The 57,019-nt window shown below is 72.1% G+C and carries 54 protein-coding genes and 2 pseudogenes (1 of these 56 cut by a window edge); 11 read left to right on the top strand and 45 right to left on the bottom strand.

The genetic code is table 11. The annotated features are described in order from the left end of the window. The 3 genes in view from AB0878_RS28400 to AB0878_RS28390 are tightly spaced (at most 10 nt apart) and all read right to left on the bottom strand, a layout consistent with a single transcriptional unit that may run on beyond the window. A protein-coding gene (locus AB0878_RS28400) for a hypothetical protein (RefSeq protein ID WP_366583277.1) crosses the window boundary here: on the bottom strand, nt 1-3,699 show its 5' portion. It extends 777 nt beyond the left edge of the window; only the first 3,699 of its 4,476 coding nucleotides appear in the window; its start codon is at nt 3,697-3,699; its stop codon lies off the left edge, out of view. Between the two features lie 10 nt (nt 3,700-3,709). Next, a complete protein-coding gene (locus AB0878_RS28395) occupies nt 3,710-4,513 on the bottom strand; it encodes a hypothetical protein (RefSeq protein WP_220238690.1) in 804 nt (267 codons plus the stop codon). Further along, entirely contained in the window at nt 4,513-5,985 is a 1,473-nt protein-coding gene (locus AB0878_RS28390) for a hypothetical protein (RefSeq protein ID WP_366583339.1), read from the bottom strand. The genes AB0878_RS28395 and AB0878_RS28390 overlap by 1 nt, the downstream gene beginning before the upstream one ends. 77 nt (nt 5,986-6,062) lie before the next feature. On the opposite strand from AB0878_RS28390, the gene AB0878_RS28385 reads away from it, so the two are divergent. Further along, entirely contained in the window at nt 6,063-6,500 is a 438-nt protein-coding gene (locus AB0878_RS28385) for a PPOX class F420-dependent oxidoreductase (protein ID WP_366583276.1), read from the top strand. A gap of 671 nt (nt 6,501-7,171) precedes the next feature. Here the strand turns inward: AB0878_RS28385 and AB0878_RS28380 are convergent. Next, nucleotides 7,172-7,780: a TetR/AcrR family transcriptional regulator gene (locus AB0878_RS28380; RefSeq protein WP_366583275.1), complete on the bottom strand. Its 609-nt coding sequence runs from the start codon at nt 7,778-7,780 to the stop codon at nt 7,172-7,174. A gap of 69 nt (nt 7,781-7,849) precedes the next feature. Between AB0878_RS28380 and AB0878_RS28375 the strand changes: the two genes are divergently transcribed. Further along, nucleotides 7,850-8,809: a sterol desaturase family protein gene (locus tag AB0878_RS28375; protein WP_366583274.1), complete on the top strand. Its 960-nt coding sequence runs from the start codon at nt 7,850-7,852 to the stop codon at nt 8,807-8,809. A 54-nt stretch (nt 8,810-8,863) separates the two neighbouring features. On the opposite strand, the pseudogene AB0878_RS28370 reads toward AB0878_RS28375, so the two are convergent. Further along, nucleotides 8,864-9,031, bottom strand: a pseudogene (locus AB0878_RS28370) (hypothetical protein); the annotation flags it as partial. 226 nt (nt 9,032-9,257) lie between these two features. Continuing rightward, entirely contained in the window at nt 9,258-9,482 is a 225-nt protein-coding gene (locus AB0878_RS28365) for a hypothetical protein (RefSeq protein WP_366583273.1), read from the bottom strand. A 484-nt stretch (nt 9,483-9,966) separates the two neighbouring features. Between AB0878_RS28365 and AB0878_RS28360 the strand changes: the two genes are divergently transcribed. Continuing rightward, nucleotides 9,967-10,824, top strand: a complete 858-nt coding sequence (locus AB0878_RS28360) for a hypothetical protein (protein WP_366583272.1) — start codon at nt 9,967-9,969, stop codon at nt 10,822-10,824. Here the strand turns inward: AB0878_RS28360 and whiA are convergent. The 4 genes from whiA to uvrC are packed head-to-tail and all read right to left on the bottom strand — an operon-like array spanning nt 10,821 to nt 15,749. Then, entirely contained in the window at nt 10,821-11,813 is a 993-nt protein-coding gene (whiA, locus tag AB0878_RS28355) for a DNA-binding protein WhiA (protein WP_285968830.1), read from the bottom strand. The genes AB0878_RS28360 and whiA overlap by 4 nt on opposite strands. Before the next feature lie 36 nt (nt 11,814-11,849). Continuing rightward, the gene (yvcK, locus tag AB0878_RS28350; RefSeq protein WP_366583338.1) at nt 11,850-12,821 is read right to left on the bottom strand and encodes a uridine diphosphate-N-acetylglucosamine-binding protein YvcK; all 972 of its coding nucleotides are present in this window, start codon (nt 12,819-12,821) and stop codon (nt 11,850-11,852) included. A gap of 1 nt (nt 12,822) precedes the next feature. Continuing rightward, the gene (rapZ, locus tag AB0878_RS28345; protein ID WP_285974707.1) at nt 12,823-13,680 is read right to left on the bottom strand and encodes an RNase adapter RapZ; all 858 of its coding nucleotides are present in this window, start codon (nt 13,678-13,680) and stop codon (nt 12,823-12,825) included. Nucleotides 13,681-13,730: 50 nt separating this feature from the next. Continuing rightward, a complete protein-coding gene (gene uvrC, locus AB0878_RS28340) occupies nt 13,731-15,749 on the bottom strand; it encodes an excinuclease ABC subunit UvrC (protein ID WP_366583271.1) in 2,019 nt (672 codons plus the stop codon). Between the two features lie 208 nt (nt 15,750-15,957). Here uvrC and AB0878_RS28335 point away from each other — a divergent pair, with 208 nt between their 5' ends. Together AB0878_RS28335 and AB0878_RS28330 are read left to right on the top strand one after the other, a co-directional pair. Further along, entirely contained in the window at nt 15,958-16,674 is a 717-nt protein-coding gene (locus tag AB0878_RS28335; RefSeq protein ID WP_366583270.1) for a trypsin-like serine protease, read from the top strand. A gap of 72 nt (nt 16,675-16,746) precedes the next feature. Further along, entirely contained in the window at nt 16,747-17,532 is a 786-nt protein-coding gene (locus AB0878_RS28330) for an exodeoxyribonuclease III (RefSeq protein ID WP_366583269.1), read from the top strand. 60 nt (nt 17,533-17,592) lie between these two features. On the opposite strand, the gene AB0878_RS28325 is transcribed toward AB0878_RS28330, so the two are convergent. The 5 genes from AB0878_RS28325 to rpe all read right to left on the bottom strand — a co-directional run bounded on the left by AB0878_RS28325 (nt 17,593) and on the right by rpe (nt 21,299). Then, complete coding sequence (locus tag AB0878_RS28325) at nt 17,593-17,988, bottom strand: PH domain-containing protein (protein WP_366583337.1); 396 nt, start codon at nt 17,986-17,988, stop codon at nt 17,593-17,595. 62 nt (nt 17,989-18,050) lie between these two features. Continuing rightward, nucleotides 18,051-18,557: a 6,7-dimethyl-8-ribityllumazine synthase gene (gene ribH / locus AB0878_RS28320; RefSeq protein WP_364047649.1), complete on the bottom strand. Its 507-nt coding sequence runs from the start codon at nt 18,555-18,557 to the stop codon at nt 18,051-18,053. Further along, a complete protein-coding gene (locus AB0878_RS28315; protein WP_220247524.1) occupies nt 18,547-19,824 on the bottom strand; it encodes a bifunctional 3,4-dihydroxy-2-butanone-4-phosphate synthase/GTP cyclohydrolase II in 1,278 nt (425 codons plus the stop codon). The genes ribH and AB0878_RS28315 overlap by 11 nt, the downstream gene beginning before the upstream one ends. Nucleotides 19,825-19,914: 90 nt before the next feature. Beyond that, entirely contained in the window at nt 19,915-20,520 is a 606-nt protein-coding gene (locus AB0878_RS28310) for a riboflavin synthase (protein ID WP_366583268.1), read from the bottom strand. Between the two features lie 92 nt (nt 20,521-20,612). Then, nucleotides 20,613-21,299 carry a ribulose-phosphate 3-epimerase gene (rpe, locus tag AB0878_RS28305; RefSeq protein ID WP_366583267.1) on the bottom strand — a complete coding sequence of 229 codons (687 nt, stop codon included), beginning with the start codon at nt 21,297-21,299 and terminating at the stop codon, nt 20,613-20,615. A 170-nt stretch (nt 21,300-21,469) separates the two neighbouring features. Between rpe and phoA the strand changes: the two genes are divergently transcribed. Then, nucleotides 21,470-22,855, top strand: a complete 1,386-nt coding sequence (gene phoA / locus AB0878_RS28300; RefSeq protein WP_366583266.1) for an alkaline phosphatase — start codon at nt 21,470-21,472, stop codon at nt 22,853-22,855. A 48-nt stretch (nt 22,856-22,903) separates the two neighbouring features. On the opposite strand, the gene AB0878_RS28295 is transcribed toward phoA, so the two are convergent. The 3 genes from AB0878_RS28295 to fmt are packed head-to-tail and all read right to left on the bottom strand — an operon-like array spanning nt 22,904 to nt 25,751. Continuing rightward, nucleotides 22,904-23,407: a flavoprotein gene (locus AB0878_RS28295; protein WP_366583265.1), complete on the bottom strand. Its 504-nt coding sequence runs from the start codon at nt 23,405-23,407 to the stop codon at nt 22,904-22,906. Beyond that, a complete protein-coding gene (locus tag AB0878_RS28290) occupies nt 23,404-24,828 on the bottom strand; it encodes a transcription antitermination factor NusB (protein ID WP_366583264.1) in 1,425 nt (474 codons plus the stop codon). The genes AB0878_RS28295 and AB0878_RS28290 overlap by 4 nt, the downstream gene beginning before the upstream one ends. Next, complete coding sequence (gene fmt / locus AB0878_RS28285) at nt 24,825-25,751, bottom strand: methionyl-tRNA formyltransferase (protein ID WP_366583263.1); 927 nt, start codon at nt 25,749-25,751, stop codon at nt 24,825-24,827. The genes AB0878_RS28290 and fmt overlap by 4 nt, the downstream gene beginning before the upstream one ends. Nucleotides 25,752-25,846: 95 nt before the next feature. On the opposite strand from fmt, the gene AB0878_RS28280 reads away from it, so the two are divergent. Continuing rightward, nucleotides 25,847-26,302 carry a GatB/YqeY domain-containing protein gene (locus AB0878_RS28280; RefSeq protein WP_366583262.1) on the top strand — a complete coding sequence of 152 codons (456 nt, stop codon included), beginning with the start codon at nt 25,847-25,849 and terminating at the stop codon, nt 26,300-26,302. A 116-nt stretch (nt 26,303-26,418) separates the two neighbouring features. Here the strand turns inward: AB0878_RS28280 and AB0878_RS28275 are convergent, their stop codons facing one another. The 4 genes from AB0878_RS28275 to AB0878_RS28260 all read right to left on the bottom strand — a co-directional run bounded on the left by AB0878_RS28275 (nt 26,419) and on the right by AB0878_RS28260 (nt 28,489). Further along, on the bottom strand, nt 26,419-26,640 hold the full coding sequence (locus AB0878_RS28275) for a hypothetical protein (RefSeq protein ID WP_366583261.1): 222 nt from the start codon (nt 26,638-26,640) through the stop codon (nt 26,419-26,421). Continuing rightward, nucleotides 26,637-26,966: a hypothetical protein gene (locus AB0878_RS28270; protein WP_366583260.1), complete on the bottom strand. Its 330-nt coding sequence runs from the start codon at nt 26,964-26,966 to the stop codon at nt 26,637-26,639. The genes AB0878_RS28275 and AB0878_RS28270 overlap by 4 nt, the downstream gene beginning before the upstream one ends. 211 nt (nt 26,967-27,177) lie before the next feature. Continuing rightward, complete coding sequence (locus tag AB0878_RS28265; RefSeq protein WP_366583259.1) at nt 27,178-27,840, bottom strand: Crp/Fnr family transcriptional regulator; 663 nt, start codon at nt 27,838-27,840, stop codon at nt 27,178-27,180. Nucleotides 27,841-27,859: 19 nt separating this feature from the next. Continuing rightward, on the bottom strand, nt 27,860-28,489 hold the full coding sequence (locus tag AB0878_RS28260; protein ID WP_366583258.1) for a hypothetical protein: 630 nt from the start codon (nt 28,487-28,489) through the stop codon (nt 27,860-27,862). 252 nt (nt 28,490-28,741) lie between these two features. Between AB0878_RS28260 and AB0878_RS28255 the strand changes: the two genes are divergently transcribed. Together AB0878_RS28255 and AB0878_RS28250 are read left to right on the top strand one after the other, a co-directional pair. Beyond that, entirely contained in the window at nt 28,742-29,806 is a 1,065-nt protein-coding gene (locus AB0878_RS28255) for a helix-turn-helix domain-containing protein (protein WP_366583257.1), read from the top strand. Between the two features lies 1 nt (nt 29,807). Then, on the top strand, nt 29,808-30,935 hold the full coding sequence (locus AB0878_RS28250; protein WP_366583256.1) for a hypothetical protein: 1,128 nt from the start codon (nt 29,808-29,810) through the stop codon (nt 30,933-30,935). On the opposite strand, the gene AB0878_RS28245 is transcribed toward AB0878_RS28250, so the two are convergent. The 14 genes from AB0878_RS28245 to pyrR all read right to left on the bottom strand — a co-directional run bounded on the left by AB0878_RS28245 (nt 30,932) and on the right by pyrR (nt 46,752). Further along, nucleotides 30,932-31,480 (bottom strand): GNAT family N-acetyltransferase, encoded by a 549-nt coding sequence (locus tag AB0878_RS28245; protein WP_366583255.1) that lies wholly within the window; start codon nt 31,478-31,480, stop codon nt 30,932-30,934. The two genes, AB0878_RS28250 and AB0878_RS28245, sit on opposite strands and share 4 nt — an antisense overlap. A gap of 207 nt (nt 31,481-31,687) precedes the next feature. Continuing rightward, on the bottom strand, nt 31,688-33,820 hold the full coding sequence (locus tag AB0878_RS28240) for a primosomal protein N' (RefSeq protein ID WP_366583254.1): 2,133 nt from the start codon (nt 33,818-33,820) through the stop codon (nt 31,688-31,690). Nucleotides 33,821-34,165: 345 nt separating this feature from the next. Continuing rightward, nucleotides 34,166-35,368 (bottom strand): methionine adenosyltransferase, encoded by a 1,203-nt coding sequence (gene metK, locus AB0878_RS28235; RefSeq protein ID WP_220238470.1) that lies wholly within the window; start codon nt 35,366-35,368, stop codon nt 34,166-34,168. 81 nt (nt 35,369-35,449) lie between these two features. Continuing rightward, nucleotides 35,450-36,688 (bottom strand): bifunctional phosphopantothenoylcysteine decarboxylase/phosphopantothenate--cysteine ligase CoaBC, encoded by a 1,239-nt coding sequence (gene coaBC, locus AB0878_RS28230; RefSeq protein WP_366583253.1) that lies wholly within the window; start codon nt 36,686-36,688, stop codon nt 35,450-35,452. Continuing rightward, nucleotides 36,681-36,932: a DNA-directed RNA polymerase subunit omega gene (gene rpoZ, locus AB0878_RS28225; protein WP_220247522.1), complete on the bottom strand. Its 252-nt coding sequence runs from the start codon at nt 36,930-36,932 to the stop codon at nt 36,681-36,683. Before rpoZ ends, coaBC begins: the two co-directional genes overlap by 8 nt. A 23-nt stretch (nt 36,933-36,955) precedes the next feature. Further along, complete coding sequence (gene gmk, locus AB0878_RS28220) at nt 36,956-37,618, bottom strand: guanylate kinase (RefSeq protein ID WP_366583252.1); 663 nt, start codon at nt 37,616-37,618, stop codon at nt 36,956-36,958. Further along, nucleotides 37,615-37,932: an integration host factor, actinobacterial type gene (mihF, locus tag AB0878_RS28215; RefSeq protein ID WP_003096398.1), complete on the bottom strand. Its 318-nt coding sequence runs from the start codon at nt 37,930-37,932 to the stop codon at nt 37,615-37,617. The genes gmk and mihF overlap by 4 nt, the downstream gene beginning before the upstream one ends. Before the next feature lie 107 nt (nt 37,933-38,039). Beyond that, a complete protein-coding gene (gene pyrF, locus AB0878_RS28210; RefSeq protein WP_366583251.1) occupies nt 38,040-38,888 on the bottom strand; it encodes an orotidine-5'-phosphate decarboxylase in 849 nt (282 codons plus the stop codon). Next, nucleotides 38,885-42,199, bottom strand: a complete 3,315-nt coding sequence (gene carB / locus AB0878_RS28205) for a carbamoyl-phosphate synthase large subunit (RefSeq protein ID WP_366583250.1) — start codon at nt 42,197-42,199, stop codon at nt 38,885-38,887. The genes pyrF and carB overlap by 4 nt, the downstream gene beginning before the upstream one ends. After that, nucleotides 42,199-43,332 (bottom strand): glutamine-hydrolyzing carbamoyl-phosphate synthase small subunit, encoded by a 1,134-nt coding sequence (gene carA / locus AB0878_RS28200; RefSeq protein ID WP_366583249.1) that lies wholly within the window; start codon nt 43,330-43,332, stop codon nt 42,199-42,201. Before carA ends, carB begins: the two co-directional genes overlap by 1 nt. Continuing rightward, nucleotides 43,329-43,844: a transporter gene (locus AB0878_RS28195; RefSeq protein ID WP_366583248.1), complete on the bottom strand. Its 516-nt coding sequence runs from the start codon at nt 43,842-43,844 to the stop codon at nt 43,329-43,331. Before AB0878_RS28195 ends, carA begins: the two co-directional genes overlap by 4 nt. Next, the gene (locus tag AB0878_RS28190; RefSeq protein WP_366583247.1) at nt 43,844-45,130 is read right to left on the bottom strand and encodes a dihydroorotase; all 1,287 of its coding nucleotides are present in this window, start codon (nt 45,128-45,130) and stop codon (nt 43,844-43,846) included. Before AB0878_RS28190 ends, AB0878_RS28195 begins: the two co-directional genes overlap by 1 nt. Nucleotides 45,131-45,199: 69 nt before the next feature. Then, nucleotides 45,200-46,135, bottom strand: a complete 936-nt coding sequence (locus tag AB0878_RS28185; RefSeq protein WP_366583246.1) for an aspartate carbamoyltransferase catalytic subunit — start codon at nt 46,133-46,135, stop codon at nt 45,200-45,202. Beyond that, a complete protein-coding gene (pyrR, locus tag AB0878_RS28180; RefSeq protein ID WP_366583245.1) occupies nt 46,132-46,752 on the bottom strand; it encodes a bifunctional pyr operon transcriptional regulator/uracil phosphoribosyltransferase PyrR in 621 nt (206 codons plus the stop codon). Before pyrR ends, AB0878_RS28185 begins: the two co-directional genes overlap by 4 nt. Nucleotides 46,753-47,013: 261 nt before the next feature. Here pyrR and AB0878_RS28175 point away from each other — a divergent pair, with 261 nt between their 5' ends. Further along, on the top strand, nt 47,014-47,502 hold the full coding sequence (locus tag AB0878_RS28175) for a helix-turn-helix domain-containing protein (protein WP_003096372.1): 489 nt from the start codon (nt 47,014-47,016) through the stop codon (nt 47,500-47,502). A gap of 404 nt (nt 47,503-47,906) precedes the next feature. Here AB0878_RS28175 and nusB read toward each other — a convergent pair whose 3' ends face one another. From nusB to AB0878_RS28160, 3 genes are read right to left on the bottom strand one after another with little or no spacing between them, the layout of a single operon-like run. Further along, nucleotides 47,907-48,365, bottom strand: coding sequence for a transcription antitermination factor NusB (gene nusB, locus AB0878_RS28170; protein ID WP_366583244.1), 459 nt, complete (start codon nt 48,363-48,365; stop codon nt 47,907-47,909). Beyond that, on the bottom strand, nt 48,365-48,928 hold the full coding sequence (gene efp / locus AB0878_RS28165) for an elongation factor P (protein ID WP_360596650.1): 564 nt from the start codon (nt 48,926-48,928) through the stop codon (nt 48,365-48,367). The genes nusB and efp overlap by 1 nt, the downstream gene beginning before the upstream one ends. Nucleotides 48,929-48,972: 44 nt before the next feature. Beyond that, entirely contained in the window at nt 48,973-50,070 is a 1,098-nt protein-coding gene (locus AB0878_RS28160; RefSeq protein ID WP_366583243.1) for a Xaa-Pro peptidase family protein, read from the bottom strand. Between the two features lie 136 nt (nt 50,071-50,206). Here AB0878_RS28160 and AB0878_RS28155 point away from each other — a divergent pair. Further along, nucleotides 50,207-50,590: pseudogene (locus tag AB0878_RS28155) on the top strand (B-4DMT family transporter); the annotation flags it as partial. Between the two features lie 142 nt (nt 50,591-50,732). On the opposite strand, the gene AB0878_RS28150 reads toward AB0878_RS28155, so the two are convergent. From AB0878_RS28150 to aroC, 6 genes are read right to left on the bottom strand one after another with little or no spacing between them, the layout of a single operon-like run. Then, complete coding sequence (locus tag AB0878_RS28150) at nt 50,733-52,262, bottom strand: beta-xylosidase (RefSeq protein WP_366583242.1); 1,530 nt, start codon at nt 52,260-52,262, stop codon at nt 50,733-50,735. 21 nt (nt 52,263-52,283) lie between these two features. Continuing rightward, nucleotides 52,284-53,207 carry a GNAT family N-acetyltransferase gene (locus AB0878_RS28145; RefSeq protein ID WP_366583241.1) on the bottom strand — a complete coding sequence of 308 codons (924 nt, stop codon included), beginning with the start codon at nt 53,205-53,207 and terminating at the stop codon, nt 52,284-52,286. Next, nucleotides 53,204-53,635 (bottom strand): type II 3-dehydroquinate dehydratase, encoded by a 432-nt coding sequence (gene aroQ, locus AB0878_RS28140; protein ID WP_366583240.1) that lies wholly within the window; start codon nt 53,633-53,635, stop codon nt 53,204-53,206. Before aroQ ends, AB0878_RS28145 begins: the two co-directional genes overlap by 4 nt. Then, nucleotides 53,632-54,741, bottom strand: a complete 1,110-nt coding sequence (gene aroB / locus AB0878_RS28135; protein WP_366583239.1) for a 3-dehydroquinate synthase — start codon at nt 54,739-54,741, stop codon at nt 53,632-53,634. The genes aroQ and aroB overlap by 4 nt, the downstream gene beginning before the upstream one ends. Before the next feature lie 32 nt (nt 54,742-54,773). Beyond that, a complete protein-coding gene (locus tag AB0878_RS28130) occupies nt 54,774-55,298 on the bottom strand; it encodes a shikimate kinase (protein ID WP_366583238.1) in 525 nt (174 codons plus the stop codon). Continuing rightward, a complete protein-coding gene (aroC, locus tag AB0878_RS28125) occupies nt 55,295-56,482 on the bottom strand; it encodes a chorismate synthase (protein WP_366583237.1) in 1,188 nt (395 codons plus the stop codon). Before aroC ends, AB0878_RS28130 begins: the two co-directional genes overlap by 4 nt. Between the last annotated feature and the right edge of the window lie 537 nt (nt 56,483-57,019).

Genomic DNA, 57,019 nt, shown 5'->3' with positions numbered 1-57,019 from the left:
CAGGCGCGTGATGATGCCGCCGCGGTGCCGGTCGATCTGGGCGAGGTCGTCGGTCAGCGTGCGCAGCCGCGGCCGCAGCGCCTCGGCCCACTCCGCCGCGTGGCCGGGCAGCTGGTCGCGTTTCACGGCGATCACCTGCTGGCGCACGGGCGTGCTCAGCTTCTCGAACCGCTTCTCCGTGGCGTACTGCGCCAGCTGGTCGGCCGCCGCGCGCACCCGGCGGTCGCCCGCGTCGGCGGCTTCCTGCGCGGTCGTCAGCACGGTGTTGAGCTGAGAATGCTTGCTGCGGGCCGATTCCACGTCACCGTCGTAGGCCTCGGCCGGGTCCTCCGGCAGCAGGTGCGCGAGCGATTCGCCGAGCAGCCCGAAGCCGGAGGCCGACGCCTTCGCCGCGTCCAGCGTCGCCTCCGCCGCCGCGCGCCGCTCCTGCAGTTCTTCCCACGTGCGGGCCGCCGCCGAGACCTCCAGCGAAGCGGCGTCGATCAGCTCCAGGCCGTGCTCGATGTCGCGCGGCCGCTCGGCGGGCGAGGCCGCGCCCGTCTGCAGCGGCAGCACGTCCAGCTCCGCCCGCCGCGTGGACACCTGCCCGATCGCCTCGGTGCGGTCCTCCTCCACGGCGTCGACGACGCGGCGCGCGCGGGCCAACGCGGCCGCGCGAGCCGAAGCGTCGGAGCCGTCCGGCGTCTCCAGCAGCTCCGCCGCCCGCGTGCGCACGGCTTCGTCCAGCGCCTCGAGCGCCGAGCCCGCCGCGGCTTCCGCCGACTCGGCCTGTTCCAGCTCCGCGCGCAGGTCGCTGCCGACTTCCACCTTCGCGTAGGCCTCCGAGGCCGACGCGAAGGTCCGCCGCAACGCGTCCACGGGTTCGGCCGGCGCCTCGGCGTCCTCGGTCACCTCCGCCGCGCCCGGGACCTCGGCCAGCTCGGAGCGTGCGGTGGTCGCCGTGCGGCGGTGCCCGTCGGCGGTCCGCTGCTCCTCCCCCGCCTGCTCGCGCAGCCGCGCCGCGCGAGCCGCCGCGTCGGCCGCCGTGGTCCCCGCGCGCTCGGCGATCTCCGTGGCCCGCTCCACTTCTTCGGTCCACTCGGCGACCCGCGTGGCCCGGGTCGTGAGCTCGCCCAGCTTGCGCGCCTTCTCCTCGGCCTCCGTCACGGCCACGCGCAGCGCCGGCACGCGCTCGCGCAGCGCCGCCGCCTTTTCGCTCAGCCGCGCGAACTCCGCCTCCGCCTGCCCCAGCGCCGTCTGCGCGGTTTCCCTTGCCACACGGGCACTTTCGGCCTGCTCCGCGAGCGTGGCGATCGCGCCGGCCGGGTAGTCCTCGCGCCAGGTCGTGAGCTTCCACGTGAGCGCGCCGTCGGTGGCGAGCGCACCGGCCAGCTGTTCCAGCCGCCGCTGGCGTTCGGCGTGCCGCAGCGCCACGGCCTCGCGTTCGGTGTCGGCCGCTTCCTCGTCGTACATCGCCGGGTTCGGCGGCACGAGAAACTCCACGCCCGCCGCGGCCTCGCCGTCGTCGAGCTGGAACGCCTCGGTGGTGCCCACCGCGATCACCGCGCTGGGCAGCAACCGCCCGGCCGCCAGCACCTCACGCGCCCGCGGCACCTGCGCGGCGTCGTTCAGCAGCACGCCCGCGACGAGTTGCGGCACGCGCTCCAGCACGTCGGCGCGGCGGCCGGCGTCCAGTTTGGACAGGTAGCGCCAGCCGGACCACGCCGTGATCCCGGCTTCCTCCAAGGCGTCCAGGGCCGCCTGAACGTCGTGCGGCGGCGGGAGCAGGCCGCCGGAGCCGAGCGCCGCCAGCGCGCGCTCGTCGGCCGACTCCTCCATCCGCAGCGCCGTCTGCTCCTTCTCGACGGCCGCACTCGCCTCTCGAAGGCGTTGCAGCAGCACGGGAAGGTCGCTTTCGAGGCGCACGTCGTCGGCCCCGAGCAGCTCGACGAGCCGGGGTTCCACCGCGAGCGCGTCCGTCCGCCGGTGCGCCCGGTCGAGGTCTTCCGCAGCGCGCACCAGACGGTCCTGAGTGGACCCGGCGAGCTGGTTCGCCTCGTTCACGGCCCGTTGCGCCGCCTGCAGATCCTCGGCCGCGCGGTCGAGCTCCTGCTCACGGCGGCCCAGCTCCGCGGCCGACTCGTCGGCGTGAGCTCGGGCCGCGCGCGAAGCCTCCGCGACGTCCGCGCCGGCCGTCAACAGTCCACTTCGGACGGACGTCGAGATTTCCTCACGCAGCTCCGCGATCCGCGACGACAGCCCCCGCGCCTCGGCCCGGCGAGACGCCGCCAGGTTCGCGGCCTCGTCCCGATCGGCCTGCGCCTTCTCCGCCTCCGCGCGCAACGCGTCCGCGTGAGCCTCGGCCTTGTCCGCCTGCCGTTGCGCGTCGCGGGCCAGCGCCGTCAGACCACGCGCCAGCGCCGACGCGGCGGAGTTGCGTGCCGCCAGCGCGGGCTTCGCCTTCTCCTCGCGGTTGCCGACGAGCTCACGCAGGTCCTTCGCCTTGCGGGAGGCGTTCAGCTGGTTCAGGACGGTCGCGGTCTCGCGCCACGCCTCGGCCGCCGTCTTCGCGTCGGCCAGCTCGGCGTCCACGCGCTGGCGCGCTTCCTGCGCCTCCTCCAGCCGCAGCACGGCGACGAGCCGGCGCAGCTCCGTCACCCCCGCGGCGAGCCGGCGGTGGTCACCCTCGGCCAGCTTCTCGGCCGACTTCACCTCGTCGACGTGTTCTTCGAGCCCCGAAAGCCGCGCGTTCTCCAGCTCGTTGCGCGCGTGGATGCGGCCGGCAAGCTCACGCAGGTCCGCGCGGGCCGACTCGGCGATCCGGCGCGACGCGGCGGCCACGCCCTCCTCGTCGGCGAGCGGGCCGAGCAGTTCGAGCGCGCCCTCCACGAAGTCCTTCTCCGCCAGCAGGTCGCCGCGCTGCGCGAGGTTGTGCGCATACGTCGACACGACCTCGGCGAGGTCCTTCGGCTCGTCCTCCGACAGCACGGCGCGCAGCAGGAACTCCACGAACGCCTCGTCGGTGGAGAACTGAAACGCGTCGGCCGCCTCGCCCTCGCCCGCGTTCATCGCGCGCTGGTAGCGGAACAGCTCCGTGTCGAGGCCGAGCGAGTCGAGCCGGCCGGTCCACTCGTGGTGGCGGCGCGTCCACGACAGCTCCAGCTCCGGCTCGGCCATCGCGGCCGCGGCGATCCGGTCGTGGAAGCCGGACATCGTGAGCAGCCGGCCGTCCTCGGTCAGCGGCAGCGAGTCGAGGCCCAGCTCCTGCGTGGGACGGAAGCAGTACCAGGAGTCCACGAGGTTCTCCGAGTCCGCCGACGTCACGTGCCCGCGCCACTCCGAGACCTTGCCGGTGATCACGCGGTGCCCGGTCTCCACGTGCAGCCACTCCAGGGCCACGTGCGAGACGTCCTTGGCCGCCACGAACTTCTCCAGCACCTTCGTGCTCGTGGTCCCGACCACCTGGCGGCGGCCGGGCAGCATCACGGAGAAGATCAGCTTGATCAGCACCGACTTGCCGCCGCCGTTCTCCAGGAACAGCACGCTCGCGGGCGAAGGCCGGCGCACCGGTCCCCCGGCGTGGATGCCGGCGCTGAACAACGCGTCCTGCTTCGGCGCGGTGATGGTGGCGCCGACGCCGCTGAAGTCCAGCACCACGTCCTGGTAGCGGGCGCCCGCGGGGCCCACCGAGTGCAGGCGGACCCGCGAAAGCTCGTACATCGAATCCCCTCTACTGCAACGTGTCCGAAGAGGCCGCGCGCAGCGTTCCCCCCGCGCTCGCGACCGCGACGACGTCGAGCGCGAGCAGGTCGTCGAACGCCGCGTCGGCGGCCAGCTCGCGCACCTGGATCTGGTACCGCGGCGTGGTGCGGTAGGTGCCGCCCTGCTCGTCGCTCACCGGCACCAGGAAGCCCTGGTCGGCCAGGAACCGCAGGGCGCGCGCGACCATGCCCCGGGTGGTGTCGGCGGCCATGCGGCCGTCCTTCGTGGCCGCCGCGGCCGGGCGCCGGGCGTAGGCGCGCCACGCCTGCTCCAGCTCCGGCGCGTCGGCCAGCGGGTCGTTGTTGGCCTCGGCCTGCTGCGCGCGCTCGTCGAGCATGCGCGCGGCCTCGCGGACCATCGCGTCGACCTGCTCCACGCTCACGCGGCCGATGTAGGTGTCGTTGGCGAGGTCGTCGGGCCGCGGGTAGGCCAGCGCGGCGGCGGCGAGGTGGATGAGGCCGTGGATGACCTTCTCCGTCTCGCGGCGTTCGCGGATCTTGGCCTGGCGTGCGTAGCTGTCCATCTTGATCTCGAAGATCGACTCGTCCACGGCAGCCAGCACCGCGCCCGCCTGCTGGTTGACCTCCAGCACCATCAGCCCCAGGCCCGACGCGACGGCGTGGGTCAGGGCCTTGAACGCGTTGTCCTCGGCGTAGCGGCGCACCAGCTCGCCGTAGACGACGTCGCGGGCGGGCAGCTGCTTCGGGCGCATGCCGAACGCGACGAGGCGCGCGGCGGCCTCGGCGTCGACGCTCGTGTGGGTCACGGGCATCAGGCGACCTCCTCGCTCTCTTCGGCAGGTTCTTCGGCGCGCTCGACCTCGGCGGTGGACAGCAGCAGGTCGGCACCGCCGAACTCGGGGTCGTCCAGCAGCGTGCCGTCGTCGACGGCCAGCAGCACGTGGCGTTCCCCCTGGCGGCGCGCGGCGCCGATCTCGGGACTGTAGGCGTGCAGGGCGCGCAGCGCGACCAGGGTGGCCAGACCGGGTTGCTTCGTGCGGCGCGCGTCCTCCAGCAGACCCGACAGGCGGCGCGGCACGTCGGGCAGGTCGAGCAGGTCGTCGGCGAGGCGCCACACGTCGTCGCCGAAGCGGTCGGTGTCCTCGGCCGGCATCAGCTCGGGCTCGGGGATCTCGCCGACGAGCTGGTCGCGTTCCGGCGCGGGCCGCAGCAGCAGCGAGACGAGCGAGGACAACGCGGGCACCACCGGCGGCGTGATGCCGGCGACCGCGTGGAAGAAGTGCTCGGCGGGCGCGACGGCGTCGGCCAGTGGCAGACCGAGCGTCGGGACGAGCAGCTGGCCGAACAGGTCGATCGTCGCGCGCTGCGGCGGACCCGAGAACTGCTGGCGGTCCTGCTCGGCGCGGAACACGGCGCCGGCGGCGGCCAGGCGCGACTGCAGCCGCGTGTGGCGGCGGATGCAGTCGGCGACGATGTCGACGAGCTCGGCCGCGCGCCGCTTGTGGTCGGGCTCTTCGGATTCATCTCGTGCGGTGGTGATGTTCTTGAGGATCGCGTTCTCCGCGCGGAAGCGGGATTCGATGTGCCCTAGCGCCGAGTCGATCAGGTCCGGCACCTCGAGCTCCCAGTCGACGGCGCGCACGTCGCGGCGCGTGGCGTCGAGCTTGGCGCGCAGGGTCTCGCCGTACTGCACGGTGCGGTAGCGCGCCTGCTCGGCCGCGAGCTTCGCGTCGGCGAGCCGGCCGCGGTTGATCAGGTTCTCGAGCTTCACCTCGGCCGCGATCTGGGCCGACTCGACGTCGGTGTCCAGCGCTCCGACGAGCACGTTGATGGCCTCGTCGGTGGCGCGCAGGTAGACCTCGCCGTCGGGCGCGGCCAGCTCGACGAGCAGCTTGAAGTCGAACTGGCGGCGTTGGTAGCCGCCGGGGCCCATCGAGCCGTAGACGCGCCGGAAGCCGCGGTCGGTGGTGCCGACGTTGATGAGGTTGTCCAGCACCCACTTCGCGACGCGCACGTGCTCCTCGGGCGTGCGCGAAGGTGCCTGCTGCGCGATGAACGGCAGCAAGCGGTCGATGACCCGGTCGTGGCCCGCGCCGGTGTCGAAGTCCATCGCGATGGTGACCTGGTCGATCGTGTGCAGCGCGATCTCGGCCATCTGGTAGATCGTCGCGTCGGCCCAGTCGAGCTTGGCCTTGCGCGCGTCGAGGTCGTGCAGCGGCGCGGTGCACGCGAGCGCCTTCAGCCGGCGGGTCAGCCCCTCGTCGGCCAGGCCCGCGAACCCCATGTCGTCGTCTCGCACAGCAGGCCAGGCTAGTCGGCCTGCTCAGGCGCCCGCACACGCGGACGGCTAGCGTGACCCACATGCGTGAGATGAGCAGGGCCGAGTGGTGGGCGTTCGCGACCGAGGGCACGCGGACGGGGATGCTGGGGATCGTGCGCGCCAACGGTGCCCCGATCGTCACGCCGATCTGGTTTCTGCTGAACGAGGGCCCCGACGGTGACGAAATCGTGTTCACCACGGGCACGGACACGCTGAAGGGCAAGGCACTGCGGCGCGACCCGCGGCTGTCGCTGGCGGTCGACGACCAGAAGCCGCCGTATTCCTACGTGCAGTTCACCGCCGAGGCGACGCTGCACCACGACCTCGACGAGATGCTCGACTGGGCGACCCGGCTCGGCGGCCGTTACATGGGCGCGGACCAGGCCGAGGCGTACGGCAAGCGCAACGCCGTGCCGGAGGAATCGCTCGTTCGGGCGAAGATCACGAAGGTGATCGCGCGGGCGGACATCGCGGGCTGAACGAGTCCGCGCCGCGCGGCGAGCCGAATGTCGTCCTGGTGCCGGACGTGACCCGGGAGTCGGTCGCGCGCCGGTGGTCGGCTCGCACGCCCCGGTGACCTGGACTGGTTGCTGTGGTTCGACCCCGGTGTGCGCACGGCCTGATCGCCGGACGTGCCGGACGGCGCCTGCCGGACGTGGATCGGCGAGCGAGCGGGCGGTGGCGGAACCGGGCCGTCGCGGTGAGTTCGCCTGGCTGCTCGGCTGATCCCGGCGCTGGGGAGCTGCCGCGGTTGACGGACGGTGATCGAGCGGTCCGGTATTGACACCACCCCGTCCGGGATGGTGTCATTTCCGTAATAGATAGGAAAGTTTCCTAACTATCAACCTCGATCAGTCCCCGACCCCGCCCCCGGCACCTCTCCGCTCCGCCCTCCCGGCCGCACTGCCGCCGCCGGATCCCCTGTCCCGCAGGGGTTCCCCCGGCGCGGCGGCCTTCGGCGGCGCGTGCTCGTGCCGGAACCCAGGACTGCGCCAGGGGTGACCGGAGCGGCGCCGGTCACCCCTGGCGCACACCAGCGCCGTCGCCTTCCCGGCGGCGCGCACCCCGGACCGCGGCCGGGATGACCGGAGCGGCGCCGGTCGTCCCGGCCGCGCCGGCGTTTCGAGCACGTATGTCCACAGCGGACACTTCACCAGCCGAAGAGCGCCGCCATCATGCGCGCGCAGCGGTCGGTCATCGCCGCGGCGGTCTCGGCCGGGCGGTCGATCCACCAGCTGATCAGCGAGTCCACGACACCGGTCCAGATGTGGGCCAGGGCCTCCACGTCCAGCGCGTCCGACAGCCCGTGCGAGCCCAGCAGCTGGCCGGCACCGACGAGGGCGAACGCGTCGAGCCGTTCGCGGTAGTCGCCGGCCGCGGCGGCGATGTCGCCCGCCGCGGGTACCGTCGGGTCGCGCAGGAGCTTCCAAGCGTAGCGGTCGTGGTCGAAGGTCGCGAAGATCGCCGCCAGGACCGCGAGCGGCATGCGCTCCGGGTCGCCGCCGGCCGCCATGGTCTCGGCCACGCCCTCCGTCAGCCGGTCGCCCGCGCGGTGCAGGCACGCGAGGTACAGCCCGTCCTTCGAGCCGAAGTACTGGTACAGCAAGGGTTTCGTGACGCCCACGCGGCGCGCGATCTCCACCATCGACGCGCCCGCGTACCCCGCCCGGCCGAACTCTTCGGTGCCCGCCGCGAGGATCTGCGACTCGCGCTCGCCGCGCGGCACACCCTTCGTCCCGACGGCCCTTGACCCTGTCACGGGGTTGAGCCTACCGTAAGTGACCCTTGGGTAAGTTACCTCGGAGTTAGTTCCGTGGGAGGAGACGACGTGGCCGACTTCCTGGCGCACCTGCGTGACCCGGTGCTCTACGCGATCCCGGTGTTCCTGCTGTTCGTGGCCGTCGAGATCGTCGCCGTGCACGTGCTCGGCCACGATGACGACGTGGTCGGCTACAGCCCGGCCGACACCCGGACGAGCATGCTGATGGGCACTGTCGCGCTCGGCGTGAACGCGCTGTTCCGGCTCGTGATGCTCGTCGTCTTCGCCGTGTTCTTCGAGCTGGCGCCGGTGAAGTTCGACCCGCGCGACTGGTGGACGTGGGTGCTCATGCTGCTGGGCCAGGAGCTCGTGTTCTACGCCTACCACCGCGCGAGCCACCGCGTGCGGCTGCTGTGGGCCGGGCACCAGGTGCACCACTCCAGCGAGCACTACAACTTCTCGACGGCGCTGCGGCAGAAGTGGACCCCGTACTTCCAGCTGCCGTTCTGGTCCGTGCTCGCGCTGTGCGGGATCCCGCCGTGGATGATCCTCACCGGCCTGTCGATCGACCTCGTGTACCAGTTCTTCGTGCACACGGAGAAGGTGCGGAAGCTGCCGCGCTGGTTCGAGTACGTCTTCAACACCCCCTCGCACCACCGCGTCCACCACGGCAGCGACGCCGAGTACCTCGACGCGAACTACGGCGGCATCCTGATCGTCTGGGACCGGCTGTTCCGCAGCTTCGTCCCCGAGGGCAAGCGGCCGACCTACGGGCTGACCACCAACATCGGGACCTACAACCTGCTGAAGGTCGGTTTCCACGAGTACGGCTCGATCCTGCGGGACCTTCGTGGCGCCGCTTCGTGGCGGGACCGGGTGGGGTATGTGTTCGGCCCGCCGGGCTGGTCACCCGAGCAACTTCGCGACGAGCCGCGCAAGCCCCAGGGCACCCGCCGCGTCGTCGGCCCGGCGGGCAATGACGAACAGCGGACCGGTCCGGTCCAGGGCCACGCCGTCGCTGGTCAGTAGGTGATCGGCGACGAGCATCGCCAACCGGCCGTTGCCGTCGGCAAACGGGTGGAAGAAGCACACGTCGAGGTACGCCCGCGCGACCCGGCCCGGCAGCGGAGTGTGGTCGTGGGCTTCGGCGAGACGGGCTTCGAACTCCGCGGGCGTGGTGGGCCCGTAGCGTTCCCGGCCGCCCTTGGCGAACGCCGCCGTGGTGCGGAACGCGGTCGGCTCGCCGAGCACGATTTCCTGCCAGGCAGCCAGAATCTCGACGGTGAGGCGCCGGCCGACGTCCGCCCGCGACCTCGCGAGCGCGGCTGCCAACCGCTCGGCGCGCTCCTCGCTCCGGCGACGAACGGTGGTGCCGACGAACTCGGCCACGCCGTCCCGGCCGCCGGTTTTCGGTGACACGTCGGGAACCTCGGCCCACGGGACGCTCGCGCGGACCGTGAGCCAGGCCCGCAGATCGTCACGCACCGGGCTCGGCCGCGGCGATCCGCCGCGCGAGCGCGGCGACCTCGCTTTCGGCCGGCGCGCACCAGCTCTCGAACCGGCCGCCGAGGGCTTGCTCGACGAGCTGCGGGTCGGCGATCCCCTGGTCGGCCAGGAACCAGTCCAGGACCTGCGCGCAGTGCCGGTACCACGCGTCGCCGGCTTCGGTGCGGTCCACGACTTCCTCCACGAGCGCGGACACCGCCCGTTCCCACGCGGCGAGCCGCTCTCCGGCGGGACCGGCCGGCAGCGCGTGCGTGGCGAACAGGTCGACGAGCCGTTCGAGCCAGTCGCGCCATTCCCTCAGCGCGAGTGAGGGCGCGGGTGGCCGTCTCGGCCGGGGTGGTCACGGAATCCGTGACACAGCACCAAGAAGCCACCGGGCCGCCGCCGAAGTCGCTTTCGCCGCGGCCCCAGGCCCAGCCGCGCGTCCACGGGCCGATGCGGCGGTCGAGCGCGGCCAGGACGCCTTCGGTCCAGTCGTCGTCCCAGGGGACGGCGGCGATGACCGCGGCGGCCGCGGCGGCGTCGAAGGGGTGCGCTCGGGGGTCCACCTCGGCCCAGGTGAGGCCGGCGGGGAAGTAGTCGTACAGCGACATGAGGAGTCGAGCATCGCGCACGGTCGTGGTGTGCCGCAACCGAATTACGCAGGTCAAATCGGTTGCGCCGCATGGTGTTCTGGAAGGGTGACCGAACCGAACCGCCCGCATCGCTGGGATCTCGTGCGCCCGGACCAGCTCGGGAGTCTGCCCACCGGGGCGCCCGTGTTGTGGTTCCTGGACGAGCTCACGGCGTGTGCGGCGAAGGTGCTGGCGCGCAGTGAGGACGGGGACCTCTTCTTCGTCGGGCGGTCGGCCGACAGCGTGTACGACCTGTTGAGCGGGGCGCTCACCGACCGCAGCCGGCTGCGGTTGCTGCCGTTGTCATTGCGCATGGTCGGTGGCACGGACCCGCTCGCGGGTGCGGAAGCGGCGCAGCTGCGGGCGAACCTCACCGACGCCGGGCTCTCCCCCGCCGCGCTCGCGGGTGGCGGGGCGCCGGTGGTGTTCACCGACCTGGTGCACTCGGGCAGCACGTTCCGGACGCTCGTGCACCTGCTGCGAACCTGGGCCGCGGATGAAGACGTCGCGTGGGTGGAAGTTCGGCGCAGGATGCGGTTCCTCGGCATCACGTGGCGTTACGACACGAGCCCCAAGACCTGGCGCTGGCACCAGCACGCGGACTGGACCGCCGAGCTGCCCGCGAGCGCCGTCCGCAACGTCTCCCTCGACGGCGACGTCTGGGCGTACTTCGGCAATACGCAACCGAAGCTCACGCGGTCGTTCTCGCGCGAGAAATGGGGCGCCGAGGACGCCCGCGCGCCCCGCCACGACGACAAGACCCGCGAGGCCCTCGCCGAAGCGCTGGCCGTCGTCGCGGCCGGTCGCACACCCGAAGTGCGCGACCGGCTGGTGCACGGCATCGTGAAGGAACCGGCGATCGCGCGGCCGTGGCTGCGCGCGCTCGTCACCGAGCTGAAACTGCCGGCCCCGAGAAGGCCTTAAGCCTCCTCGTCCTCCAGCATCTCCGGCGTCACCGCGGACTCCGTGTCCGGGATGTTCAGGTCCTTCGCCCGCTTGTCCGCCATCGCGAGCAGACGCCGGATGCGGCCGGCGACCGCGTCCTTCGTCATCTGCGGGTCGGACAGCTGGCCGAGCTCCTCCAGCGACGCCTGCCGGTTGGACAGCCGCAGCTTGCCGGCCGCCAGCAGGTGATCGGGCGCGGTGTCGCCGAGGATGTCGAGGGCCCGTTCGACCCGGGCGGCCGCCGCGACGGCCGCGCGGGCCGAGCGGCGGAGGTTGGCGTCGTCGAAGTTGGCGAGGCGGTTGGCGGTCGCGCGGACCTCGCGGCGCATCCGCCGTTCCTCCCACTGCAGCACGCTCGCGTGAGCGCCGAGGCGCGTCAGCAGCGCGCCGATGGCGTCGCCGTCGCGCACCACGACCCGGTCGGCGCCGCGGACCTCACGCGACTTCGCCTGGATGCCCATGCGCCGGGCCGCGCCGACGAGAGCCAGCGCCGCTTCCGGGCCCGGGCACGTGACTTCCAGCGACGACGAGCGGCCGGGTTCCGTCAGCGAACCGTGGGCCAGGAACGCACCGCGCCAGGCGGCTTCCGCGTCGGCGACGCCGCCGGACACCACGGCCGCGGGCAGGCCGCGCACCGGCCGCCCGCGCTGGTCGATCAGCCCGGTCTGGCGGGCGAGGCCTTCGCCGTCCTTCACCACGCGCACGACGTACCGCGTGCCCTTGCGCAGGCCGCCGCTGGCGGTGATCACGTGCACGTCGGACTGGTGGCCGTAGAGCTCGTGGATCTCCTTGCGCAGCCGCCGGGCCACGGAACCCGTGTCGAGCTCGGCCTCCACCACCACGCGACCGGCCACGATGTGCAGCCCGCCGGCGAAGCGAAGCAGTGACGCGACCTCCGCCCGGCGTGGCCCGATCTTCGTGATCTCGAGCCTGCTCAGTTCGTCCTTCACCGCGGCGGTCATCGCCATGTACTGCCCCTCCTGCCTTCCGCTGCGCGCCCGCCGTCAGCCACGGTGCCCGCTGTGTCCCCCATCGAGGCCGAGAGCCTCTCGCATGCACCGGGCGAGCGCATCAGGATCATGCCGTCCCTCCACGACCGGGTCGGCCACCGCCCCCAAATGGGCGCGGCCACCCAGCCGCTGCGCCGCCCGGCGCAGACTTGCCGGGTCCGGCACGGAATCGCGGTCCGCGATCACGGCGTCGACCCGCAGCGCGGGGGCGTGCTCGAAGAGTACGTCCAGATGCCGCTCCGGGGAGAACCCGGCAGTTTCCCCCGGCTGGGGGACAAGGTTGAGGACCACCACCTTGGTGGCCTTCGTGCGCACGAGCGCGTCGTACAGATCCGGCACGAGCACGTGCGGCAGCACGCTGGTGAACCACGAGCCCGGCCCCAGGAACACCACGTCGGCGCCGAGCACGGCCTCGATGGCCTCCGGACAGCCCTGCGGCGGCCGCGCCTGACGTCCGACCGGGTGCAGGCTGATGCGGTGCACCTGGCCCGGGGTGCTCGCCACGGCGACCTGGCCGCGGATCCGGCGGACGGCGCCCGGGTCCTCGCTGTCGAGGCCGCTCACCTCGGCCTCGATCTCCAGCGGCTCCGGGGACATCGGCAGCACCCGTCCGGAAATCCCCGTCAGGCGGCTCGCCTCGTCGAGCGCCGCCACGGGATCACCGAGCACCTCGAACAGGCCGGCCAGCAGCAGGTTGCCCACCGCGTGGCCGGCCAGCGCGCCGTCGCCCCCGAAGCGGTGCTGGAAGACCTCGGCCCAGAGCGTGCCGCCGTCTTCGGCCGCGAACGCCGCGAAGGCCTGTCGCAGGTCGCCCGGAGGCAGGAGACCCAGCTCGCGCCGCAGCCGCCCGGACGAGCCACCGTCGTCGGCGACGGTGACCACCGCCGTGACCTCCCGGGTGACCCGCCGCAACGCGGTGAGCGTCGCGTGCAGGCCGTGTCCACCGCCGAGCGCGACCGCGCGCACGTCACTCACGGCCAAGGTCGCGGTGCACCACCTTCACGGCCATTCCGTCCTCCTTGGACAGTCGGTGCGCGAGCTCTTCCGAGATCGCGACGCTGCGGTGCTTCCCGCCCGTGCAGCCGACGGCGAGGGTGAGGTACCGCTTGCCCTCGCGCTTGTAGCCGGCGCCGATGAGCCGCAGCAGCTGGTGGTAGCGGTCGAGGAATTCCTCCGCGCCTTCCTGCGACAGCACGTAGTTGCGGACCTCGCCGTCGAGCCCGGTGTGCTCGCGCAGCTCCGGGATCCAGAACGGGTTCGGCAGGAACCGCACGTCCATCACCAGGTCGGAGTCCATCGGCAGGCCGTACTTGTAGCCGAACGACAGCACGGTCACCCGCGTCTGCGTGCTCGCCTCGGAGCCGAAGGCGTCCTCGATCTTCGCCCGCAGGTCGTGCACCGACAGCGCCGACGTGTCGAGCACCAGGTCGGCTTCCTCGCGCAGCGGCGCGAGCAGCTTGCGCTCGGCGGTGATGCCGTCGGCGAGCCGCCCGTCGCCCTGCATCGGGTGGCCACGGCGGACGGCCTCGAAGCGGCGCACCAGCACCGCGTCGGTGGCCTCCAGGAACAGCACGCGCGGCTTGTACCCGCGCGCGTCGAGGTCCTTGATCACCGAGGCCAGGTCGTCGGTGAACGCGCGCGAACGCACGTCCATCACCACGGCCACCTTGGTGATCGCGCCGCGCGCCTGCGCGCCGAGTTCGACCATGGTGGCGATGAGCTCCGGCGGCAGGTTGTCCACGACGAACCAGCCCAGGTCCTCCAGGCACTTCGCCGCGGTGGAGCGGCCCGCTCCCGAGAGGCCGCTGACGACGGCGACCTCCATCCCGGTTCCCCGGTTGTCCTCTTGCGCACTCACGATGGTTCCTTCCCCGATCACGACCCCTTGTCCCCTCCCGAGCCGGCACCGGTCTCCCCGGCCAGCGCCGCCACCACGGCCTCCGCGGTGCGCCTGCCGAAGCCGGGCACCGCCTCGATCTCCTCGACCCTGGCTTGCTTGAGCTTCTTCACCGAGCCGAAGTGCTTGATCAGCGCGGTGCGCCGAGCCTGCCCCAGCCCGGGCACACTGTCCAATTCGGACGCCGACAGCCGCTTGGACCGCTTCTCGCGGTGGTAGCGGATGGCGAAGCGGTGGGCCTCGTCGCGCAGGCGCTGCAACAGGTACAGCGCTTCGGACGTGCGCGGCAGGATCACCGGGTCGGGGTCGGCGGGCAGCCAGACCTCCTCCAGCCGCTTCGCGAGCCCCACCACCGCGATGTCGGTGATCCCCAGCTCCGCCAGCACGTCGGCCGCCGCCGTGGCCTGCGGGCCGGCGCCGTCGACCACGAGCAGGTTGGGCGGGTAGGCGAACTTGCGCGGCCGGCCCGTCTCCGGGTCGATGCCCGGGCGGGCGGGTTCGATCGCCTCGCCGTTCGGTTCGCCGCCATCGCCGTCACCGCTGCCGGTTTCGGCCGGGCCGTCCTCGGCGGTTTCCTTGAGGTAGCGGTGGAACCGGCGGCGCACGACCTCCGCGATCGACGCGACGTCGCCCTCTTCCGCCGCCTCGCGCAAGGCGAACCGGCGGTACTCGGACTTGCGCGCGAGCCCGTCTTCGAAGACCACGAGCGACGCGACCACGTCGCTGCCCTGGATGTGGCTGATGTCGATGCACTCGATGCGCAGCGGCGCGCTGTCGAGCGCGAGGAAGTCCTGCAGTTCCTGCAACGCCGCCGACCGCGCGGTGAGGTCGCCGGCGCGGCGCAGCTTGTGCTGGGTGAACGCTTCGGCCGCGTTGCGCTCCACCGTCTCGGCGAGCGCCTTCTTGTCGCCGCGCTGGGCCACGCGCACCCGCACCCGCGAGCCGCGCATGCCCGAGAGCCACTCCCCCAGCGCTTCCGCGTCGGCGGGCAGCTCGGGCACGAGCACCTCGCGCGGCACGACCGGGCCGCTGTCGACGCCGTCGCGCGCCGCGCGGTCGGACTCCTCGCCGTAGAACTGCGTGATGAACTGGTCGACGAGGTCCGGCACGGCCATTTCCTCGGCCTTGTCGATGACCCAGCCGCGCTGCCCGCGCACGCGTCCCCCGCGCACGTGGAAGACCTGCACGGCGGCTTCCAGCTCGTCGTGGGCGAAGGCGACGACGTCGGCGTCGGTCCCGTCGCCGAACACCACCGCCTGCTTCTCCATCGCGCGGCGAAGCGCGCCCAGGTCGTCTCGCAGCCGCGCCGCGCGTTCGAACTCCAGCTCCTCCGACGCCGCGGACATCTCCTGTTCGAGGCGCCGGATCATCGCGTCGGTGCGGCCGGCGAGGAAGTCGCAGAAGTCCTCGACGATCCCGCGGTGCTCGTCGGCGCTGACCCGCCCGACGCACGGCGCCGAGCACTTGTCGATGTAGCCGAGCAGGCACGGCCGCCCGATCTGGCCGTGGCGGCGGAACACTCCGGCGGAGCACGTGCGCGCCGGGAAGACGCGCAGCAGCAGGTCGAGCGTCTCGCGGATCGCCCACGCGTGGGAGTACGGCCCGAAGTAGCGCACGCCCTTCTTGCGCGCCCCGCGGTAGACGTGCAGGCGCGGGAACTCCTCGTTCAACGTCACCGCGAGCACGGGGTAGCTCTTGTCGTCGCGGTAGCGGACGTTGAACCGCGGGTCGAACTCCTTGATCCAGTTGTACTCGAGCTGCAGCGCCTCGACCTCGGTGGTGACCACGGTCCACTCGACGCTCGCGGCCGTGGTGACCATCTGGCGCGTGCGCGGGTGCAGGCCCATGAGGTCGGCGAAGTAGGAGTTCAGCCTGCTGCGCAGGCTCTTGGCCTTGCCGACGTAGATGACCCGCTTGGCGGCGTCGCGGAACTTGTACACGCCAGGGGCGTCCGGGATGCTCCCCGGCGAGGGACGGTAGGTGGTCGGGTCAGCCACGTCCCAAGCCTATGGCGCGGCCCCGACAAGTTTGCGAGGCCCCGGTGCACAGGGGACGTCGAGTGCCCGGCCGGTGCCCCGAACCCGACGGAAGTCGGGTGATCCGGGCAGAAGCGACGTTCGTCGGTTCCCGGCCGGGTGACGCGCTGATTACCGTCCGTTCCAGCCGAAACCCGGCTCTTCCGGTCCCCACCGAGAGGAACATCCCGTGAGCAGAACCCGAATCGCCGGCGCCGTCACCGCCGTCGCGGTCGCGTGCACCCTGGCCGGCGGTACCGCCGCCACCGCGCAGACGAACATCGTGGGCGGCAGCACCGCGCCCGCGGTCAGCTGGGGCGCCCAGGTCTACGTCAACACCCCGGGCCGCGACTTCCAGGGCTTCAACTGCTCGGGCACGGTCGTCGCGTCGCGCTGGGTGATGACGGCCGTGCACTGCCTCGACGAAGACGGCAGCGGCATGTACGTGCGCGTGGGCACCAACACGCTCTTCGGCGGCACCAAGATCGCCGTCGACCGCGAGGAGGAGTCACCCAACGGCGACATCGCCCTCCTGCACCTCGCCCAGGCCACCTCCGCCACGCCGATCACCCTCGGCAGCGCCGACCCGGCCACCGGCAGCACCAACCAGCTCTACGGCTGGGGCCGCACGACCCCGACCGGCCCGCCGGCGTCCGCGCTCAAGGTGACGAACGTGCAGGTCACCGGCCGCTCCACCGACGCGTTCGGCGGCCGCGCGATCCAGAGCGTCGGGATCAACGGCTCGGCCTGGAAGGGCGACTCGGGCGGGCCCGAGGTCTCCAACGGCGTGCAGGTCGGCGTCGCGTCGACCGTGCAGAACCAGAGCGGCACGAACACCCGCGGCACCAACAACTACGCGAGCGTCGCCACCAGCCGCTCGTGGATCCGCAGCACCGCGGGCGTCTGATCCGCGCCGGCCCCACCGAGCCGGGGGTGCGTGGCCGGGTGCCCCGGGCCACGCACCCCTATCCTGGCGGTCGTGAGGATCGCGACCTGGAACGTCAACTCGATCGTGCCGCGGCTGCCGCGCGTGCTCGACTGGCTCGAGCACTCGGCACCCGACGTGCTGTGCCTGCAGGAGCTGAAGAACACCACCGAAGCGTTCCCGGCCGACGAGGTGAAGGCGCTCGGCTACGACGTCGCCGCCTACGGCCTCGGCCGGTGGAACGGGGTCGCGATCGTCTCGCGGGTGGGTCTCGACGACGTGGTCCGCGGCCTCACGGGTGAACCGCAGTTCGAGGGCGCCACGGATGCGCGCGCCGTCGGCGCCACCTGCGGCGGTGTGCGGGTGTGGTCGGTGTACGTGCCCAACGGCCGGGAGCCCGACAACCCGCACTACGCGTACAAACTCGAATGGCTCGAAGCGTTGCGGACGACCGCCGCGGCCGAGCTGGCAGGGCTTTCCGGGACACCGTTCGCCGTGCTCGGTGACTTCAACGTCGCCCCCACCGACGCCGACGTGTGGGACCGCTCGCTGTTCGACGGCTCCACCCACGTCACCGAACCCGAGCGCGCGGCGCTGGCCCGCCTGCGCGGCCTCGGGCTGGCCGACGTGTTCCCGCGCCCGCTGAAGTACGACCACCCGTTCACGTACTGGGACTACCGCGCCGGGAACTTCCCCAACAACCGCGGCATGCGCATCGACCTCGTGTACGGCAACGAGCCGTTCGCCAAGGCCGTGCGCGATTCCTATGTGGACCGTGAGGCCCGCAAGGGCAAGGGCCCATCGGACCACGCGCCGATCGTCGTCGACCTGGAGCTGTGACGCACCAACGAGAAAGCCGCCCGGACCACGGTCGTCCGGGCGGCTTTCTCGTTTTGAAGATCAGGAAGCCGTGGCTGCCTTGTGCAGCTTGCGCAGCGCGCGCACCGCGGCGACCGCGCGGTCGCGGTCCACGGCCTGCACGGCCATCACGGAGAAGTACTCGTCCTCGGGCAGCTCCAGCCGGGCCCACGAAGCGCCGTCGGGAAAGCTGACCGACAGCACGTCGCTCCACAGGAACCGGCGGGTCGTGATCACGTTGCGGACCTCGATGCCGGTCGCGTCCGCGCGCACACGGGCGTTGGCGAACAGCATCGTGCCGAGCGCGAGCAGCACGCCGATGCCGATCATCGCGACCTGGTCCGACTTCTCGAACACGACACCGGTGTGGGAGTTGCGCAGCAGGATCGCCACGACGATGAACACGGCGAGCAGCAGCACGGCCAGCACGCTGCACATCACCAGAGCCCGCCGGGGGCGGATCACCAGGGTGGTCTCCTGCTGCTCGCTCACGGCCGGGCTCACACGAATCCCCGCTCGGTCCACGGCTGACGCAGGCCGCGCAGCACGTGGGCGGTGTCGAGCGCCGCGACCGTGGCCTCGTAGCCCTTGTCTTCCTTCGAACCCGGCAGGCCGGAACGATCGAGCGCCTGCTGCTCGTCGTTGACCGTCAGCACGCCGTTGCCGACGGGCGTGCTCTCGTCGAGCGCCACGCGCGTGAGGCCGGCCGTGACCGAGTCGCACACGTAGTCGAAGTGCGGGGTCTCGCCGCGGATGACCACGCCGAGCGCCACGACCGCGTCGTGGTGGCGGGCCAGGGCCTGCGCGACCACCGGCAGCTCGACGGCGCCGGCGACGTGCACGACGGTCGGCTCCTCTTCGAGCTCGGCCGCCTTCGCGGCGGCCAGGGCCCGCTCCAGGAGCGTGTCGGTGATGTTCGCGTTCCACCGCGTCGCCACGATGCCGAGCTTCAGCGCCTTGCAGTCACTCAGGTCGAGCTCGAACTCGGGCCGTCCCTCACCGCTCATCGGGTGCTGTCCCCTTCTCCGCCTGGTCGGCGGCACCCACCTGTTCGTAGTGCTCCAGCTGCGCGAGGTCGTGGCCCATGCGGTCGCGCTTGGTGCGCAGGTACCGCAGGTTCTCGGGATTGGGCGAGATGGGCAGCGGCACGCGGCCGGTGACCCGCAGGCCGTACCCCTCGAGACCGACACGCTTGGCCGGGTTGTTCGTGAGCAGCCGCATCGACCGCACGCCGAGGTCGCACAGGATCTGCGCGCCTGTGCCGTAGTCGCGGGCGTCGGCCGGGACGCCGAGCGCGAGGTTGGCGTCGACGGTGTCCGCGCCGGCGTCCTGCAGCTGGTAGGCCTGCAGCTTGTGCAGCAGCCCGATGCCGCGGCCCTCGTGGCCGCGGATGTAGAGGACGACACCGCGGCCCTCGTCGGCCACGGCCTGCAGCGCGGCTTCGAGCTGGGGGCCGCAGTCGCAGCGCAGGGAGCCGAAGACGTCGCCGGTCAGGCACTCCGAGTGCACCCGCACCAGGATGTCCTCACCGTCGCCGATCTCGCCGTAGACGAACGCGATGTGCTCGATCCCGTCCAGCAGACTGTCGTACCCCACCGCGCGGAACGTGCCCGCCGCCAGCGGGATCCGGGCCTCGGCGACCCGCTCCACCTGCTTCTCGGTACGGCGACGGTACGCGATCAGGTCAGCGATCGTGATCACCCGCAGGTCGTGATCGGCCGCGAACACCTCCAGCTCGTCACGCCGCGCCATGTCGCCCTCGTCCTTCTGCGACACGATCTCACACAGCACACCAGCCGGGTTCAACCCGGCCATGCGGGCCAGGTCCACCGCGGCCTCGGTGTGCCCGGGACGCCGCAGCACACCACCCTCCTTCGCCCGCAGCGGCACCACGTGCCCCGGGCGGCGGAAGTCCTTGGCCGAGGCGGCCGGATCGGCCAGCAACCGCATCGTGTGCGCCCGGTCCGCCGCCGAGATCCCGGTGGTGATCCCCTCCGCCGCGTCGACCGTGACGCTGTACGCAGTCCCCCGCACGTCCTGGTTCGTGTGATACATCGGCGGCAGATCCAGCCGATCAGCCTCAGCCTCGGTCAACGCGACACACACATACCCCGAGGTGTAGCGGACCATGAACGCCAGCAGCTCGGGCGTCGCCTTCTCGGCCGCGAAAATGAGGTCACCCTCGTTCTCCCGGTCCTCGTCATCGACGACCACCACAGCCTTGCCCGCCGCGATGTCCGCGACCGCCGCCTCGATGGCGTCCGCGTCGAACACCGTGCCGGTACCGCAGGGCGTCCAGCCCGTCCGCGGCTCGGCCGCCTTAGTCTCGCTCACGGCTGCTCCTTCGTACCGTCCGACCGAACGTCACACATTGTGCGCGCTCGCGGCCAGATGTGGGGTCGCCAGCTTCTCGACGTACTTCGCGACCACGTCCACTTCGAGGTTCACGAGATCGCCCGCTTCGCGGCGGCCGAGCGTCGTGGCCTCGAGCGTGGTGGGGATCAACGCGACGGAGAACTGCTCGTCGGTGATCGACGCCACGGTCAGCGAAACGCCGTCGACGGCGATCGAGCCCTTCTCGACGACGTACTTCGCCAGGCCCGTGGGCAGGGCGAACGTGGTCACACCCGTGTCGTCGCGGGACAGGAAGACACCCGTGCCGTCGACGTGGCCCTGCATGATGTGCCCGCCGAGCCGGCCGCCCGCGGGGGTGGCGCGCTCGAGGTTCACGGCGTCGCCCACGGCCACCTTGGCGAGGCTGGAGCGCGCGAGTGTCTCGTTCACCACATCGACGGTGAACCCACCATCCGAGACGTCCACGACCGTCAGGCACACCCCGCTGACGGCGATCGAGTCGCCGTGGTTCGCGTCGGACGTGACCAGGGGGCCACGCACCGTGAGCCGCGCCATGTTCGTGCCCTGCTCGACCGCGGTGACTTCGCCGATTTCCTCGACAATCCCGGTGAACACTGCTGCTGCCTCCTCGCCGCCGTCACCGTCCGAACCCGGTGATCCCTCCATCCAACACCCGCCCGTACCCCGATGTTTCCCGGGGCGCGGGGTCAGTTCGCGCGGTGGCGCGCGGCCTGTTCACGCAGGGCCGCGACCGCCCGGCCGGGGTCGTCCGCACCGTAGACGGCGGACCCGGCGACGAAGCAGTCGACACCGGCTTCGGCGGCCTGCTCGATGGTCTCGGCGTTGATCCCGCCGTCGATCTCCACCAGGAGCTTGAGGTGGCCGGTGTCGACCAGCCGGCGCGCGGTGCGCACCTTCTCCAGCACGTCGGGCATGAACGACTGGCCCCCGAACCCGGGCTCGACGGACATCACGAGCAGCGTGTCGTAGTGCTTGAGGGTCTCGACGTAGGGCTCGAGCGGGGTGCCGGGCTTCACCGACAGGCCCGCCTTCGCCCCGGCGGCGCGCAGGTTCTTCGCGAGCTTCACCGGGTCGTTCGCGGCTTCCACGTGGACGGTGACGTTGTAGGCGCCGGCCTCGGCGTAGCCGATCGCCCAGCGGTCCGGGTCGTCGATCATCAGGTGGCAGTCGAGCGGCACGTCGGTGGACTTCAGCAGCGCCTCGACCACGGGCAGGCCGAGCGTCAGGTTGGGCACGAAGTGCGCGTCCATCACGTCCACGTGGACCCAGTCGGCGCGGGTCTCCCCCGGGTGCGCGATCGCCGCGATCTCCTCGCCGAGCCGGGCGAAGTCCGCGGACAGGATGCTGGGTGCGATGAGGGGTCGATCGGCCACGCCCCGAGTCTAGGTCGGGCCGGTTAACCGTCGTGAACCGGCTGCGGCCGTCCGCTGTTCGCCTTTCGGACACACCGTGATCATCGGGATGACTCGTGCGGAACACATGCACACGGACTAATGGGGCGACCCGGAAGTTCCGGATTAATCCCCATCGGAGGAGAAACTGCATGAGAACGCTCTTCGCCGGCCGCCGCAAGTGGCTGACCGCGGGCGCGCTCGGCGCCGCGCTGATCGCCGCGGCCCCGGTCGCCTTGGCGACTTCGGACACCGCGACGTCGCGCACCGCCTCCGCGGGTGACCGCACGCAGGACGTCCGCAACGCGATCCAGGGCGGCACCGCGCGCAACGTGATCCTGTTCATCGGCGACGGCATGGGCCAGTCGGAGATCACGGCGGCACGCAACTACGAGCGCGGCGCGGCCGGGCGGCTCGCGATGGACGAGCTGCCGCTGACCGGCGACTACACCACGTACGCCGTGGAGCAGAACAACCCCGGCAAGCCGAACTACGTGACCGACTCGGCCGCGTCCGGCACCGGCTGGGCCACCGGCACCAAGACCTACAACGGCGCGATCTCGGTCGACGCGTACGGCAACGCCGTGCCGACCATCCTCGAGCTGGCCAAGCGCGGCGGCCTGCGCACCGGTGACGTCACGACCTCCGAGGTCCAGGACGCGACCCCGGCCGTGCTCGGCTCCCACGTCGTCAGCCGCGACTGCAAGGGCCCGGTCGAGACGACCGCCAAGTGCGCGCAGAACGCCAAGGAGAACGGCGGCGCCGGCTCGATCTCCGAGCAGCTGGTGCAGACCCGCCCCGACGTGCTGCTGGGCGGCGGCGCGGCGTTCTTCGCCCAGAAGGTGACGGCCGGCAAGTTCAAGGGCAAGACCGTGCTGGACCAGGCGAAGGCCGCCGGTTACAACGTCGTCAACACCGCCGCCGACCTGGCGAAGGCGAAGAACGGCAAGCCGGTCCTCGGCCTGTTCGCCGCGAACAACATGCCGGTGAACTGGACCGGCCCGGCCGCGGTCCACGGCGGCACCCAGCCGGCCCGCTGCACGCCGAACCCGGCGCTGCCGAAGACCCAGCCGAAGCTCGCCGACCAGACCCGCAAGGCGATCGAGCTGCTCGACGACCGTCACAGCGACAAGGGCTTCTTCCTCCAGGTCGAGGGCGCCAGCATCGACAAGCAGGACCACGCCGCCGACCCGTGCGGCCAGATCGGCGAGACGGTCGACTTCGACTCCGCGATCGCCGCGGGCCTCGCCTATGCCCGCAGCCACCGCGACACCCTCGTGCTCGTGACGGCCGACCACGGCCACAGCAGCCAGATCGTGGAGCCCACCGCCACCCCGGGCCTCACCGCGACGCTGGTCACCAACGAGGGCTCGAACATGACGATCGCCTACGGCACCGCGGAGCCGGGCGGCTCGCAGTCGCACACCGGCACCCAGGTCCGCATCGCGGGCTACGGGCCGCAGGCCGCGAACGTTGTCGGGCTGACCAACCAGACCGACCTGTTCTCGACGCTCAAGCGCGCTCTGCACCTGCGCTGACGTTCGGCTGACGGGTGTGTCCTCGGGTTCCGGGGGCACACCCGTTTCTCATGTGCCGGGCAGCAGGTCCAGGACTTCCGACCAGGGCCGCCGGGGATCCAGGCGATGCAGCCGCACGCCCGCCGACTTCAGCGTGTCCAGGTGACGCTGCCAGGCCGGGTGGTGCACCCGGGTGTCCTGGATCTGGTACGCCGCCACGATCGTGATCCCGGGTGCGCCGAGGACGTCGCCGAGCAGGGTCAGCGCCTGGTTGTCGGCGATGCCCAGGGCGAGCTTGGCCAGGGAGTTGGCCGACGCGGGGGCGAAGAGGAACACCGCCGGATCCGGGTGCGGGCGCGGCTCGCCGGGCAGGCGCGAGACGCTGCGCACCGGCAGGTCTGTGGTGGCGGCCAGCTCGGTCAGCCCGCCCGTCGCCTCCAGCCAGCGGTGGGCGACGGGGGTCAGCGTGACCGCGAGGCGCCAGCCCCGCGCGGCGGCGGGACGGGCGAGCTCGGCGGTGAACCGGGTGTCCAGCCCACCGCACGAGCTCGCGACCAGGCCGAGGTCCCTCACGGTTTGCGCAGCGTGGCGCAGAACATCGCGTCGGTGCCGTGGCGATGCGGCCACAGCTGCACGTACGGGCCGTCGCCGAGCTGCGGCACGCCCGGGAAGAACTCGCGCGCGTCGAGGACTTCGGCCTTGGTGCGGCGGGCGATCTCGCCCACCACGCCCTCGGTCTCGGCCAGGTGCGGCGAGCACACGACGTAGGTGACCACACCGCCCGGCCGGACCAGGTCCAGCGCGGCGGTGAGCAGCTCGCCCTGCAGCTTCGTCAGGTCGGAGACGTCGCTGGGCTTGCGGCGCCAGCGCGCTTCCGGGCGCCGCCGCAGGGCGCCGAGGCCGCTGCACGGCGCGTCGACGAGCACGCGGTCGTAGCCCGGTTCGAGGCCGGACTCGCGGCCGTCGGCGACGCGCACGGTCACGGGCAGGCCGCGGGTGGCGTTCTCCACGAGCTTGGCGCGGTGCGGGGCCTTCTCGACGGCGTCGACGGTCGCACCGCTGATCGCCGCGAGGGCGCCGAGCAGCGCGGCCTTGCCGCCGGGGCCGGCGCACAGGTCGAGCCAGCGTTCGTCGGAACCCTCGAGCGGCACCTTCGTGGCGGCGATCGCGCACAGCTGGCTGCCCTCGTCCTGCACGGCGGCGAGGCGTTCGCGCACGGGCTCGGCGTCGGCCGGGTCACCGGCGCCGGCGGGCAGGCGCACGCCGTACGGCGAGTACGGGGCGACGTCGCCGCCCGTGATCGCGGCCAGCTCGTCGGCGCTGATCTCGCCGGGCCGCGCGACCAGGTGCACCTCGGGGCGGGCGTCGTCGGCTTCCAGCGCCGCCTTCAGCTCCGCGCCCTTGTCGCCCAGCGCTTCCGCGAAGGAACGCGCCACCCAGCGCGGGTGCGCCGTGCGCATCGCGTACGAGCCGATCGGGTCGGTCGCCTCGTCGGGGGCCAGCTCGTCGAGCCAGGTCTGTTCGTCCTTTGCCGACACCGAACGCAGGATCGCGTTGGCGAACCCCGTTGCCCACGAACCGGCTTCGGCGCGCACGAGGTCCACAGTGGACCCGACGGCCGCGTGCTCCGGGATGCGCGTGCGCAGCAGCTGGTAGACGCCGAGGCGCAGCGCGTCGAGCACCACCGGGTCCGTCTTCTCGATCGGCCGCTCCGCGCAGGCGCCGATCACGGCGTCGAGCAGGCCCTGGGCGCGCGAAGCGCCGTAGGTGAGCTCCGTGGCCAGCGCTGCGTCGCGACCGGTGATGCGACGTTCGCGAAGCAGTTGCGGCAGCACGAGGTTCGCGTACGCGTCCTTCTCGCGCACCGCGCGCAGCACGTCGAACGCGACCTGGCGGGCCGGGTCGACCTCCGGCGGACGGCGCGGTCCCTCTTTGCGCGGAGCCGGCCGGCCCCGCTGCGGCCTGGACGGCCGCCGTTCCCCACGCTCGTTCACCGCAGGCGCTCTCCCTCTTCGATCCGTGTACCGCGCGCCCAGTCGGTGGCCGCCATCCGTTTCTTGCCCGATGCCTGGACCTCGCCCAGCCGCACCGGTTTCGTCGCCGTGCCCACGAGCACCCGCTTGCGCTCGACCACGAGCTCGCCCGGCGGCGGGCCCGGTTCGTCGACCACCGTGACGGGCCCGAGCTTGAAGCGCTCGCCGCGGAACTCCGCCCACGCGCCCGGCTCCGGCGTCACCGCGCGGATCTGGCGGTCGACGGCCGCAGCCGGGTCCGCGAACGATACGCGAGCGTCTTCGACCGTCACCTTCGGCGCGTAGGTCATGCCTTCGGCGGACTGCTCGACGGCCCGCAGCGTGCCGTCCTCGATGCCGTCCATGGTGGACAGCAGCAGGTGCGCACCCGACTCGGCAAGCCGGCCCAGCAGCGCGCCCGAGGTGTCGGCCGGGCCGATCTTCTCGGTGACGACACCGAAGACCGGCCCCGCATCGAGCTCCTTGACGATGCGGAACGTGGTGGCGCCGGTGATCTCGTCGCCGGCGCGGATCGCCGCCTGCACCGGCGCGGCGCCGCGCCACGCGGGCAGCAGCGAGAAGTGCAGGTTCACCCAGCCGTGGACCGGGATGTCGAGCGCGGACTGCGGCAGCAGCGCCCCGTACGCGACGACGGGGCACGCGTCGGGCGCCAGCTCCGTGAGGCGCGCGAGGAACGCGGGGTCGCCGGCGCGCGCGGGCGTGAGCACCTCGATGCCGTGCTCGTCGGCGAGCGCCCCGACGGGCGAGCGCACGACGTGGCGGCCGCGCCCGGCCTGGGCGTCGGGGCGCGTCACCACCGCGACGACCTCGTGGCGACCGGATTCGAGCAGAGCGCGCAGCGAGGGCACCGCGGGTTCGGGGGTGCCGGCGAAAACGAGCCTCATCACCGCACCTCCGGAAGCGATTCGTACTGGTTGGACATCACGGTCGAGTCTAGAAGACCCGCGCGTCGCCGCGGCGGTGGTGCCAGGATCGGGGGATGACCACGCTCAAGCAGACCCTCCACGACGACCTCACCACCGCCATCAAGGCGCGCGACCAGCTCCGCTCCGCGACCCTGCGGCTCACGCTCTCGGCCATCGGCTACGAGGAAACCGCGGGCGACACCCACCGCGAGCTCTCGGACGACGACGTGCGCAAGATCATCACCCGCGAAGTGAAAAAGCGCCGCGACGCCGCCGAAGCCTTCGCGGGTGCCGGCCGCGCCGAATCGGCCGACCGCGAACGCGCCGAGGCGGAGGTCCTCACCGGCTACCTGCCGGCGCAGCTCTCGGACGAGGAGCTGGCCGCCCTGGTCACGGACGCCGTGGCGAGCACCGGCGCGTCCGGGATGGCGGGCATGGGCGCGGTGATGAAGGCCGTACAGCCGAAAGTCGCGGGACGCGCGGAGGGCGGCCGCGTGGCGGCGGAGGTGAAGAAGCAGCTGGCCGGTTGAGCGAGGTCGTCGAGCGGGTTCCTGCGCCGAAAAGAGAAAACCCGGTCCCCGCCAGGTGCGGGACCGGGTTCCCGGCCGCCCGGGAATCGTGGTGGGGCAAGGAGAACGCGGACGGCCTACTGGAGGACGAGAACGGCCAGCGTCGTGAGTCCGCCGAGGCCGCCGACCGCCATGACGACGCCGGCCAGCGCCGCGGCCGACGCGGCCGTCTTCACGACGAAGCCGACGATCCGCCGCACGATCCGGACGGCGACGACGAACACGACGAGGGCAACCACCAGTACGACCGTCGACGGGTCCGGGCCGCTCCCGGTGGCGGCGGCCGCCAGCGCGTTCATCGGCGGCCTCGCCCGGCACCGATTCGTTCGGCCGGCGGGATTTCGCGTGCGGCATCGCGCCAGGCCTCGAACTCGCGGCGGGTTTCGAGCGCGCGGCGGCGTTCGGAACCCAGGCGCCAGGCCCAGCGCCAGCCGACGGCGAGCGAGACCACCGAGCCGAGCACGAGCACCAGAACCGCTTGCGCGACAAGGCCGCTGAAGTCGGCGACGCTCAGGAGCACGAGCAGCGCCCACACCTGCGTCACGGTGAACGGGATGACCAACGCGGCCGCGTAGACCCCGCGGCGCCAGCGAATCGGTTGCGGGGAGGGAAGAAACGGGTCCATGGCTGCCTCCGTCGTGAGTGTGTACCACCAGGATTCCGCTGTGGCGCAGGGAAATCTGTGTCTGCAGACACGTTCGGGGAAACTCGCGGGCCTGATTTTCCGGTTTCAACCCGCGTTGAGCGCACAGGAATGCCCACTGCGCCGGGAAATCCACAGCCGCGCGCCCCCGAACCGGCCGTGGTGCAGGGAAATCCCCGCCGGTTGCGACGACTCAGCGCGCGAGCCGGCCGAGTTCCGCGAGCTGGTGCACGACCACTTGGCCCCGCGAGGTACTGACCACCCCGAGCCGCCGGAGCTCCCGCGTGACCCGCGCCCACGACTCCCGCGAAATCGCCGCCGTGGTGGCGAGTTCGGCCTGCGTGCCGGGGATCGCGATGACGATGTCGTCCCCGCGGCGCACCCCGTGCTGCACGGCCAGCTGCATCAACAGCGCCGCGACGCGGCGGGTGATGGTGCCGCCGCCGACGTCGAGCCGCTGGCGGCCGGCGTCGCGCAGGCGTTCGGCCAGGACCAGCAGCAGCGCCCACGAGATGGTGGGCTCGCGCCGCGCCAGCGCGGCGAACCGGGGAGCCGGCACGACTAACGCGTCGAGGTCGTCGAGCGCCGCGACGGTCGCCGAGCGCGGGCCGCCGTCGATGGCGCCGAGCTCGCCGACCACGTCGCCCGCGCCGCGCACGGCGATCACGACCTCGCGCCCGTCCGAGGTGGCGATGGTGATCCGGACGTGTCCGGCCAGCAGGAGCACCACCACGGCGGCGTGATCCCCCTCGCGGCACACCAGGTCGCCACGGCGGTAGCTGCGCCGGACCGCGAGCTCCGCGACCTTGTCGCGCTCGGTGGCGCCGAGCGCGCGCCAGAATCCGGTCGTGTCCACGGGGTCACCTCCCGGGTCGTCAGGCGGTGAGCCCCGTTCTGGGGCTGCCGGCCCCGGCCCAGTCGGCGGTGCGGAGCCAGCCCCGCATCCGCCGGCCGCCCACTCGCACGTGGAACGCGTCGGTGAACGCGGCCCGGTCGATGCCGTCGTAGTCGTGGCGGACCACCGACCAGTGGATGGCCTCGGAGACCGCCAGCGCGAGCGGCGCGTCGGTGGTGCGCAGCCGGCGCCGCAGGTCGGCGGCGTCGAGCAGCCGGCAGGCGAGGTCGACGTCCTCGCCGTAGGGGCCGTGCAGGTCGTAGTGCACCTCGCCGGCGTGGATCGCCGCCCGGAGCCGGAAGGCCTCGTCGGGCCCCTCGGCGTTGTGCCGCGCGAGGAGCTCCGCCAGCGCGGGCACCACCTCGGCGAGCAGGACCGTCTTCGGCGCCTCGTCGACCGGCCGGACCAGGCACAACGCGCCATCCCCGCGATCCACGAACGGGTCCCGGAACCCCTCCGCGATGCCGCCGGCGCGGAACGCCTCGTCGAGCAGGTCGAACAGAATCGCGCGCAGCCGCGCCCGAGCGGGGTTGGTGCGGGTGGTCGACCCCTCGATGTCGACCACCACGATCGCTCGATGCAGTGGCACGTGCAGAACGCTGGTGTCCATGGCCGACCCCCTGTTCAGGTGGTTCCTGAAATCCAGTAGACTTCCATAGATCGAACTATAAAGGCTGCGACTGAACCTGAACAGGGCCTTAGACTTAAGTTCTCCCTAGGACTTTTGCCGATCCGCGAACTGAACAACCCCTCAATTCTCCGCCGGAGACGTCCCGACGAGCCTTCCACGCCGTTCCAGTACTCTCCGTGTACAATCTTCGTCACTCGCGTTCCAGTGGACTTCACTGAAAGGTCTGAAGTCGTGTCCCAGCCGAGCCCCGCCCTCGCCGGACGCCTCCGCGCGCTGCGGAAGGAGACCTGGCCCGGGGTGCAGATCACCCAACGCCAGCTCGCCGACGTGTTCGGGGTGAGCAACACGCTGCTCTCGTCCTGGGAGAACACCGGCAACCCGGTGTCGCCGCCGATGCTGCGGCTCGACGCGTACGCCACGTTCTTCGCCACCCGCCGGTCGGTCGAGGGGCCGTCCTTCCGCCTGCTGCAGGCTGAGCAGCTCACCGAGGACGAGCAACGCGGGCGCGAGGACCTGCTCGCCGAGCTGACCGAGCTGCGCGGCGGTTCCCACGAGGCGACGGGCTCGGCCGAGTTCGCGCCGGGCAACGTCTGGCGGTTCCCGCCGAACGAAGACGTCGTGATCGTCGACGCCCAGCTGCCCGAGGACATGCGGATCGGCTACGCGGATCCCGCCAGTCCCGACTACTCCCGGCTCTTCAGCTACGCCGACCCGGACGCACTGATCGAGCTGTACGGCCACATCCGGGCCTGCAACCCCACCAGCAACGTCTCCTTCCGCACCGCGAACCCCCGCGTCCCCCTGCGACCCAAGGACTACACGGCGCACCTCGTGCTGCTCGGTGGCGTCGACTTCAACCCGCAGACCCGTGAGCTGCTCAACCTGATCGACGCGCCGGTGCGACAGATCGGCCGAGGCGGCCCGGGCGAGGACGTGCCGGGCAGCTTCGAGGTAACGCACCCGGACGGTACGACCGAACGTTTCAACGCCCAGACGTCACCCGACGACACCCTCGTCGCGGACGTCGCGCTCTTCTACCACGGAGTCAACCCGCTCAACCGCAAACGCACCGTCACCGTGTGCAACGGGATGTACGGCCGGGGAACCCTCGGAGCCGTGCGAGCGCTGACCGACCCGCGTTTCCGCGATCGCAACCAGGCCCACCTGGACGCGCGATTCGCCCACGCGGACTCCTTCAGCATCATCAGCCGCGTGCCCATCTTCAACAACCAGGGGCTCACCCCCGACTGGACGCTGGCGGAGCACCGGCTGCACGAATGGCCAGAAACGAGCTGAGATGACCACTGCCGTCGGAGCGCCGGCGCAGCACACCACCCACCGGCGCCTGCTGGCCGAGGTCGGTGCCGGGAGGACTCCCCAGGCCGAGCTGGACGCGATCGTGGTGCCTAACGGCCGTGACGAGCACGCGCTGGTCCACGTCTGGGACATCGCCCGCGAGCTCGATGTGCCGGTCCTCCTGCTGTGCAGCCACGCGGCAAAGGCCGACCAGGTCGTGCTGGCGGCGAAAAAGGCCGGCGTGCGGGCCTTCGCGATCGACACCGACGACCTCCCCGCGAAGGTCATGCCCCAGTTCGCCACGACTGAGCTGCTGCGGCGCCACGAGCTGCTCCGCGGCGCCGACACGAGCCTCAAGCGCAACCTGGGGCTGCTCGTCGCGGGCCTCGCACGCTGGGACCGGGTGCTGTTCCTCGACGACGACATCACGCTGCCCCGTCCGGCCGACCTGCGTGAGGCCGCGGGCCTTCTGGGCGAGTACGCGGCCGTGGGCCTGAACAACATCGGCATGCCGGACAACTCCGTGGTCTGCCACGCCTATCGCGAGTCCGGCGGGTGGCAGGACACCTTCGTCGGCGGCGGGGCGCTGGTCGTGGGCGAGCAGTGCCTCGACTCGTTCTTCCCGGACATCTACAACGAAGACTGGTTCTTCCTGCTGGGCGACAACGGGTTGCGGCGCACGGCGCTCACCGGAAGCGCGTTCCAGGCGGACTACGACCCGTACAACCTGATCCGCGCCGAGAACGAGGAACTGGGCGACACCCTCGCGGAAGGCGTCTACGCCCTGCTCGACCGGGGTCTCGGCCTCCCCGACGCGACCGAGGACTACTGGGCCGAGTTCCTCGTCCAGCGCCGGAACTTCATCCGCAAGGCGATGCTGCAGGTGCAGGAAGCGACCGGGCTGGAACCCACCCGGCGCGACAACATGAGCGAAGCGCTGCGCACTGCCTTGCACCAGAGCGAGAACGTGCTCGAGGCCGAGTTGTGCGCGAGCTACCTGCGGGCTTGGCAGGAGGACCGGGCGACCTGGTGCGCGCACGTGACCGAGCTCCACGAGCAGCACGAGGCCGACGGCATCGGCGGCGCGTTCCGCACCCTGCGCATCACCGGGCTGGTGCAGCAGAGCTAGAGGTTCTTCACCAGCACGTGGCACACCTCGGCTTCGGACACGGTGCGGCCGTCGGCGGCCGTGCGCTCGGCGTAGCAGACGACGGTGCCGTGGCCCCAGTCCCGATAGCCGAGGCGGCGGTACAGGCGGGCCGCGTCGGTGTTGTCCGTTCGCACGGCCAAGGCGCCGCGGTGGTGGCCGAGCTCGGCCAGCCGGTCCTCGGCCGCGAGCATGAGCGCGCGGCCGACCCCTCGGTTGCGCACGGCCGGCAGCACCTCCAGGTGCATCAGCAACGGCACCCCCGGCAGGCGGCGCCGGATCTCGCGTTCCTCGGCGTCCTCGAGCCACACGTACAGGTCCCCGACCGGCCGGCCCGCCCACCACGCGGTGAACAGCACCCCCAGCCCCTCGGCCTGCCGCCCGAGCCGGTCCGCGAAGTACTTCGGCTCCCCCAGTGCGGCGCCGAGCGCCTCGACGTCCGCCGGATCGGCCTCCCGGATCGAGGGCGCGGTCGCCCCTTCACCGGCCGGGCAGCCGTCGGCGTCGCGCGGATCGGTCCTGAACATCGCGCCTCCAGCGTAAAGGGACCCGGAGGAAGCGTGCAGCCAGCGAACGCAGCAGTCCCGGAGCGCACACGGAGCAACGGAACCTGGTCCGGGGCCCGATGGGCGTGGTTCGGCCGAGTCCTCCCCCCGACCGTTGTCCACATGCCCGATCAAGGCCGAAACGAAACGGTCCGAGCCCGCAATGGTCCGGACAACCCGCTTCCGGCGCTAGATCAGCTCCAGTGGGTCGAGCTGGATCCGGATCGGTTCGGACGCCTTACGGGCGTCGCGGCGGGCGGCGGCGTCGTGGAGGAGGGCGGCCAGGGTTTTGCCCTCCGGGCGGGCGACGCGGACGAGGGCGCGTTCGCGGGAGGCGTTGCCGTCGGGGTCGAGGTCGCCGAGGGGGACGGGGCCGAGGACTTCGCCGGTGTCGGGGAGGGGCAGATCGTCGAGGACGGAGGCGACGGCGTCGGGCGTGCCTTCGACGCTGGCCATGCGCATGGCGGGCGGGAAGCCCAGTTCGCGGCGCTGGCCGAGCTCCAGGGCGGCGTGCCAGGCCGGGTCCCAGCGGACCAGGGCCTGGACCACGGACAGGCCGGCCTCGGCGCCCACCACGATGCGGCCGCCGGAAGCGGCCGGGCGGACGAGGGCGCCGGCGGCCATCCAGCGGCGCAGGGTTTCCTCGGCGGCCCGCAGGTCCTGGCGGCCGAGCAGGGCCCAGCCGTCGAGGAGCAGCGCGGCGCCGTAGCCGCCCTCGGCGACCGGTTCGGCGCCGGGGGTGCAGACCACCAGTGCGGGGCGGCCCGGCACCGTGGCCAAGACTTCCGCGGCGCCGGAAGTGCGCACGGGAACGCCCGGGAAGGCCCGGCCCAGTTCCTCAGCCGTCCGTTTCGCGCCCACGATCACCGCGCGCAGCCGCACGGAACCGCAAGCCTGGCAACGGAACGCGGTCTCCGGCACGCCGCACCAGCGGCACGCGGGCGGCTTCGGCGCGCCGTCCACCGAGCCGCCGGGCAGCGCCAGCGGGCCGGCGCAACGGCGGCAGTGCGCGGGCGTGCGGCAGTTGCCACAGGCCAGGCCCGGGACGTAGCCGCGCCGGGGCACCTGGACCAGGGCCGGGAGGCCGGCGGCGAACGCCTGGCGCGCCGCTTCGAACGCGACAGCGGGCAGGCGGGCCACGCGCGCAGCCTCGTCGCGGGCGACGTCGAAGTCCTCCCCCACCGGCGTCACGCGCGGGGCGGCCGCGCGCAGCTCGGCGCGGTCGGCCAGCACGGCCTGCGCCCAGCCCGACTCCACGAGCAGCTGCGCCTCCGCCGTCCGCGCGAAGCCGCCGACGAGCAGCGACGATTTCGTGGCGTGCGCGCGGTCCATGAGCACGTCGCGCACGTGCGGGTAGGGCGCGTGCGGGTCGAGGTGCAGGTCGTCGCCGTCGTCCCACACCACGAACAGGCCCGGGTCGGCCACCGGCGCGAACATCGCCGCGCGCGTGCCCACCACGACCCGGACGCTGCCGCGCAGCACGGCGAGCCACCGCCGGTACCGCTCCGCCGGCCCCAGCCCGGCGATCAACGCCACCACCGACGAATCGTCCATCAACGCGACACAAGCCTCGTGCACCCGCGTGAGGTCCCGATGATCCGGCACCACGAGCACCGCACCCCGGCCGCACGACGCCGCCACCGCCGCGGCCTCCGCGAGCCGGCGCGGCCAGTCCTCGCCCGGCAGGGCCTGCCACACCGCGTTGGCCGGCTTGCCGTCGGCCACGGCGTCCAGGAACGCCGGACCCCGCTGGTACTTCGCCCACGCCGACACGTCCGGCACCTCCGGCGGCGGCGCCGGTTCTGCCGCAGGCTCGGCCTCCGCTTTGGCGTGGCGCGGCGGCAAAGCCAGGCGCAGCACGTCGGACAGGGTGCCGCCGTAGCGGTCGGCCACCGACCGGCACACGGCGTGCAGCGAAGGCGGCAGCACGGGCTCACTCGACGTGACGCGCTCCAGGTACGCCAGCTTCCGCTCGTACTCCGTGGTGTCCGTGCGCTCGACGAGGTAGCCGTCCACGAGCTGCCCCGCGAACCGCACCCGCACCCGGCAGCCCGGCACCGCGGCCTCGTGCAGCTTGTCGGGCACCTGGTAGTCGAACGTCCGGTCCAGGTGCGCCAGCGGGATGTCCACCACGATCTTCGCCACGGGCAGCTCGGGCGCCGGCTGCTGCGCCCCCTTGCGCGGCCCGGCTTTCCGCGCTGCCGCGGCCTTCCCCGCACCTGCGGCCGGCTTCCTGGCGCGCGGCGCCGACGCCTTCGGCTCCGAGGCGGAGCGCGAAGGCTCCGGAAGGTCCCACAGCGGGGCGGGTTCGGAGCTGCTCACCCCGAGATCTCTACCAGACCCCACCGACGGTCCCACCGCCAGAACTCCCCAATGCCGCTTTCGGTGCGCCCACCGCCCCCAATGTGGCGTTGGTTGCGCTCAACGCACCCAACGCGGCGCTCGGTGCGTACCGCCCCCAACACGGCGCTCGGTGCACCCAACGCAACGAACGCGGCGTTCGGCGCCCAACGCACCCAATGTCGCGTTCGGTGCCTCCAACGCACCCAACGCGGCATTCGGTGCGCTGCGCAAGAGCGGCGCCGCAGCCGGAAAGCCGTGAAGGGCCCCGCGAAGGAATCCGATTCCTTCACAGGGCCCTTCACGAACGGCAGAACAGACGGAAACTCAGGCACCCGCGAGCGAACGCAGCGCGTCGGCGCGTGCGGTGCTCTCCCAGGGCAGGTCGAGGTCCGTGCGGCCGAAGTGGCCGTACGCGGCGGTCGGCGCGTAGATCGGGCGCAGCAGGTCGAGGTCGCGGATGATCGCGGCCGGGCGGAGGTCGAAGACCTCGCTGATGGCGTCCTGGATCTTCGTCGGGTCGACCGTCTCGGTGCCGAACGTCTCCACGAACAGGCCCACCGGCGCGGCCTTGCCGATCGCGTACGCCACCTGCACCTCGACGCGCCCGGCCAGCCCGGCGGCGACGACGTTCTTGGCCACCCAGCGCATCGCGTACGCGGCGGAGCGGTCGACCTTGGACGGGTCCTTGCCCGAGAAGGCGCCACCGCCGTGGCGGGCCATGCCGCCGTAGGTGTCGACGATGATCTTGCGGCCGGTCAGGCCGGCGTCGCCCATCGGGCCGCCGATCACGAAGCGGCCGGTCGGGTTGACCAGCAGGCGGGTGCCGGCCGTGTCGAGGCCCAGTTCGGCCAGCTCCGGCTCCACCACGTGCTGCTTCACGTCGACGCCGAGCATCTGCTCGAGGTCGATGCCGTCGGCGTGCTGCGTGGACACGACGACCGTGTCGAGGCGCACGGGCTGCTCACCCGCGTACTCGATGGTGACCTGGGTCTTGCCGTCCGGGCGCAGGTACGGCAGCACGCCGTCCTTGCGGACCGCGGTCAGCCGGCGCGACAGGCGGTGGGCCAGCGCGATCGGCAGCGGCATCAGCTCGGGCGTGTCCGAGCAGGCGTAGCCGAACATCAGGCCCTGGTCGCCGGCGCCCTGGCGGTTGATCTCGTCCTCGTCGGATTCCACGCGCGACTCGTACGCGGTGTCGACGCCCTGCGCGATGTCCGGCGACTGGGAGCCGATCGCCACGTTGACGCCGCACGAGTTGCCGTCGAAGCCCTTGGCCGACGAGTCGTAGCCGATCCGCAGGATCACGTCCCGCACGATCGTGGGGATGTCGGCGTAGGCCTCGGTGGTCACCTCACCTGCCACGTGCACCTGGCCCGTGGTGATGAGCGTCTCCACGGCGACCCGGCTGCGCGGGTCCTTGGTGAGCAGGCCGTCGAGGATCGAGTCGCTGATGGCGTCACAGATCTTGTCGGGATGGCCCTCGGTCACCGATTCCGACGTGAACAGCCTTTTGGTGGACGCAGTCACGACCTCGTCACTTCCCTCGGTTTCGGCTCGGTACCCGCGAACTTAGGTACCCCTTACACGGCCCTACATTACCCAGAAGGCCTAGTGCTGGAGTCGACGTTCGCGCAAGCTTGTTACAGCGTCCCACACTGTGGCCGCGAGCCGCGCCTTCGCGCCGAGCGGGATCGCCTGCTCGGTGCCGTCGGCGGCCAGCAGCCAGCCGGAGTTGTCCTCCGTGCCGAACGCCTTGCCGTCGCCCACCGCGTTGACCACCAGCAGGTCGGCACCCTTGCGCCGCAGCTTCGTGCGGGCGTGGTCGAGCACGCTGCCGTGCTCGTCGCCCGTCTCGGCGGCGAACCCGACCACCGTCTGGCCCTCGCGCCGGCCCTGGACCAGCTCGGCGAGGATGTCGGCGTTGCGGTCGAGGGTGATCACCGGGTCGGGCGAGTCGTCGGACTTCTTGATCTTGTAGTCGGCCCTGGTCGCCGGCCGGAAGTCGGCGACGGCGGCGGCCATCACGACCACGTCGGCGTCCGCGGCGGCCGCGTGCACGGCCTTGCGCAGCTCCTCCGCGCTCGACACGCGCTCCACGCGCGCACCGGCGGGCTGGGGCAGCTCCACGGTGTGGGCGGCGATCAACGTCACGTCGGCGCCGCGCTGGGCGGCCACGCGCGCGAGCGCGAAACCCTGCTTGCCCGACGAACGGTTGCCCAGGTAGCGGACGGGGTCCAGCGGCTCCCGCGTGCCGCCCGCGGAGACGACCACGCGCAGGCCCTCGAGGTCGCGCGGCAGCGCGCGGGGCTCGTCGAGGAGCAGGCGGGCCAGGTCCACGATCTCGGCCGGGTCGGCCAGCCGGCCCTTGCCGGTGTCGACGCCCGTGAGGCGGCCGGCGGCGGGCTCGGTCACGACCATGCCGCGCGACCGCAGCAATGCGACGTTGTCCTGCGTGGCCTGGTGCTCCCACATCTCCGTGTGCATCGCCGGGAAGAAGGCGACCGGACACCGGGCGGTGAGCAGGGTCGTGGTGAGGAGGTCGTCGGCGATGCCGTGCGCGGCCTTGGCCAGCAGGTTGGCGGTCGCCGGGACGATCAGCACGAGGTCGGCTTCCTTGCCGACGCGCACGTGCTGCACCTCGGGCACCTCCGTGAACACCCCGGTGTGCACCGGGTGTCCCGAGAGGGCCTCGAAGGTGGCCGCGCCGACGAAGTTCAGCGCGGCCTCGGTGGGCACCACGCGGACGTCGTGCCCGGACTCGGTGAGGCCTCGCAGGACCTCACAGGCCTTGTAGGCGGCGATGCCGCCGCCCACGCCCAGGACGATCCTGGGCTTGGTGTCACTCACCCTCGGTGTGCTCGAGCAGGCCACCGTGGATCTCGCGCAGCGCGATCGACAGCGGCTTCTCGCGGGGGCCCGGCTCCACGAGGGGGCCGACGTACTCCAGCAGACCCTCGCCCAGCTGGGCGTAGTAGTCGTTGATCTGACGCGCGCGCTTGGCCGAGTAGATCACCAGCGCGTACTTCGAGGAGACCTTTTCGAGCAGGTCGTCGATCGGCGGGTTGGTGATGCCCTCGAGCTCTTCAAGCATCGCCTGTTGAACAGCCACTCGTGCTACTCCGTCTCGTCCAGGATATCGGCGGCAGAGGAATCGCCACCGGTAATCAAGTCTAGCAACCGCGCCGCGGCGGTCCCCACGTCGGCGTTCACGAGCCGGTGGTCGAACTCGCCCGCGGCCGCCAGTTCGCGTTCCGCCTCGGCGAGCCGGGCCTGCACGGCGGCCTCCGACTCGGTGCCGCGCCCGGTGAGCCTGCCGACCAGCTCGTCCCACGACGGTGGCATCAGCATCACCAGCCGGGCCTCCGGCATGGCCGCCCGGACCTGCCGCGCGCCCTGCAGTTCGATCTCCAGCACGGCGGGCCGGCCCTCGGCCAGGGCCCGCTCCACGGGCTCGCGCGGCGTGCCGTAGCAGTTGCCCGCGAACTCCGCCCACTCCAGCAGCCGCCCTTCGGCGACCATCCGGTCGAACTCCGCCCGCTCCACGAAGTGGTAGTGGCTCCCGTCGACCTCTCCGGGCCTCGGCTTCCGCGTCGTGACCGAAACGCTGAAGTAGATGTCCGGTTCGAGCTTGCGCAGCTCCCCCACCACGCTCGACTTCCCGACTCCGGAAGGCCCCGAGACGACGGTGAGCCGGTGGCGGGAGGTGTCCCCCGCCACCGGCTCACCGTCGCGGTCGGTGCCCCGGATCACCGGGTAGTCCTGACCGACGCCGCTCACTCTCCGCTGAACTCGGCCAGCAGCGCCTTGCGCTGCCGGTCGCCGAGCCCGCGGAGCCTGCGGCTGGGCGCGATCTCCAGTCGTTCCATGGTCTGCTGGGCACGAACCTTGCCGACGCCGGGGAGAGCCTCGAGCAGGGCCGAAACCTTCATCTTGCCGAGGACTTCGTTCTCCTCGGCCTGCTTCAGCACGTCGACCAGAGTGGTACCGCCCCGCTTCAGCCGCTCCTTCAGCTCAGCACGGATGCGGCGGGCGGCGGCGGCCTTCTCCAGCGCCGCAGCACGCTGTTCCTCTGTCAGCTGGGGAAGTGCCACGTTTTCCTCCGGTAGTTCTCAAATCTGGGTGGGTGACGCGACGGTACCCACCCTTGAGCAGGCGCCACAATGCGGGGGTGGCTGGTGGAGGCCGATTCCGGGGCCTGCTATTGGTCTTTTTCGGCTGTGTGGCCCAGCAGCGCGGCGACCCGCGCGACCTCGCGGCGCATGGCCTCGGGGTCCGGACCGTGGCGCAGCAGGTCGCGCGAAGACGCCGGCAGCACCCCCGGCAGACCGGGCCCGAAGACTGCCCTTAAGTCCGCCACAGTTGCCCCCTGGGCGCCGAAACCGGGCGCCAGCACCGGTCCGTTGAGCCGCGAAAGGTCCAGCTCACCGGGGCTGATCGTGGCTCCCACGACCACGCCGACGTCGCCGAGGGGCTCGGCACCGGCGTTGTGGTCCGCGGCCGCGTCGACGATGCTCTGGGCCACCGTGCGGCCGTCCGCGAGCCGCGCGCTCTGCAGCGCGTGGGCCTCCGGGTTCGACGTGCGCGCGAGCACGAACAAGCCGTTGCCCGCCGCCGTGGCGGCCACCACGGCGGGATCGAGCGCGCCGAACCCGAGATACGGCGAAACCGTGGCCGCGTCGGCCGTGAACGCGGCCTTGTCGGCCACGTACGCGGCCGTGTAGGCCGCCATCGTGGAGCCGATGTCACCGCGCTTCACGTCCAGCAGCACGAGCGCACCGGCGTCGTGGGCCGCGTCCACGACTCGCTCGAGCACCGCCACGCCGGGCGGGCCGAACGCCTCGAAGAACGCCGACTGCGGCTTCACGATCGCCGTGACGGCCGCCAGGGCCTCCGTGGCGGCCAGCGCGAACCGTTCCAGACCACTGACGTCCAGGGGCAGGCCCCACGACTCGATCAGGCCCGGATGCGGGTCGATCCCGGCGCACAGCGGCCCGCGGGCCGCCACCGCTCTCGCCAGGCGCGCGCCGAACCGCTCGGGCCCGCTCACGACGTGGCCTTCAGCGCCGCCTGGAGGCTCTGGAGGCTCCGCACCCCGATGTCACCCCGGATGAGCGCCTCGATGCCGTGCACGGCCGCCGCGGCGCCCTGCACGGTGGTGATGCACGGGATGTCGCGCGACACCGCCGCGGTGCGGATCTCGTAGCCGTCGATGCGCGGGCCGCTGTTGCCGTACGGCGTGTTGATGACCATCTCGACGCCGCCGGCGAGGATCACGTCCACGATGTTCGGCTCGGCTTCGGTCGAGCCTTCGTAGTGCTTGCGCACGACCGTGCAGTCGACCCCGTTGCGCCGCAACACTTCCGCGGTGCCGGACGTCGCCAGGATCTCGAACCCGAGGTCCGCCAGCCGCTTCACCGGGAAGACCATCGAGCGCTTGTCGCGGTTGGCCACCGAGACGAACACGCGCCCGGACGTCGGCAGCGAGCCGTACGCGCCGCTCTGGGACTTCGCGAACGCCTTCCCGAAGGACACGTCCACGCCCATCACCTCGCCCGTGGACTTCATCTCCGGGCCCAGCAAGGAATCCACCCCGTGGCCCTCCGGCGTGCGGAAGCGGTGGAACGGCAGGACGGCCTCCTTGACCGCCACCGGCGAGTCGGCCGGCATCCGGCCGCCGTCACCCTCGGCGGGCAGCACGCCCGAGGCGCGCAGGTCCTTGATCGTCGAGCCGGTCATGACCAGCGCCGCCGCCTTCGCGAGCGGCACCGCGGTGGCCTTCGAGACGAACGGCACCGTGCGCGAGGCCCGCGGGTTGGCCTCCAGCACGTACAGCACGTCGTCCTTGAGCGCGTACTGCACGTTCAGCAGGCCGCGCACGCCGACACCGCGGGCGATCGCCTCGGTGGAGCGGCGCACCTCCTCGAGGTCGGTGGCGCCGAGCGTGATCGGCGGCAGCGCGCACGAGGAGTCGCCGGAGTGGATGCCGGCCTCCTCGATGTGCTCCATCACGCCGCCGAGGTAGAGCTCCTCGCCGTCGAACAGCGCGTCGACGTCGATCTCGATCGCGTCGTCGAGGAAGCGGTCGACGAGCACCGGGTGCTCGGGCGTGACCTCTGTGGCGCGGCGGATGTAGCCGGCGAGGGACTCCTCGTCGTAGACGATCTCCATGCCGCGCCCGCCGAGCACGTAGGACGGGCGCACGAGCACCGGGTAGCCGATCTCGTCGGCGATCCGCTTGGCGCCCTCGAACGACGTCGCCGTGCCGTACTTCGGCGCGGGCAGCCCGGCGTCGCCGAGCACCTCGCCGAACGCGCCGCGGTCCTCGGCCAGGTTGATGGCCTCCGGCGGCGTGCCGACCACCGGCACCCCGGCGTCGGCCAGGCGCTTCGCGAGACCCAGCGGGGTCTGGCCGCCGAGCTGCACGATCACGCCCGCGACGGTGCCCGACTGCTGCTCCGCGTGCACGACCTCGAGCACGTCCTCGAAGGACAGCGGCTCGAAGTACAGGCGGTCGGAGGTGTCGTAGTCGGTGGAGACGGTCTCGGGGTTGCAGTTGACCATCACGGCCTCGAACCCGGCCTCGCGCAGCGCGATCGCCGCGTGCACGCAGGAGTAGTCGAACTCGATGCCCTGCCCGATCCGGTTCGGGCCGGAGCCGAGGATGAGCACCTTCGGCTTGTCACCCTGCGCCACGACCTCCGACTGCGCCGCCGGGTCGGTCTCGTAGGCCGAGTAGTGGTACGGCGTGTCCGCCTTGAACTCGGCCGCGCAGGTGTCCACGGTCTTGAACACCGGCCGCACGCCGAGGCGGTGGCGCAGCGAGCGCACGCCGTCCTCCCCCGCCAGTTCGGGGCGCAGCGCGGCGATCTGGCGGTCGGACAGGCCCGTGCGCTTGGCGCGGCGCAGCAGCTCGCCGTCGAGCACCGGCGCGTCGCGCACCTCGGAACCGACCTCGCCGATCAGCGCGATCTGGTCCACGAACCACGGGTCGATGCCGCTGGCCTCGTGCACCTGCTCGACAGTGGCGCCCAGGCGCAGCGCCCGCTCCACCTCGTACAGCCGGCCCTCGTGCGGCACGCGCAGCGAGTCCAAAGTGGACTCCATGGTCGCGCCCTCGGGGTCCGGGAGGGTCCAGAACCCGGTCGCCTTGGTCTCGATCGACCGCATGGCCTTGCCGAGCGCCTCGGGGAAGCTGCGGCCGAAGGACATCGCCTCGCCGACGCTCTTCATCGTCGTCGTGAGCGTCGGGTCCGCGCCCGGGAACTTCTCGAAGGCGAAGCGCGGGATCTTCACCACGACGTAGTCCAGCGTCGGCTCGAAGGCCGCCGGGGTCTCGCCGGTGATGTCGTTCTGGATCTCGTCGAGCGTGTAGCCGATGGCGAGCTTCGCGGCGATCTTGGCGATCGGGAACCCGGTGGCCTTCGACGCGAGCGCCGACGAGCGGGACACGCGCGGGTTCATCTCGATCACGACCATGCGCCCGTCGTCGGGGTTGATCGCGAACTGGATGTTGCAACCGCCGGTGTCCACGCCGACCTCGCGCAGCACGGCGATGCCGACGTCGCGCATCACCTGGTACTCGCGGTCGGTGAGCGTCATCGTGGGCGCGACGGTGACGGAGTCGCCCGTGTGGACGCCCATCGCGTCGACGTTCTCGATCGAGCAGACGACCACGACGTTGTCGTGCTTGTCGCGCATCAGCTCGAGCTCGTACTCCTTCCAGCCGAGCACGCTCTCCTCGATGAGCACCTCGGTGACCGGCGACTCGCTCAGGCCGGTGGACGCCAGGCGCTCCAGCTCCTCGGGCGTGTAGGCCAGGCCGGAGCCCAGGCCGCCCATGGTGAACGACGGCCGGATCACCACCGGCAGGCCGAGCTCGGCGACCGTGGCGCGCACGTCCTCCATCGTGTTGCAGACGCGGCTGCGCGGGACCTCGGCGCCGATAGTGCGCACGATGTCCTTGAACTTCTGCCGGTCCTCGCCGCGCTGGATGGCGTCGATGTCGGCGCCGATCAGCTCCACGCCGTACTTCTCGAGCACGCCGCGCTCGTGCAGCGCGACCGCGCAGTTGAGCGCGGTCTGGCCACCGAGGGTCGCGAGGATCGCGTCCGGCCGCTCCACCGCGATGACCTTCTCCACGAAGTCCGGCGTGACCGGCTCGATGTAGGTGGCGTCGGCGAACTCGGGGTCGGTCATGATGGTGGCCGGGTTCGAGTTCACCAGGCTCACGCGCAGGCCCTCGGCCCGCAGCACCCGGCAGGCCTGCGTGCCCGAGTAGTCGAACTCGGCGGCCTGCCCGATCACGATCGGCCCGGAGCCGATCACCAGCACGTGCTGGATGTCCGTCCTCTTCGGCATCAGGCCTCCTTCTCCATCAACTCAACGAACTCGTCGAACAGGGGCGCCGCGTCGTGCGGTCCGGCCGCGGCTTCGGGGTGGTACTGCACCGAGAACGCCGGCACGTCGAAGGCGCGCACGCCCTCGACGGTGTCGTCGTTGGGGCAGTAGTGGCTGATCTGCGCCGCGCCGTAGGGCGACTCGAACCGCTGACCGGGCTCGCCTTCGAGCGCGAAGCCGTGGTTCTGCGCCGTGATCGCGACGCGGCCGGTGGCCACGTCGATCACCGGGATGTTGATGCCGCGGTGGCCGTAGCGCATCTTGTAGGTGCCCAGCCCCAGCGCGCGGCCGAGGATCTGGTTGCCGAAGCAGATGCCGAACAGCGGGATCTCGCGCTCCAGCACGGCCTTCGTCAGCGCGGTGGCGTGCGTGGTGGTCGCGGGGTCGCCCGGGCCGTTGGAGAGGAAGACGCCGTCGGCCTCGACCGCGAGCAGCTCCTCGACCGTGGTCGCGGCGGGCAGCACGTGGACCTCGATGCCCCGCTGCGTCATCAGGCGCGGGGTGTTGGACTTGATGCCCAGGTCGAGCGCGGCGACGCGGAAGCGCCGTTCGCCCTGCGCCTCGACGACGTAGGGCTTGTCCGTGGAGACCTCGCCCGCGAGGTCGGCGCCCTTCATCTGCGGGCTCGCCAGGACCTCGGCCACCATCTGCTCGTCGCTGCCCAGCGCGTCGCCGGAGAACACGCCGGCGCGCATCGCGCCCTGCTCGCGCAGGTGGCGGGTGAGCGTGCGCGTGTCGACCTCGGAGATGCCGACGATGCCCTGGCGGGCCAGCTCCTCGTCGAGGCCGCGCTTGCTGCGCCAGTTGGACGGCGTGCGGGCCGGGTCGCGGACCACGTAACCCGAGACCCAGATGCGGGCCGATTCGTCGTCCTCGTCGTTCCAGCCGGTGTTGCCGATCTGCGGCGCGGTCTGCACCACGATCTGCCGGTGGTAGGACGGGTCGGTCAGCGTCTCCTGGTAGCCGGTCATGCCGGTGCAGAACACCGCCTCGCCGAGCGTCCGCCCGCGCGCGCCGTAGGCCGCGCCGCGGAAGACCCGGCCGTCCTCCAGAACCAGGGCGGCGGGGACGCGGGTGCCGTTCGCGGTGCTCACTGGGCACCTCCCTTGATGTCGTGATCCGAGTTGTCGGGGGAAAGCTGGTCGATCCACTGTGGATAGTCGTCGAGGTCGTCGCCGCGGAAGCCGGTGTCCAGGTCCGCGTCTCCCAGACGCCAGGTGACGACGAGCAGCGCGTCGGTGCCCATCACCTTCCCGGCGATCTTCGAGTCGCGGCGGATCCCGGTGACCGCGTCGCGCGGGATCCAGAAGTCGGGCGCACCACCGCGTTCCACCGCGATGCCGCCCGGGTGCAGGCGCCAGACCGCGCCGGTGCGCAGCCCCGCGCCCCGGGTAACGACCCGGTCCTGCCAGTTGCCCGCGGTGGTGGTGCTGACGTAGAGCCCGGTCGACTCCAGCAGGATCTCACCGGGTTCCCCGGGAATTCCCGGGAACGGCGGCACCTGCGCGCTCTGCGAGCGCGACTTGCGCCGCCAGCCCACCCACATGCCCCACAGGCACAGGAGGAAGAAGACGACGATCCCCAGTGTGAGGAGGAACCGGTCCATCAGCAGATCTTCCCTTCGCGCGCGGTGATCCGCCCGCGCAGCACGGTGGCCGTCACCACGGCGGGCAGCCGCATTCCCTCGTACGGGGTGTTCGCGGAGATGCTGGCGAGCTCCGCGCCACGCACCGTCCACTCCGCACCCGGGTCCACGAGGGTCAGGTTCGCGGGTTCGCCGACCTCGAGCGGGCGGCCGTGGTCGGGCAGGTTGCCGATCGCGGCGGGCCGCTCGCTCATCACGCGGGCGACGCCGCGCCAGTCGAGCAGGCCCGGCTCCACCATCGCGCGGACGACGACCGACAGCGCGGTCTGCAGGCCCAGCATGCCCGGGCGCGCAGCGCTCCACTCCGTGTCCTTGTCCTGCACGGCGTGGGGCGCGTGGTCGGTGGCGACGCAGTCGATCACGCCCTCGGCCAGCGCCGCGCGCAGCTTCTCGACGTCGCCGCCCGTGCGCAGCGGCGGGTTCACCTTGTTGACCGGGTCGTAGGTCTCGAGGCGCTCGTCGGTGAGCAGCAGGTGGTGCGGCGTGACCTCCGCCGACACCTTGGTGCCGCGGTCCTTCGCCCACTTCAGCACGTCGACGGTGCCCGAAGTGGACACATGGCAGACGTGCAGCCGCGCCTTCGCATGCAGCGCGAGCAGGCAGTCGCGCGCGACGATCGACTCCTCGGCCGAAGCCGGCCAGCCCGGGTAGCCCAGGCGCGCGGAGTTCTCGCCCTCGTTGGCCTGCGCGCCGACCGTGAGCCGCGGCTCCTCGGCGTGCTGGGCGATCACGGCGTCGAGCGCGGTCGAGTATTCGAGCGCACGGCGCATCAGCAGCGGATCGGCCACGCACACGCCGTCGTCGGAGAACACGCGCACGGCGGCGGTGCCCTTGGCCATCGTGCCGAGCTCGGCGAGCTTCTCGCCCTTGAGCCCCACCGTCACGGCGCCGACCGGGTGCACGTCGACCAGCCCGGCCTCCTGCCCGCGGCGCCACACGTGGTCGGTCACGAGCGCGTTGTCGGCCACCGGGTCGGTGTTGGCCATGGCGAACACGGCCGTGTAGCCGCCCAGCGCCGCGGCGGCCGAGCCGGTCTCGATCGTCTCGGTGTCCTCGCGGCCGGGCTCGCGCAGGTGGGTGTGCAGGTCGACGAACCCGGGCAGCAGCACCTGTCCCCCGGCGTCGAGGACCTCGGCGTCTTCCGGGACCTCGACGGCACCGATCGCGGTGATCACGCCGTCCTCGACGAGGACGTCCACCGGTTCGCCCTCCCCGTACGGGCGGGCGCCCTTGATCACGAGGCTCACGCAGCGGCTCCTGTGTCTTGCGGGACACCCGCACCCGGTCGGCAACCGCGACCGGTAAGGCATCGATTGTCAGTCACGGTTGCCTCCTTCACTGGCCAGCAAGTGGTAGAGGACCGCCATGCGCACGTGGACGCCGTTGCGGACCTGTTCGGTGATGGCCGACGCCGGGGAGTCGGCGACCGCCGAGGCGATCTCCATCCCGCGCAGCATCGGACCGGGGTGCAGCACCACAGCGTGGTCCGGCAGCAGCCGCTGGCGCCGCTCGGACAGGCCGTAGGAGATCGAGTACTCGCGTGAGGACGGGAAGAACCCGCCGTGCATGCGTTCCGCCTGGACGCGCAGCATCATCACGGCGTCGACGGCCGGCAGTTCGGCGTCGAGGTCGTGCGAGACCGTGACCGGCAGCGTCTCCACGCCGACCGGCAGCAGCGTCGGCGGTGCGACGAGCACCACCTCCGCGCCGAGGGTGCTCAGCAGGTGGATGTTCGACCGGGCGACGCGGCTGTGCAGCACGTCGCCGACGATCGCCACCCGGCGGTCCTTCAGCGACCCGAGCCGTTCGCGCAGCGTCGCCGCGTCGAGCAGCGCCTGCGTGGGGTGCTCGTGGGTGCCGTCGCCCGCGTTGACCACCGCGGTGCCGGCCTCGGCGAGCCAGCCCGACAGCCGGTGCGCGGCGCCCGAGGCGGGGTGCCGGACGATCACGCAGTCGGCACCCGCGGCGGCGAGCGTCAGCGCGGTGTCCCGCAGCGACTCGCCCTTGTTCACCGAGGAGCTCGACGCCGAGACGTTGATCACGTCGGCGCTCATCCACTTTCCGGCGATCTCGAACGACACGCGCGTGCGGGTGGAGTTCTCGTAGAACAGGGTGATCACCGTGCGGCCGCGCAGCGTCGGCAGCTTGCGGACCTCCCGGCCGAGCAGCGTGTGCTTCAGCTCGTCGGCGGTGTCGAGGACGGCCGTGGCGGTGTCGGCGTCCAGACCGTCGGTGGCGAGCAGGTGCTTCACCGGGACTCTCCTTCCGGCGCACGGAGCAGGACCGCGTCGCGCCCGTCCGTTTCGGACAGCAGCACGGACACGCCCTCGGCCCGCGCGGTGGGCACGTTCTTGCCGACGTAGTCGGCGCGGATCGGCAGCTCGCGGTGGCCGCGGTCGACGAGCACGGCCAGCTGCACGGCGCGCGGGCGGCCGTGGTCGCGCAGGGCGTCGAGCGCGGCGCGGATGGTGCGGCCGGAGAACAGCACGTCGTCGACCAGGATCACCACCCGGTCGTCGATGCCACCGGGCGGCAGCTGCGTCTGCTCCAGCGCGCGCGGCGGGCGGCGGCGCAGGTCGTCGCGGTACAGGGTGACGTCGAGGGCCCCCGTCGGGGGGACGACCCCGGAGAACTCGCCGATCTTCCCGGCGAGCCGGGTGGCCAGCGGAGTACCGCGGGTGGGGATGCCCAGCAGCACCGGCGGGGCTTGATCACCGGGTGAGCCGGGGTCACCGGAAGCGCTCGCACCGAGTGCGGTCTTCTCGATGACCTGATGGGCCATCCGGGCTATCGTGCGCGCGACATCGCCGGCCGAAAGAAGCTCGCGCTCCCCGGCCGGTTCCGCCGCGCCACGCGGACGTGACGACAAGGCGGACCTCCTTCCCCGCCTCTCTGGACGGGTCCTTAAAGGACGTCGACTCCCAGCTCGTGCGGGGAAATCGCACCGACAGTAGCAGGAGCGGTCAATCAGCCTTCCGGGTGGTGTGCCCACGTCCGCGACCAGGTACGGAGACCTACTGCTTGACCTGGTGACAACTATGCGTAACCATTACTCTGAGTATTCGACTCGAGGAGTCCCCTGACCGGTCACCCCGACCGGCGTGGGGGTGAGGAAACGGAGAACCACCAGATGGGCGATTACGCCAAGGCGCTCGGGGCCAAGCTCCGCGGGATCCGCCAGCAGCAGGGCCTCTCCCTGCACGGGGTCGAGCAGAAGTCGGGCGGCCGCTGGAAGGCCGTCGTCGTCGGCTCGTACGAGCGTGGCGACCGCGCCGTCACCGTCCAGAAGCTGGCCGAACTGGCCGACTTCTACGGTGTACCGGTGGTCGAACTGCTGCCGGAGGGCCGTGTGCCCTCGGGTGCCGAGCCCGCCACGAAGATCGTGATCAACCTCGAGCGGCTCCAGCAGCTGCCCGCGGAGAAGGTCGGCCCGCTCGCGCGGTACGCGGCCACGATCCAGAGCCAGCGCGGCGACTACAACGGCAAGGTGCTCTCCATCCGCACCGAGGACCTGCGCTCGCTCGCGATCATCTACGACATGACCCCCGGTGAGCTCACCGAACAGCTCATCGACTGGGGCGTCCTGCCGCCCGAGGCCCGTCCGTCCAAAGAAGACTGATGGGCGGCGGTTGCCCGACGCGGTGGGTGTTTTCGGCGGGGCACCGGAAACACCCACCGAGCTTCGGACACCGCCGGACCGGCTGCGGACGGTGATCAACATCGCTCCGGCCGTCCCCTCGCACCCGCGTCCGCCGTTCCGGCGCGTGACCCGTTCGGGCTAGCGCTTCCGGGTTGCGGTGACGGTGAACCCGGTTCACCGGGCGACGCCCGGGCGGGCCCGAGCACGGCCCGGAACCGGCCGGAGAACGCTGGGTGTGACGAAGACCTCTTCCGGACCCCACTCGTGAGGCTTCCTGGGGGCACCAGCACAACGCCGAAGGCCGCGGCTCCTTCACGGAGCTCGCGGCCTTCGGCGGTTTTCGCTTGTTTTCGGCTGTCTTCGAGACTGCGGCCGTCAGCGGGTCAGAGCACGGCCCGCAGGCGGTCGGCGATCGTCCCGATGCGCCCGAGCACGCCGTTGACGAACCGCGGCGAGTCGTCGGTCGAGAGTTCCTTCGCCAGTCCCACGGCCTCGTCGATCGCGACGGGGTCGGGCACGTCGGAAGACCAGAGCATCTCGTAGACGCCCACGCGCAGCACCGCCAGGTCGACCGGCGGCATGCGGTCCAGGGTCCAGCCCTGCGCGTGCTCGGCCAGCAGCTCGTCGACCTGCTCGCGGTGGGTCGTGACGCCCTCCACGACGGTGATCGTGTAGTCGGCGACCGGGTCGACGTCGGTGGACCCGACCCGGTCGGCCAGCAGCGTGACCGGGTCGGTGCCGCGTTGAGACGCTTCGTACAGCATCTCGACGGCACGCCGGCGGGCCTGCCGCCGGCTGATCGCACCGCCGCGGTTCGGGTGCGGCTTCTGTTTGTCCGCCATCAGCCGGAGACGCGGCCGAGGTACCGGCCGTCACGCGTGTCGACCTTGATCTTCTCGCCGGTCGAGACGAACAGCGGCACCTGGATCTCGGCGCCGGTCTCGAGCGTCGCCGGCTTGGTGCCGCCGGTGGAGCGGTCGCCCTGCAGGCCGGGGTCGGTGTGCTGGATGAGGATCTCGACCGAGGTCGGGAGCTCGACGTACAGCGGCTCGTTCTCGTGCACCGCGACCTGGACCTCGGTGTTCTCGAGCATGTAGTTGGCGTTGTCCGACACGACCTCGGCCGGAACCGTGATCTGGTCGTAGGTGTCGCCGTCCATGAACACGAAGTCCTGGCCGTCCTTGTACAGGTAGGTCATGTTCCGGCGGTCCACGGTGGCCGTTTCGACCTTCGTGCCGGCGTTGAAGGTCTTGTCGACGACCTTCCCCGTCAGCACGTGCTTGAGCGTGGTGCGCACGAAGGCGCCGCCCTTGCCCGGCTTGACGTGCTGGAACGCGGTGACGGTCCAGAGCTGGCCCTCGAGGTTGAGGACGAGCCCGTTCTTCAGGTCGTTGGTGGTGGCCACGAGCTTTCGGTCTCCTGTGTCGATCTCTTCGTCCGCGGCCCGTCTCAGACGGCCACGAGGTCCTTGGTGCTCAGGGTGAGGAGTTCGGGCCCGGAGTCCCGCACGACGAGCGTGTCCTCGATGCGCACGCCACCGCGCCCCGCGAGGTAGACGCCGGGCTCGACGGTGACCGCCATACCGGCGGACAGTGTACCGACGCCCGTGGTAGCGAGGCTGGGCGCCTCGTGCACCTCGAGCCCGACGCCGTGGCCGAGGCCGTGCGCGAACTCCTCCGCGCGGCCCGCCTCGGCGATCACGGAGCGGGCCGCGGCGTCCACTTCGGACACGTCGGCGCCCGGGAACACCGCCGCCGTACCGGCCGCCTGGGCGCGGTGGACCAGGTCGTAGAGCTCGCGCTGCCAGTCGGCGGCCTTGCCGAGCACGAACGTGCGGGTCATGTCGGAGTGGTAGCCGTCGACCGTCGCGCCGAAGTCGAGCTTCACGAAGTCGCCTTCGCGCAGCTCAGCTCCGGTGGGCTGGTGGTGCGGGATCGCCGAGTTGGGCCCGGCGGCCACGATCGTGGCGAAGGACGGCTCCGACGAGCCGTGCTCCAGCATGCGATTCTCCAGGTCGCGCGCCACTTCCAGCTCGGTGCGCCCGGCGCGCAGGCCGCCGGCCGCCACCAGGTCGGCGAGCGCGCGGTCGGCCGCCGCGCAGGCCGAGCGCAGGGCCGCGACCTCGACCTCGTCCTTCACCGCGCGCAGCTGCTCGATCAGCCCGGGCGTGCGGACCAGCGTCACCTTGTCGAAGCGCACCTTGAGCACCTCGTGGTCTTCCACGCTCACGTGCTGGCTCTCGAACCCGGTACGCCCGTAGGTCGAGTGGGCGCGGGCCGCGAAATCGGCGAGCACGCGGTCGCTGGCGCGGCCCATCACGCGTTCGAGGTCGGGCACCTCGGACGCCGACTGGGTCGTGTAGCGGCCGTCAGTGCAGAACACGGTCTGCGCCTCTCCGCCGGCGTGCACGAGCAGCGCGGCGTTCGACCCGGTGAACCCGGTGAGGTAGCGGATGTTGAGCAGGTCGGTGACCAGCAGCGCGTCGACCCCGGACTCGGTGATCAGGGACCGCAGCGCGCCGCGACGGTGAGCATGGGTTTCAGGCACCCGGCCAGCTTAGCCACGCGGATCGCCCGGTCCGGGGACGCTCGCGGTGGTCACGGACCGCAGCCGGCCGGGCACGCGGGGCCGCTGATCCGGACGGACCACACGGCGTTCACCCGGTGGCACCTACACTCCGTCCATGCTGGGTGCCTGGTTGACTCGCGGGCTGGTCATGGCCGTCGTCCACGCCGCCGCCATGACGCTGCTCGCCAAGTGGTCCGTGTTCCACCCGACCGACCAGACGGTGATCACGTCCGTCACCCTCGCCGTGCTGGTGGGCGTCGCGGCGCTCTGGAGCGCAATCGACGGCTGGCGCGGCAAGCCGGACCGCGGCCGGGCCTGGTTCATCGCCTCGCTGGTGGCCGGCGTCTTCTCCGGCATCCTGTACGTGATCGGCCGCGCGGTGTTCGTCGACCAGACCGGGACCTCCGAGCTGGGCGCGGCGCTCACGGGAGGCGCGGCGTTCTCGGCGCTGCTGGTGCTGGTGCCGGCCGGGCTGGGGCTGTTCGTCGGCTCGCGCGTGCGGCGGCCCGCACCCGTGGACGAGGAGCCGGAGCCCGAGGAGTACGACGACAACGATGGTTCGGGCAGCCAGTCGGGTCAGCTGGAGCTGCCGGAACCCGAGGCCGAGCCGGCCGGCGCGCCGCGGCCGAAGCCGTCGCCCGTCAGCCGCCCAGCGGGAGCCCGGGGGCGTAGGCGTCCCACTGTCGCGGGTCGATCTCCGTCACCTCGGCCCCGTTGAGGCCCACGATCGTGGTGTCGGGCAGGCCGTAGAGCTCGTTGCCGAGCACCACGCCGTACCCGAGGCCGTACGAGTGGACCACGTTCGTGCCCGACTTCAGCGTCGCCTTCACCGGCAGCCCGGCGACGGGCGAGAGCGGCCGGTCCACGATCTCGCCCGCGAGGGCGGCCGCGACCGAGCGGCGGTCGACGCGGATGCGCACGCCGCGGCGGAACAGGTCCATCCGGCGGTCCGGTGACGGCATCGCGACGCCGTCGAACGTCGTGGTCACGCGATCGGGGCTCGAACAGCCGCCGGCGCCCTGGACGTCGAGCCCGAAGTGCTTCAGGCCCGTCGGCGCGCCCGCGGAACCGATCTCCGTCGCGCGCACGACGTCGAACGAGACGGTGTCGCACGGGTCGGTGACCGACGTCGGGGCGTGGCCGTCCGGGCGCCGGACGAGGCCGGGCCCTTCCTTCCACGCGCCGGGGATCACCAGCGGCGTGTAGGGCTGGAGCGTGAAGTCCTTGTCCCAGAAGGTGAGCGAGGTGCCCGCCGCGGTCTCGTGGGCGATCACGAACGCGTCGAGCGCGCCGACCCATTCGAGGTCGGCGCTGAAGCCGTCGACCACCGAGCGCTCACGTGGTGCCGAGGTGCTCGATACGGGTGCGAAACCCTGCTCCCCCAACGCTTCCACGCCGCTGCGGAACGCCGGGTCGTGGGAGCGGATCACGAACTGGCCGGCGCCGTTCCAGCCGGCGGCGCGGCCGGTGGTGTCGGTGAACATGAGGTAGTACCAGCCGTCGAGGAACACGACCGAGGGCTGGCCGGCGCCGTAGACGTTGTCGCGGTGCACGTCGTGCGAAGGCCCGAGGATCGGTTTCCCGCCCGCCGCGCGGGTCCAGTGGATGCCGTCAGCGCTCGTCGCGAGGCCGATGGCGTTGCCGAGCGCGTGGTCGCCCGCCGCGCCGGTGTAGTACAGGTAGTAGGTGCCGCCGACGCGCAGCACGGACGGGTCGCACGTGTGCACGCCGTCGAACGCGCCGGGTGAACCGGACAGGACCGCGATCGGCGCGCCGCCACCCGGTCCGGTGAAGGGACCGTCGGCCGAAGGCGCTTCGGCGTAGAGGATGTCGTCGCCGGGCGGCGCCGCGCTGCCGTACTGGCTGCACCACCACAGGCGGGTCTTGCCGTTTTCGACCATCGCGGTGGGGCCGTAGTTGTAGACCGCGTCGGCAGCGCCGGCGGCGACCACTCCGTTGCTCTGACGACCTTTCGCGGTCTCCAGCGGGACGTTCGCCACGCGCGGGGGTTTGGCCGGAGCCGGCTTGCCGCCCGCGATGCCGCCGTGGCCGGGACCGTCGGCCTGGGTCTGCGCGTAGCTGTCGCTGCAGCCCGCCACCACGACCCCCGACAACGCCAGGGCGAAGAGGGCTCGCGCGGGTCGCCGAACCCCGCCACGAAACGGGTGCATGATGGCCGAGTCTAACCAGTCCTAACCCGGTTGGGTGAACGTGTCCCCGTCTGGTGGGTGTTCGAGGGCAACAAGCTCGACCTCGAAGCCGTCGTCGTTCTCGAGGTAGGCCGCGTAGTGCGGTTTCCCGCCCGCGTAGGGGAAACGGTCCGCGAACAGCGGCCGCCAGCCGTGCCCGCCGGCCGCGAGTTCGTCGACCTCGGCGCGGGTGGCGACGTGCAGGGCGAGGTGGTTGAGGCCGGGGCGCAGGCGCTCGTGCGGCCCCGTCGCCATCGCGGGCGAGGCTTCCACCACGAGGTAGGTGGGGCCGAGGCGCCAGCTGACGCCGTCGGGCCAGCGCTGGAACTCGCGCCAGCCCAGCCGCTGAAGCAGCCAGCCCCAGCTGCGTTCGGCGCGCGCGAGGTCGGGCACCCACAGCTCGATGTGGTGCGCCCGCCCGTGCGCGGTGGGCAGCGCGACGAGCACGCGGTGCACGTCGCCGTAGTGCACGCCGGAGCCGACGTCGAGGAAGCCGAGCCGGCGGGTGATCGCGAGGCTGGCCGCGTTGTCCTCGTGGACGAGCGCCCACACGGCGGGCACGCCGAGCGTGGTGAGGCCGTGGTCCACGAGCGCGCGGCCGGCTTCGGTGGCGAAGCCCTTCCCCGCGTGCTTCGCGGCGATGTAGTAGCCCAGCTCGGCGACGTCGCCGGGCAGCTCGGACGACGGGCGCAGGTGGGCGACGCCGACGACTTCGCCCTCGTGCTCGACCACCCAGTGGCCTTGGCCTTCGGGCCCGTCGTAGGCGAGGCGGCGGGCCACCATGGCGCGGGCCTGGGCGGGGTCGGAGAAGTCGGCGGCGAAGAACCGGCTCATCTCCGGGTCGGCGAACACCGCCACCACGGCGTCGGTGTCGGCTTCGGTCAGGGTCCGCAGCCGCAGGCGTTCGGTGGTGAGCTCCGGGGTCACTTCGCGTTGGCCGCGACCCAGCGCAGCGCGAGGCCGTAGCCGTCGACGCCGAGGCCCACGATCACGCCGGTGGCGATGTCGGAGAGCACGCTGTGGTGGCGGAACTGCTCGCGCTTGTGGACGTTGCTGATGTGCAGCTCGATCAGCGGCGCGGACAGCTGCGCGGCGGCGTCGCGCACGGCGATCGAGTAGTGCGTCCAGGCGCCGGCGTTGAGCACGACCGGGTTCCCGCCGTCGGCGGCCTCGTGGAGCCAGCCGACGAGCTCGCCCTCGTGGTCGGTCTGGCGCACCTCGACGTCGAGGCCGAGCTCGATGCCGGTCTTCACGCAGAGGGCGGCGAGGTCGTCGTGCGTCGTGGAGCCGTAGACGGCGGGCTCGCGCTTGCCGAGGCGGCCGAGGTTGGGGCCGTTGAAGACGAAGACCTTCACAGCAGCACGCTCCCGCCGTTCTTGGGGGCGTCGGCCGCGACCGCCGAGTACGCGGCGGCCAGCAGCGCCGGGTCCGGGCCTTCGAGGCGGCCGGGCTTGGCGAGCGCGTCGAGGACCACGAACCGGAGCACACCGGAGCGGGTTTTCTTGTCGCCCTTCATGCTTTCGATGAGCTGCCCCAGAGCGTCGGGGTCGTAGGTGGTCGGCAGGCCGATCAGCTTCAGCACGGACGCGTGGCGCGCGGCGGTCTCGTCGTCGAGGCGCCCGGCGAGGCGGGCGAGCTCGGCCGCGAACACCAGGCCCACGCTCACGGCCGCGCCGTGGCGCCAGCGGTAGCGCTCGCGGCGCTCGATGGCGTGGCCGAGGGTGTGGCCGTAGTTGAGGATCTCGCGCAGGTCGGACTCGCGTAGGTCGGCGGCGACGACGTCGGCCTTGACCTGGATCGAGCGGCGGACCAGCTCGGCCAGCACGTCTCCGGTCGGGTCGAGGGCGGCTTCGGGATCCTGCTCGATGAGCTCCAGGATGCGCGGGTCGGCGATGAAGCCCGTCTTCACGACCTCGGCCATGCCGGCGACGAGTTCGTTGCGGGGCAAGGTTTCCAGCGTCGCGAGGTCGACGAGCACGGCGCTCGGCTCGTGGAACACGCCCACGAGGTTCTTGCCGGCCTCGGTGTTGATGCCCGTCTTGCCGCCGACGGCCGCGTCGACCATGCCGAGCAGCGTGGTCGGCACGTTGACCAGGCGCACGCCGCGCATCCAGGTGGCGGCGACGAAGCCGGCCAGGTCCGTCACGGCGCCGCCACCGAGGCCCACGACCACGCCGCGGCGGTCGAGCCCGATCCGGCCGAGGACCTCCCAGCAGAAACTGGCGACGGAGAAGGCTTTGCCGTCCTCGGCGTCCGGGATCTCCACGCGGTGGGCGTCGAGGCCCGCTTCGGCGAGCTCGTCGCGCACGGCCTCGGCGGTGGCGGTGAGCGTGGGCGGGTGGATCAGCGCGATCTTCGACGCGTCGGCGAGCTGCGCGGTGAGCTCGGCGAGCAGGCCGCGGCCCACGAGCACGTCGTACGGGTGCGCGGTCGCGACGCGGATCCGGACGGGTTGGGACACGGGCTTCCTCACTACTCCTGGTTCTGCCGGTCTTACTGCTCGCGCGCCTCGGCGGGCTCGATCGCGGCGACCGCGGCGGCCACCACCTCGGCGGGTGACCGGTGGTCGGTCTCGATCTCGATCGTCGCCACCTCGCGGTACACGGGCAGGCGCGCGTCGAGCAGGGACTTGAACGTGGCGCGCGGGTTCACGCCCGCGAGCAGCGGGCGCGCGCTCGACAGGCCGGTGCGCTGCACGCCGGCGGCGAGGCCGACGTTCAGGAACACCACGGTGTGCTTCGCCAGCAACGCCCGGGTCTCCGGGGTCAGCGGGGCGCCACCGCCGAGGGAGAGGACGCCGTCGTGCTCGTCGAGGGCGGTGGCCACGGCCTGCGCTTCGAGCGCGCGGAACGCCGGCTCGCCGTCGTCGGCGAAGATGTCGGAGATCGCGCGGCCGGCGCGTTCGACGATGTCGTCGTCGGTGTCGCGGAACGCCACCCCGAGCGCCTCGGCGAGCAGCGGGCCCACCGTGCTCTTGCCCGAGCCCGGCGGTCCCACGACCACGGCGCGGGGGCTCACCAGCGCTCCTCGAGCGCCTTCAGGTAGCCCTCGGCGTTGCGCTTGCTCTCGGCCAGCGAGTCGCCGCCGAACTTCTCCAACGCGGCGTCGGCCAGCACCAGCGCCACCACGGACTCGAGCACGACGCCCGCCCGCGGCACGGCGCACACGTCGGAGCGCTGGTGGATCGCGACGGCCGGCTCGCCGGTGCGCACGTCCACGGTGGACAGCGCCTTGGGCACGGTCGAGATCGGCTTCATCGCCACGCGCACGCGCAGGGGCTCGCCGTTGGTGATGCCGCCTTCGAGGCCGCCCGCGCGGTTGGAGCGGCGCGTGACGCCGACCGGGCCGGTGCCGCGGTCGATCTCGTCGTGGGCCTGGCTGCCCCACCGGCGCGCGGTGGTGAAGCCGTCGCCGACCTCGACGCCCTTCATGGCCTGCACGCCCATGAGCGCGCCCGCCAGGCGCGCGTCGAGGCGGCGGTCCCAGTGCACGTGGGAGCCGAGGCCCGGCGGCAGCCCGTAGGCGAGCACCTCGATCACGCCGCCGACGGTGTCGCCCGCCTTCCGCACGGCGTCGACCTCGGCGATCATCGCCTCGGTGCCCTCGGCCGAGAACGCCCGCACGGGGCTCTCGTCGATCGCGGCCAGGTCACCCGGCTGCGGCAGCGGCCCCTCCGGCGCGTCGGCGCCACCGATCGACACGACGTGGCTCAGCACCTCCACGCCCAGCAGCTGGCGCAGGAAGTTGCGCGCCACCGTGCCCAGCGCCGTGCGCGACGCCGTCTCGCGGGCGCTCGCGCGCTCCAGCACGGGACGGGCCTCGTCGAAGCCGTACTTCTGCATGCCGGGCAGATCGGCGTGCCCGGGGCGCGGCCGCGTGAGCGGCTCGTTGCGCGCCAGGCCGGCGAGCACCTCGGGGTCCACGGGGTCGGCCGCCATGACCTGCTCCCACTTGGGCCACTCGGCGTTCTCGATCTGCACCGCGATGGGGCCACCCTGCGAGATCCCGTGGCGGACGCCGCCCAGGATCTGCACGTGGTCGGTCTCGAACCCCATGCGCGGGCTGCGACCGAACCCGAGCCTCCGCCGCGCAAGCTGCGCGGTGAGGTCTCCGGTGGTCACCTCCACACCAGCGGGCAGGCCCTCGAGCACAGCGGCGAGGGCGGGTCCGTGCGATTCTCCTGCGGTGATCCAGCGCAACACCGGCTAATCCTGTCACGTGTTACGGCGTCACCTGTGACAGGCCCTCAGCTGGGCACCACCCCCGAACCCACCCCGGGGAACACCGCGCACATCCAGGCCGCGACCACCAACGCCGGCCCGTGGGGCACGCGGTGGCGAATGGCTCGGTGGAGGCGAGGGCTTGCCCTGGGTTGTGGTGGGTGTGTCGGTGAGGCGGGGGACGGCGGAGGCGCGCCTGATCCGGGTTTCTGGGGGGTGGTCGGTGCCGGAAGACCTGCTGATGCCGTCTTCCGTGAGGTGGCGGGTGCCGCAAGCCCGCCTGATGCCGTCTTCCGCGAGGTGGTCGGTGGGGGAAGCCCGCCTGATGCGGTTTTCCGTGAGGTGGCCGATGCCGCAAGCCCGCCTGATGCCGTCTTCCGCGAGGTGGCGGGTGCCGCAAGCCCGCCTGATGCCGTCTTCCGCGAGGTGGCCGATGCCGCAAGCCCGCCTGATGCCGTCTTCCGCGAGGTGGCGGGTGCCGCAAGCCCGCCTGATGCCGTCTTCCGCGAGGTGGCCGAT

It is taken from the genome of Amycolatopsis sp. NPDC047767 (genome assembly GCF_040704195.1).
Classification (GTDB): domain Bacteria; phylum Actinomycetota; class Actinomycetes; order Mycobacteriales; family Pseudonocardiaceae; genus Amycolatopsis.
Note: the sequence above shows the minus strand (reverse complement) of the source record. Positions and strands in the feature narration are given on the sequence as shown.

Excerpts from the sequence above, each read along its gene's own strand:
- AB0878_RS28395 (WP_220238690.1), bottom strand. The coding sequence starts at position 4,513 with ATGCCCGTGACCCACACGAGCGTCGACGCCGAGGCCGCCGCGCGCCTC.
- AB0878_RS28390 (WP_366583339.1), bottom strand. The coding sequence starts at position 5,985 with ATGGGGTTCGCGGGCCTGGCCGACGAGGGGCTGACCCGCCGGCTGAAG.
- AB0878_RS28385 (WP_366583276.1), top strand. The coding sequence starts at position 6,063 with ATGCGTGAGATGAGCAGGGCCGAGTGGTGGGCGTTCGCGACCGAGGGC.
- whiA (WP_285968830.1), bottom strand. The coding sequence starts at position 11,813 with ATGGCGATGACCGCCGCGGTGAAGGACGAACTGAGCAGGCTCGAGATC.
- rapZ (WP_285974707.1), bottom strand. The coding sequence starts at position 13,680 with ATGGAGGTCGCCGTCGTCAGCGGCCTCTCGGGAGCGGGCCGCTCCACC.
- AB0878_RS28325 (WP_366583337.1), bottom strand. The coding sequence starts at position 17,988 with ATGTGCAGCGTGCTGGCCGTGCTGCTGCTCGCCGTGTTCATCGTCGTG.
- ribH (WP_364047649.1), bottom strand. The coding sequence starts at position 18,557 with ATGAGCGGTGAGGGACGGCCCGAGTTCGAGCTCGACCTGAGTGACTGC.
- phoA (WP_366583266.1), top strand. The coding sequence starts at position 21,470 with ATGAGAACGCTCTTCGCCGGCCGCCGCAAGTGGCTGACCGCGGGCGCG.
- fmt (WP_366583263.1), bottom strand. The coding sequence starts at position 25,751 with ATGAGGCTCGTTTTCGCCGGCACCCCCGAACCCGCGGTGCCCTCGCTG.
- AB0878_RS28280 (WP_366583262.1), top strand. The coding sequence starts at position 25,847 with ATGACCACGCTCAAGCAGACCCTCCACGACGACCTCACCACCGCCATC.
- AB0878_RS28275 (WP_366583261.1), bottom strand. The coding sequence starts at position 26,640 with ATGAACGCGCTGGCGGCCGCCGCCACCGGGAGCGGCCCGGACCCGTCG.
- AB0878_RS28270 (WP_366583260.1), bottom strand. The coding sequence starts at position 26,966 with ATGGACCCGTTTCTTCCCTCCCCGCAACCGATTCGCTGGCGCCGCGGG.
- AB0878_RS28260 (WP_366583258.1), bottom strand. The coding sequence starts at position 28,489 with ATGGACACCAGCGTTCTGCACGTGCCACTGCATCGAGCGATCGTGGTG.
- AB0878_RS28250 (WP_366583256.1), top strand. The coding sequence starts at position 29,808 with ATGACCACTGCCGTCGGAGCGCCGGCGCAGCACACCACCCACCGGCGC.
- AB0878_RS28245 (WP_366583255.1), bottom strand. The coding sequence starts at position 31,480 with ATGTTCAGGACCGATCCGCGCGACGCCGACGGCTGCCCGGCCGGTGAA.
- rpoZ (WP_220247522.1), bottom strand. The coding sequence starts at position 36,932 with ATGCTTGAAGAGCTCGAGGGCATCACCAACCCGCCGATCGACGACCTG.
- carB (WP_366583250.1), bottom strand. The coding sequence starts at position 42,199 with ATGCCGAAGAGGACGGACATCCAGCACGTGCTGGTGATCGGCTCCGGG.
- AB0878_RS28195 (WP_366583248.1), bottom strand. The coding sequence starts at position 43,844 with ATGGACCGGTTCCTCCTCACACTGGGGATCGTCGTCTTCTTCCTCCTG.
- AB0878_RS28175 (WP_003096372.1), top strand. The coding sequence starts at position 47,014 with ATGGGCGATTACGCCAAGGCGCTCGGGGCCAAGCTCCGCGGGATCCGC.
- nusB (WP_366583244.1), bottom strand. The coding sequence starts at position 48,365 with ATGGCGGACAAACAGAAGCCGCACCCGAACCGCGGCGGTGCGATCAGC.
- AB0878_RS28150 (WP_366583242.1), bottom strand. The coding sequence starts at position 52,262 with ATGCACCCGTTTCGTGGCGGGGTTCGGCGACCCGCGCGAGCCCTCTTC.